We start from the raw sequence: 56,800 nt of genomic DNA on the forward strand, positions 1-56,800 counted from the left end.
CTCCTGGACCAGCTCGGCGCCTGGCACGACTGAGCCCCGCGAACGGGCCCACGGACGCACGGGAGCGGCCCCGCCCCCCCCCCGCGGGGGGGGGGGGGGCCCCGCCGGGGGGGGGGGCGGGGGGGGGGGGGGGGGGGCGGCCCCCCCCCCCGGGGGGCGCGCCCCGCCCCCGGGCGCCCCCCCCCCCCCCCCGCGCGCCCCCCCCCCCCCGGGGGGGGGGCCGGGGGGCGGGGGGGCCCGCCCCCCCCCCCCCCCCCCCCCCCCCCCGCCCCCGTACCGTCCCTGCCCCGTCCGCCGGGGTGCCGGTGCTGGCGTGCCGTCAGTTCGCCGTGCCGGCCGTCGCGTCGGCGGCTGCCGTCTCCACGCCCGCCGCCGGCACCGCGCCGGCCGTGCCCGTGTCGCCGGCCTCGGCCACCGAGATGCCGGTCTTGGCCCGGCGGCCGCGGCGCTCGATCCAGTTGGCGAGGGCCGAGAGGGCCAGGCACATGGCGATGTAGATCGCGGCGACGACGATGATGACCTGGACGTAGGGGTTCTCGCCGTCGACCGTGATGTTGCCGGCCAGCAGCTGCGCCTTGTAGAGCAGTTCCTCGAAGGTGATGACATAGCCCAGGGAGGTGTCCTTGAGGGTCACCACCAGCTGGCTGACGATCGTCGGCAGCATGGCCCGGACCGCCTGCGGGACCAGCACCGTCGTCATGACCTGCGTCTTGCTCATCCCCAGCGCATAGGCGGCCTCGCGCTGCCCCTTCGGGACGGAGAGGATGCCGGCCCGCAGCACCTCGGCCTGCACCGAACCGTTGTAGATCGTCAGACCGACGACCAGCGCCCAGAACTGCGGCTCGCCGTCCCCCAGACCGAGCGCCGCCCGGTTGTTGAGCAGCGCCACCCAGATCGCGAAGATGGTGATCAGCAGGGGGATGGAGCGGAAGAGCTCGATGAACCCGGTCGCCAGCCAGCGGACCGGCCGGCGGTCCGACAGCCGTGCCACGGCGAGGAGCACGCCCAGGACCAGCGAGAGCACCGCGGCGATCGCGAAGACCTTGAGGGTGGCCAGCACACCGTCGACGATGCTGTTGCGCACCCCCGCGTAGTTGAAGATGTCCCAGCGCGCCGGGGCGAAATCGCCGTTGCTGTTCAGCCGCAGCACGACGAACCCGACCAGCGCGACCACCGCGAGGGCACCGACGACGCTGTAGATGCGGTTGCGCACCTTCGCCTTCGGCCCTGGTACGTCGTAAAGAACGCCGGCGCCACTCATGCCAAGACCTCGCTTCGTTCCGCCCCGCCCACGCGCGGCACCTCCGTCATGCGCTTCCCACTGCCGTGTCCGTTCATCGGGCGACCCCCATCCGGCGCTCCAGCAGCCGGAAGATGCCGCTGATGGCGAAGGTGATGACCAGATAGGCCAGGGCCACCCACAGGAAGATCGCGGCGATCGCGTATCCCTTTTCGCCGAGGAACTTGGCGTAGCCGCCGAACAGCTCGTTGACGCTGAAGGCGCCCGCGACGGCGGAGTTCTTCGTCAGTGCGATGAAGATGCTGCTGAGTGGCGGCAGCACGGTGCGGGTGGCCTGCGGCAGCACTATCAGACGCAGCGTCTGGACGAAGGTCAGGCCGATGCTGCGCGCGGCCTCCGCCTGGCCGACCGGCACGGTGCCGATACCGGACCGTACGGCCTCGCACACGAACGACGAGGTGTAGAAGCCGAGCGCCAGCATGCCCAGCACGAACGGGCTGGCGCCCTTGAAGAAGATCTCCGGTACGACGAAGAACGCGATCAGGAAGAGCAGCGTCAGCGGGGTGTTGCGGAGCAGCGTGACCCAGGCCGTACCGAAAGCGCGCAGCGGCGGAATCGGAGAGACCCGGAAGCCGGCTATGAGCACGCCGAGGACCAGCGCGATGACCGCGCTGACGGCGGTGATCGCCAGCGTTCCGAGGAACGCGTCCCGGAACTCGGGCAGATAATCGAGGAGTACGTTCATGGGGTCTCCGCGGTAGCGGTCAGGTCGGCGGTGGGAAGGGGCGGTGCCGGGCGGCGCGGCGACCGGGAGGCGACGCGCCCCGCACACCCGCCGCGGCGGGCGTACGGGGCGGCGTGGTCACCGGCGCGGCTGCGTCTCAGTACTGCGGCAGCGGCGTCTTGGGGGCGGAGTACTTCGAGCCCGACTTGCCGAGCGTGTTGTCGTACGCCTTCTTGTAGTCACCGTTGTCGATGTGCTTGTCCAGCGCCTCGCTGATCGCCTTGCGCAGGGCCTTGTCGTCCTTGTCCACGCCGACGCCGTACGGCTCCTTGGTGAACGGACGGTCGACCACCCGGAGCTTGGTGGGACGCTGGGCGGCGAAGCCCTTGAGGATGGCGTCGTCGGTGGTGACCGCGTTGACCCCGCCGTTGAGGAGCTGGGTGACGCACTGCGAGTACTTCGTCAGCTCCGTGGTCTTGGCGCCGTACTTCGGGTTCTTGATCTCCTGCAGCGGAGTCGAGCCCTTGATGGAGCAGACCGTCTTGCCCTGGAGCTTGTCCGGGCCGGTGATGGACTTGTCGTCCTTGCGCACCAGGAGGTCCGCGCCGGCCGTGTAGTACGGGCCCGCGAAGCCGACCTGCTTCTTGCGCTCGCTGTTGATCGTGTACGTGCCGACGAAGTAGTCGACATCGTGATTGCTGATCTTGGTCTCACGGGCGCTGGAGTCGACCGTGGTGAACTTGATCTGCTTCTCGGAGAAGCCCAGGTCGGCCGCGACCATCTTGGCGATCTCGATGTCGAAGCCGGAGTACTTCTTCGTCGAGGGGTCCTGGAAGCCGAGGAACGGCTGGTCGGCCTTGACGCCGATGGTGAGGACGCCCTTCTTCTGTGCCGCCTTGAGCACAGGGGAGTCGACCTTCACGTTCTTGGCGACCGTGTAGGTGCCGTCGTAGATCACACCGCCGGCGGCCTTGTCCCCCGCCGAGCCCGACTTCCCGCCGCACGCCGTCGCCGTGGCCGCCAGCGCGAGCACCGCCGCACCCGCCGCAGCCGTCTTACGCATCTTCATGGTGAACATCCTTAGGTTCAGCAAACGTTGGCAATCATCGTGGCCCAACTGCGGCCTCAGTGGTGAAGGATCTTCGACAGGAAGTCCTTCGCGCGGTCGCTGCGCGGGTTGTTGAAGAACTGGTTCGGCTCGGCCTCTTCGATGATGCGGCCGTCCGCCATGAAGACCACACGGTTCGCCGCGGAGCGGGCGAAGCCCATCTCGTGCGTGACCACGACCATCGTCATGCCGTCCCGGGCGAGCTGCTGCATGACCTCCAGCACCTCGTTGATCATCTCCGGGTCCAGCGCGGAGGTGGGCTCGTCGAACAGCATCACCTTCGGGTCCATCGCCAGCGCACGGGCGATCGCCACGCGCTGCTGCTGACCGCCGGACAGCTGTGCGGGGTACTTGTCCGCCTGAGTGCCGACGCCGACCCGGTCGAGCAGTTCGCGGGCCTTCTCGGCGGCGGCGTTCTTGTCCTTCTTACGGACCTTGACCTGGCCCAGCATCACGTTCTCGAGCACCGTCTTGTGCGCGAAGAGGTTGAAGGACTGGAAGACCATGCCCACGTCGGCGCGGAGCCGCGCGAGCTCCCGCCCCTCCTGCGGCAGCGGTTTGCCGTCAATGGTGATGCCGCCGGTGTCGACCGTCTCCAGGCGGTTGATGGTGCGGCAGAGCGTCGACTTGCCGGACCCGGAGGGTCCGATCACCACGACGACCTCGCCGCGGTGGATCGTCAGGTCGATGTCCTGGAGCACGTGCAGCGCGCCGAAGTGCTTGTTGACGTTGTCCAGCACGACCAGCGGATCGCCCGTCGGGGCGGGACCCTCGGCGTTCTTGGTCACCGATACTTCGCTCATCGGCGTACAGCTCCGTCCTCCTCGGTTGGAGAGGACCCTAATGACGGGCCGCGACCAGCGTCATTACATCTGAGGGAGAATTGAGCATAACGATCCGGCCGCATTGGGACACTCCGCGTGAACGGGGCACGGCGGAGCGGGAGCGTCCGGTCGTACCGGCTGGGTAACGGATGGTGGCCGGCAGGCGGCTCCCTCTTGACGGGCACGCCTCCTATCGCCGTAGATGCCCTGTGGCCTGTACGCAGGGGCCGCCGTCCGCAGACACCGCACGACCGCACGCACCGAAGGAGGAGGCCGGATGAGACTGCTGCTCGTCGAGGACGACGACCATGTCGCCGCGGCCCTGTCCGCGGTGCTGGCCAGGCACGGCCTCGAGGTCAGGCACGCCCGCAGCGGCGAGGAGGCGCTGCAGGCCCTGCTGCCCGACGACGCCGAGCCGTTTGCGGTGGTGCTGCTCGACCTCGGGCTGCCCGATCAGGACGGCTTCGAGGTGTGCGGCCGGATCCGCAGGATGAGCACCACCCCGGTGATCATGGTCACCGCGCGCTCCGACGTCCGCTCGCGCATCCACGGCCTCAACCTCGGCGCCGACGACTATGTCGTCAAGCCCTACGACACCGGCGAACTGCTCGCCCGTATCCACGCGGTGAGCCGGCGCACCACCACCGGCAGCGGCGAGCCGCAGGCCGAGGAGTCCGCCGCCGAGGACGCGCTGCACCTCGGCGCGGTCACCGTCGAACTGCCCACCCGCCAGGTGTCGGTGCACGGCACCGCGGTACCGCTCACCCGCAAGGAGTTCGATCTGCTGGCGCTGCTCGCCCAGCGTCCCGGGGTGGTCTTCCGCCGGGAGCAGATCATCAGCGAGGTGTGGCGCACGAGTTGGGAGGGGACCGGCCGGACCCTGGAGGTGCATATCGCCTCGCTGCGGGCCAAGCTCCGGATGCCCGCGCTGATCGAGACGGTACGGGGGGTGGGCTACCGGCTGGTGGTCCCCGCTTCCGGCGCGCCGGCCGGGACGCCCGCTTCTCCGGCGTCCTGACGTCCCTCCGATCACGTGCGCACCCGACTCCTCCCGCTCCTCATCGTCCTCATGGCCGGTGTGCTGCTCGCGCTGGGTGTGCCGCTCGCCGTGATCACCGCGGGTGTGGAGCAGCAGAAGGTGGTCGTCGACCGGATCGACGACGCCGCGCGGTTCGCCGCGCTCGCCCAGTTCGTGACCGCCCGCCCGGATGCCGGCGAGGCCACCAAGAGTCCCGACGAGGACGAGCGGCGCGCCACGCTCCGCAGCGAACTCGCCCGCTACGACGACCTCTACGGCATCCGCGCCGGCGTCTACTACCGCGACCACACCCCGATGGCCGCCGCCCCCGGGGGCCTGTCGGTGCCCCGCGAAGGCGAGGGCGCCCGGGCCTTCAGCGAGGCGCTGGCCGGGCGCCGCAGCCATGACCCCCGGCAGATCTGGCCCTGGGACGAGGGCGGCCGGATCGCGGTCGCCTCTCCGGTCATCCGCGACGGCGACGTGGTCGCCGTCGTCGTCACCGACTCGCCCACCGGGCAGATGCGCGCCCGCATCCTGCGCGGCTGGCTGGTGATCGCGGCCGGGGAATGCGTGGCGATGCTCGTGGCCGTCGCCGCGGCCATCCGGCTCACCGGCTGGGTGCTGCGGCCGGTACGGGTGCTGGACACGGCCAGCCACGACATCGCCACCGGCCGGATGAAGGCCCGCGTCGCCGCCACCGCCGGACCGCCCGAACTGCGGCGGCTGGCCCGCTCGTTCAACGAGATGGCCGACCACGTCGAGGACGTCCTCGAGCAGCAGCGCGCCTTCGTCGCCGACGCCTCCCACCAGCTGCGCAACCCGCTGTCCGCGCTGCTGCTGCGGATCGAGCTGCTGGCCCTCGAACTCCCCGACGGCAACGAGGAGATCGCCTCGGTCCGCACCGAGGGCAAGCGGCTGGCCCGCGTCCTGGACGACCTCCTGGACCTGGCCCTGGCCGAGCACGCCGCCGCCGACGTCCAGCTCACCGACATCGCGGCGCTGGCCGCCGAGCGCGTCGACTCCTGGCGCCCGCTGGCCGAGGACCGGGGCGTCCGGCTCTCCTACGAGGGCCACAGCGCGGTCACCGGCTGGGCGGACCCCATAGCGCTCTCCAGCGCCCTTGACGCCGTCGTCGACAACGCCCTGAAGTTCACCCCGCCCGAGGAGCCGGTCACGGTGGCCGTCGCGGCGGACGGCGCATGCGTGACGATCACCGTCGCCGACCGCGGACCCGGCCTGACCGACGACGAACTCGCCCGGATCGGCGACCGGTTCTGGCGCAGCGGCCGCCACCAGAACGTCTCCGGCTCGGGCCTGGGCCTGTCGATCAGCCGCGCGCTGCTGGCCGCGGGCGGCGCCGCCATCGCTTACGCTCCGCATCCGCCGCACGGTCTGACGGTCACCGTCACCGTGCCGAGGACCGCACCGTGACCTGCCCTCCTGCACGTCTGTGCTAGTCTTGCCGACGTTGCAGTTGTGGTACCCATGAACTTTGTGCGCGCCCGGAGGCTGGTAGCCCCGGGCGTTCCTTGTTTTTCCGGACCTGTTCCGGTGTGGGGCGATCATCTCGGCGACAAGGAGGCCGCACGGTGCGGTCTCCGGCTTGCCCCATGAAGGAGAAAAACATGGCTTCCGGCACCGTGAAGTGGTTCAACGCCGAAAAGGGCTTCGGCTTCATCGAGCAGGACGGCGGCGGCCCCGACGTCTTCGCCCACTACTCGAACATCCAGGCCCAGGGCTTCCGTGAGCTCCTCGAGGGCCAGAAGGTCACCTTCGACGTGACCCAGGGCCCCAAGGGCCCGCAGGCGGAGAACATCGTCCCCGCCTGACGCACCTGCGTCGCGGACAGGGCCCGCACCGGCCACCCCGGTGCGGGCCCCGTTCCGTTTCCGTAGGGAGCCGTCCGCTTCCTCCGGACAACCCCACCCCCTCCACCTGAAGGGCTTTCCGTGACCCGAGCGACCGCACCGCGACAGAGCGCCGCCCCGAAGCCGTCCGCCGCGGCGTCTTCCACCCCGCCCGCCGGCTCCTTCGACGAGCTGCCGCTGGCACCGGCCCTCCTCACCGCGCTGCGCGCGCAAGGTGTCAGCACGCCGTTCCCCATCCAGGCAGCCACCCTGCCCGCGACCCTCGCCGGCCGCGATGTGCTCGGCCGCGGCCGCACCGGCTCCGGTAAGACCCTCGCCTTCGGGCTCGCCCTGCTCAGCCGTACGGCCGGGAAGCGGGCGGTGAGCAAGCGCCCGCTGGCGCTGGTGCTCGTCCCCACCCGCGAACTCGCCGGTCAGGTCACCGACGCGCTGTCGCCGTACGCCAAGGCGCTGGGGCTGCGCACCGCCACCGTCGTCGGCGGCACCTCCATCAACCGCCAGGTCGATTCGCTGCGCCGGGGCACCGAAGTCCTCGTCGCCACCCCCGGCCGGCTCGCCGATCTGCTGGACCGCGGCGCCTGCGTGCTCGACGACGTCGTGATCACCGTCCTCGACGAGGCCGACCAGATGACCGACATGGGCTTCCTCCCGCAGGTCACCCGGCTGATGGAGAAGGTCGATCCGAACGGCCAGCGGATGCTGTTCTCCGCCACCCTCGACCGCAATGTCGACAAGCTGGTCCGCCGCTTCCTGACCGACCCGGTCACCCACTCCGTGGACCCCTCGGCCGCGACCGTCACGACCATGGACCACCACGTCCTGTACGTGGCCGACGACGACAAGCGCGCCACCGCCACCGAGATCGCCGCCCGCGACGGCCGGGTGATCATGTTCGTGGACACCAAGCGCGGCGCCGACCGGCTGACCAAGCACCTGCTCGCCCAGGGCGTGCGCGCCGCGGCGCTGCACGGCGGCAAGTCCCAGCCGCAGCGCACCCGCACCCTCGAGCAGTTCCGCACCGGCCATGCCTCGGCGCTGATCGCCACCAATGTCGCCGCCCGCGGCATCCACATCGACGGCCTCGACCTCGTCGTCAACGTCGACCCGCCCACCGAGGCCAAGGACTACCTGCACCGCGGCGGCCGGACCGCCCGCGCCGGCGAGTCCGGCACGGTCGTCACCCTGGTCACGCCCGCCCAGCGCCGCGACATGACCCGGCTGATGCGCCAGGCGAAGATCACCCCGTCCGCCGCCACGGTCCGGCCCGGGCACGAGGACCTGATAAGGATCACCGGCGCCCGGACCCCCTCCGGCGTCGCGGTGGTGCTCGCCGCGCCCGCCCCGGCAGCCGCGGCCGCTTCCCCCGGCGGCGGCACCCGGCGCCGGCGCCCCCGCCGTGGCCGTCCCGCCCGCCGCACCGCCAACGCGCCTAGGGCTTGACCGACACGTAGTAGCGCCGGGCGCCCTGATGCAGGGCCAGCGGATCGGTGAACACCGCCGTCCGCAGGTCCACCCGCTGCGCGGCGTGCACCTGGCGCCCGATCCGGTCGCGGCTGTTGATGACGGTCCGGGTCATGCCGAACGTCAGCGCGGCATCCTCCCGGTCCGTCGTCACCAGCAGGTTCGCCACCGCGATCGTCTTCACCGCCTGCCCGTTCTGCACCGTGGGATAGGCATCGGCGGGCATCACCGCCGCCCGGTAGTAGCGGGTGGGCTCGCCCTGCGCGTGCAGCGCCTCGCTCAGGTCCCCGAGCTGCACAAGCCGGATCGGGAACCGCTGCGCCAGATGCTGCACCGCGGTGGTCGGCAGCCCGCCCGACCAGAAGAATGCATCCAGCTTCCCCCGCTCCAGCAGCGCGGGCATCCGGTCGATGCCCACCCGTACCGGCTCGATGTCCTTGTCGAAGTCCAGCCCGGCCGCCTTCAGCAGCCGCCGGGTGATCAGCTGCACGCCGGAGTCGTCCGACCCGACGCCCACCCGCAGCCGCCGCAGCCCCTTGGCCGAGCGGACGGCGGACTTCCTCGGCACCACCAGCTGCATGTAGTCGTCGTACAGCCGCGCGCAGGCCCGCAGCCGGTCCGCGCCCGCCTCGCCGCGGGCCTGATAGGTGGACACCGCGTCCGCCGTGGCGATGGCGAATCCCGCGCGTCCGCTGACGAGCTGCCGCAGATTGTCGATCGATCCCTCGCTGCCCGCCAGCCGCAGATCCACGTCCGGCATCTCGTGCGCCAGATCCTGCTTCAGCAGCTCCCCGTAGCGCGCATAGACCCCCGTCGGCACACCGGTGGCCAGCGTCACCCGCCCGCCCGGCTCAGGCTCGCCGCGCATCGTCAACAGCCCCCACGCCGCCAGGAGGAGCGCGATCAGCGCCGCGGTCGCCACCTGGAGTGCCCGGCGGCCGCTTATTCGGGGGAGTGCTGTGACCATGGGCGGGATCCTGCCAGCACTGGGGCGTCAAGGGGAGGGGAAGATACCCAACCGTGCTATTGGAGGGCCTCACGCAGCAGGCCCAGCAAGGCCCTGGCCGCGGGGGTGGCGGGCCCGTCCGTCCGCCAGACCAGCGCAATCCGGCCACGTGGCGGCGGCTGCCCGCCGATCGGCAGCGTGCGCAGTCCGTAGGTGTCCGCCGCCTCGGCCGGCAGGGCGGGCACCACGGCCACTCCGAGGCCCCGGGCGGCGAGCTGTGCCAGCAGATGCGGCGAGGCGGCCTCGAAGGCGATACGGGGCCGGAAGCCGGCCGCCGCGCAGGTACGTTCGAGCACCCCGCGCAGACCCGTGCCGCGCGGCAGGCTGATCAGCGGGCGGTCGCGGAGCGCGGCCGGCGCGATGCCCGTACGGCCCGCGTGCGCCAGGAGCGGGTCGCCGGGCGCGACGGCGGCGACCAGGGGCACATCGAGCACGATCCGGGCCGAGATGCCCGGCGGCGGCTCGTCCGCCAGCCCGATCAGCGCGAGGTCCAGTGCGCCGTCGCGCAGCGCCGCCAGCATCCGCTCCGAGTTGTCCTCGGTGAGCGCCATCTCGACATCGGGGTGGGCGTCATGGAAATCGGCCAGCAGGGCGGCCACCTCGAATCTGTCGGAGGCCGCCCCGGAGACCATCCCGACCGCGACCCGGCCGCGCAGCAGCCCGGTGAACTCGTCCACCGTGGCCCGCACGCCCTCGACCGCGGCCAGCGCCGCCCGGGCATACGGCAGCACGGCCGCGCCCACCTCCGTCGGCGTCACCGACCCGCCGGACCGGTCCAGCAGCGGCTGCCCGAGCTCCCGCTCCAGCTGCCGGATCTGCGCGCTCACCCCTGGCTGCGCCAGATGCAGACGGGCGGCGGCACGCGTGAAGTGGGCCTCCTCCACGACGGCGACGAAGTACTGCAGCTGGCGGAGTTCCATAACCACGGATTCTAGCGACCAGAAGATCCATTTCTTGGACTTCTCGCCGCTTTCCCGACAGCCTGGGGTGACGGCCCTGGTCACACCCGTGATCCCGGGCCCCGACCAGGGCCCCGGGGAGGAGATCACTCATGGCCGACACCATGGACATCAAGGCCGCCATAGCGGCCGAACGCCGGGAACTGGCGGATCTGCTGGACGCCCTGCCGCCCGACGCCTGGGACGCGCCGACCCTGTGCACGGGGTGGCGGGTGCGGGAGGTCGTGGCCCATATGTCGATGGGCTTCCGCCACTCGTTCCCCCGGCAGGCCCGCGAGCTCCTCAAGGCCCGCGGCAGCCTCAACCGGATGACCGACCGCCTCGCCCGCAAGGACGCGGCCGACGCCGCGCCCCGGGAACTCGCCGCCTTCCTCCGGGACAACGCGCACCATCCCTGGACGCCGCCGGTCGGCGGCCTCACCTCGGCGCTGGGGCACGACGTGGTCCACGGCCTGGACATCACCGTCGCCCTCGGCCTCGACCGCCGGGTCCCCGACGACCGCCTGCGCACCGTCCTGGACGCGACCGCCCTGCGCACCGCCAAGTTCTTCGGCGCCGACCTCTCCGGCATCGCCCTGCACGCGGACGACCTCGACTGGTCCTTCGGCACCGGCACCCCCGTGCACGGCACCGCCCAGGACCTGCTGCTGGTCACGTTCGGCCGGAAGCTGCCACCGGGGCGGCTGAGGGGCGAGCGGAGCGACCGCTTCCGCGCCGCCTGACGTTCCGCGCCGCCCGACGCCCCGGCCCCGCCCACCGCGTCCTCGCCCGTTTCTTCTCCCCGCCGCCGCGGAACGTCTCTCACCGTCACGTTGCTCCCGGTCCGCCGCATCCCGCTCACCGCGGTGCGGCCGAGGTCCCGGGACGTCGCCGAAGGGAGCGGTTGCGATGGAGCGGACCACGTGCTGTGTGGTGGGTGGCGGGCCCGCCGGAATGGTTCTCGGCCTGCTGCTGGCCCGGGCGGGAGTGGCGGTCACGGTCCTGGAGAAGCACCAGGACTTCCTCCGCGACTTCCGCGGCGACACCGTGCACCCCTCCACGCTGGCGCTGCTGGACGAGCTGGGGCTGACCGAGCGCTTCGCGCGTCTGCCGCAGCGGCGGGTGACAACGGTTCAGCTGCCGATCGGCCCGGACAGGTCACTGGCCACCGTCGGCGACATCTCCGTGCTGCGCGGCCGGTTCAACTACATCGCGATGGTGCCGCAGTGGGACCTCCTCGACCTCCTGGTGGACGAGGCCCGCCGGGAGCCGTCCTTCTCCCTGCGGATGAGCACCGAGGCGACCTCCTTCCTCAGGGACCGCGGCCGGGTCGCGGGAGTGCACTACCGCACCGCCGACGGCCGTACCGGTGAGCTGCGGGCCACCCTCACGGTGGCCTGCGACGGCCGGGGCTCGCTCGCCCGGTCGCTGCCCGAACTCGGACTGCGGAGCTTCGCCTGCCCGATGGACGCGTGGTGGTTCCGACTGCCGCGGCGCGACGGCGACCCGCGCGGGCTCGTGGGAGGCGTCGGCGACCGGCTCCTCGCCGCCATGATCGACCGCGGCGACTACTGGCAGTGCGCCGCGCTGATCCCCAAGGGCACCGACGCCGCGCGCCGCGCCGCCGGGCTGGAGGCGTTCACGGCCGCCTTCAGGGCCGCCGCCCCCTGGCTCGGTGACCGGGTGCACGCACTGCGCTCCTGGGACGAGGTGAAGCTGCTCGACGTACGGCTCGACCGGCTCCGGCGCTGGCACCGGCCGGGGCTGCTGTGCATCGGCGATGCGGCGCACGCGATGTCGCCGGTCTTCGGCATCGGCATCAACCTCGCCGTCGAGGACGCCGTCGCCGCCGCCCGGCATCTGGTCGGGCCGTTGCGCGCGGGCGCGGTCGGCCTGCGGGACGTACGCGGCATCCAGCGCCGCCGGTGGCCGACCGCGGCCCTGACCCAGGCACTGCAGCGGTTCGCCCATGCGCGGGTCATCGCACCCGTGCTGGCCGGGGAGGCACCCTTCGGCCATCCCCGGCGGGCCCAGCGGGTGGCCGAACTGCTCACCACCTCGCGGTGGCTGAACCGGGTGCCCGCGTACTTCCTCGCCTACGGCGCCGTACGCGAACGCCCGCCGGCCGCGTCGGTACGGTGAGCGCCCGTCCGGTCCGGTACGCCTGGCGGCGGCCCCGTCCGACCACCCGGCCGAGGACCTCGTACGCGCCTCGCCCAGCCGCTCACCAGCGCACCGCGGTGAAGTCGATGGGCCGGGGCCGCATCTCGCGGACGCGGGCGGTCAGCGCCTCCATGCGCTGCGCCATTTCCGGGGCGGGCAGACGCTTGCGGTCGCCGTGTCCGGCGAGCAGCCACTCGAAACGCAGCCGGCCGGCCGTACGCGCCAGCGACGCGGCCAGCTCCGTGATCGAGTACCAGGTGACGCTCTCCGCCACCGCGATGTCGTCGTCGGCGCGCGACCAGTAGAAGCTGTCTCCGCTGAAGCAGTACCGCTCGTCCGCGACGTAGAGCACGCTTCCCCTGGTGTGGCCCGGGAGCGGATGGGCGAGGACGCCCTCGGCGATCTCGACGGTCCCGGTGCCGCGCAGAATCCGGTCGGCATCCGGGGCCGCGTCCAGATCGCCCTCGTGGATCCACAGCCGGGCCCCGAAGCGGTCGGCGTAGCGGCGGCCGTGCGCCGCGTGGTCCCGGTGGGTGAGCAGTACGTCGGTGACGGCGCCGAGCTTCTCGTACCGCGTGGCCAGCGCCTCGCTCCAGCGAGGGGTGTCGACCATCATGATCGCCCCCGACGGACGCTTCAGGAGGAACGCGTTGGCCGCGGCGGTGTGCGGAGAGTTGTGCCCGCAGAGGAGGACCGTGTCGTCGGCGTCGTCGGCGTCGCCCAGCGGCATCGGGAACGGATCCCGTGCCGCGTCGAGCCGACGCGAAGGGCGGCGGATGGAACGCGTGGGGCAGGCGAACGCGGCGGCGTGTAACCGGCGGTCCTCCGCCGGGCCGCGCGGCTGCCGCAGGATCTCGGACCGTCCGCCGGCCTCGCCGATCAGGCCCGGCGCGAGCTGTCTGGCGACGTCGCAGTTGGTGCAGCGCTCGTCCACGTACCAGTCGGTGGCGTCGGGTCCGTTCGCCGGTTCGGGGCGGGCGGTGGGTGCGTCGTCCTCGTGCATGGTGTGACTCACTTCGTGTGTGCTGCGTACCGGTGTTCCGGTCTCCGTGGCACGAGGATTCCCCGGTGGCGGCCGGAAGCGGAAGGGGCGTCAGGTCTTGTTTCTTCTGGTTGCCGCGTCTCTCACGGGGAGCGCAGAAGGACATGGAAAAGCCATGCTCATGTCAATACGCTGCTCGTCGGACGGGTCCCCGTGCGTCACCGGCGGTGACGGCCCGACGATGCGCCGGTGACGCGGGCCGGGGGCCGCGAACGGCGGCGGCGCCCTCCCCGCCGCCGGGGGCGAGTGCTTCCCCGGCGCCCCCTTAACCTTGAAGGATGACCAGCAGCAGCGACCGGAGCCATGACGTGCGTTCTCCCAAGACCTACTCGATCCGCACCTACGGGTGCCAGATGAACGTCCATGACTCCGAGCGGTTGTCCGGCCTCCTGGAGGATGCCGGCTACGTCCGGGCGCCCAAGGACGCCGACGGCGCCGATGTGGTCGTCTTCAACACCTGCGCGGTGCGCGAGAACGCCGACAACCGGCTCTACGGCAACCTCGGGCAGCTCGCCCCCAAGAAGGCGGCCCGGCCCGGCATGCAGATCGCGGTCGGCGGGTGTCTGGCGCAGAAGGACCGGGACATCATCGTCAAGAAGGCCCCGTGGGTCGACGTGGTCTTCGGGACGCACAACATCGGCAAGCTGCCGGTCCTCCTGGAGCGGGCCCGCGTCCAGGAGGAGGCGCAGGTCGAGATCGCCGAGTCGCTGGAGGCCTTCCCCTCGACGCTGCCGACGCGGCGCGAGAGCGCGTATGCCGCGTGGGTGTCGATCTCCGTGGGCTGCAACAACACCTGCACCTTCTGCATCGTCCCCGCGCTGCGCGGCAAGGAGAAGGACCGCCGCCCCGGCGACATCCTCGCCGAGGTCGAGGCGCTGGTCGCCGAGGGCGTCAGCGAGATCACCCTGCTCGGCCAGAACGTCAACGCCTACGGCTCCGACATCGGCGACCGCGAGGCGTTCAGCAAGCTGCTGCGGGCCTGCGGGAAAGTCGAGGGCCTGGAGCGGGTCCGCTTCACGTCCCCGCACCCGCGTGACTTCACCGACGACGTCATCGCCGCCATGGCCGAGACGCCCAACGTCATGCCGCAGCTGCACATGCCCCTGCAGTCCGGCTCCGACCGCGTCCTGAAGGCCATGCGCCGCTCGTACCGCCAGGAGCGCTTCCTCGGCATCATCGAGAAGGTGCGCGCCGCCATGCCGGACGCCGCCATCTCGACGGACATCATCGTCGGCTTCCCGGGCGAGACCGAGGAGGACTTCGAGCAGACCCTGCACACCGTCCGCGAGTCCCGCTTCGCCCAGGCCTTCACCTTCCAGTACTCCAAGCGCCCCGGCACCCCGGCCGCCGACATGGAGGACCAGATCCCCAAGGCCGTCGTCCAGGAGCGCTACGAGCGGCTGGTCGCCCTCCAGGAGGAGATCTCCTGGGAGGAGAACAAGAAGCAGGTCGGGCGCACGCTCGAGGTGATGGTCGCCGAGGGGGAGGGGCGCAAGGACGATGCCACGCACCGGCTGTCCGGCCGCGCCCCCGACAGCCGCCTGGTCCACTTCACCCGCCCCGACGAAGCGGTCCGCCCCGGCGACATCGTGACCGTCGACATCACCTACGCCGCCCCGCACCACCTCCTCGCCGAGGGACCGACCCGGACCGTACGGCGCACCCGGGCCGGCGACGCCTGGGAGAAGCGCAACGCCGCCCCGGCGGACAAGCCCAAGGGCGTTCTCCTCGGCCTGCCCACGATCGGCGCCCCGGCGCCCGCCCCGGCTCCCACGGCGGGCTGCGGCTGCGACTGAGCCGCACCTCCGGGCCGCCTCCCGGGGGGCGGCCCGTCCGAACCGGCGGTCACGGCGCGGCGCCCCACACCCGGGGCGTTACGCTGCGTGGCATGCTCGTAGCCGCCGCCATCTGTCCCTGCCCGCCGCTCCTCGTCCCGGAGGTCGCCGCCGGCGCCGCGCCCGAGCTGGACGCGCTGCGGGCCGCCTGCCTCGACGCGGTCGGGGTGCTGGCCGCCGCCCGCCCGGACCGGCTGATCGTCCTCGGCCCGGCCGAGCAGGCCGGGCGCGGACCGCACCCGCAGGGCGCCCTCGGCTCGTTCCGCGGCTTCGGGGTGGACCTCGAGGTGCCGTTGGGCGCGGCGGAGGGCGTCGTCGACCGGGAGCTGCCGCCGTCGCTCGCCGTCGGCGCCTGGCTGCTGTCCCGCGCGGACTGGGACGACGCCCCCGTGGAGGGACTGGGCATAGGGGAACCGCTGACCCGCGACCGCTGCCTGCCGGTGGGCCGCGAGATCGCCGCCTCCGCACCCCGCGTCGCGCTCCTGGTGATGGGCGACGGCAGCGCCCGCCGCACGGTGAAGGCACCGGGCTACTTCGACGAGCGGGCCGAGGCGTTCGACGCCGCGGCGGCCCGCGCCCTGGGCGCCGCCGACACCGCCGCGCTGACCGCGCTGGACGAGGAGCTCGCCTTCGACCTCCAGGCATCCGGCCGCGCCTGCTGGCAGGTCCTGGCGGGCGCCGCCCAGGGGGCGGGCCTGCACGGCGAACTGCTCCGCGAGGAGGCGCCGTACGGCGTCGGCTACTTCGTGGCGAGCTGGTCCTAGCGCGACCGTACGGAGCGACGGCCGCGGGGTGCCCCGCCCGGAGGCCGTCGCCGTGGCACGGCGGGGCGGCCCGGCCGGTTCCTGCACCGCACTGCGGCCCCCGTCCCCCTGGCGCCGGCCTACTTGCGGGCGCCGTCCGAGGCGTCGCTGTCGGCCGCCGCGTCCGCGGACTGCTGCCGCGGGATTGCGGGGCTCTCGGCGGCCTCCGCGTCGGAATCCCCCGGCGAGGCCTGCGCACCGTCCGCGGTGGCGGCGGCCGTCCCGGCCGCCTGCTCCTTCGGCGCCTGCTCGGCGCCGGTCTCCGCCGCGGGCGTCACCTCCGCCTTGTCGGCCGGTTCCGCGGGCTCCACGGACCGGGCCGACGTCCCCGCCGCCTCGCTCTCCGGGGATTCCTTGCTCCGACGAAACCGCGAAAACAGGCCCATAACCGCTCCTACCGTGCCGATGCCGTACTCATGTGGGTGAAATCCCTCGTTGCCCGGAGCGTCCCATTGCGCCGCCCGGGGGCGCCGGTTGTGCACCGGCTCTCGGGACCTCGAACAGGCAACGACGCCATCGGTAGCCCGTCACGTCGCTCGTTCGGGAGGGCAGCGTGATGTTTGCGAGACTGGCGGGGTGAACACCGCCGTTCCCGCTCCGCGGGTCATCGCCGTCGTCGGCCCCACCGCGGCCGGAAAGTCCGATCTGGGCGTTGCGCTCGCCCGCCACCTGGGCGGCGAGGTCATCAACGCCGACTCCATGCAGCTCTACCGCGGCATGGACATCGGCACCGCCAAACTCACGCCCGAGGAGCAGCAGGGCGTCCCGCACCGCCTGTTGGACATCTGGGACGTGACGGAGGCGGCCAGCGTCGCCGAGTACCAGCGGCTGGCCCGCGCCGAGATCGACCGGCTGCTCGCCGAGGGGCGCACGCCGGTCCTCGTCGGCGGCTCCGGCCTGTACGTACGCGGCGCCATCGACGCCCTCGACTTCCCCGGCACCGACCCCGAGGTCCGCGCCCGCCTGGAGGCCGAGCTCGCCGCACACGGCAGCGGCGCCCTGCACACCAGGCTTGCCGCCGCCGACCCCGAGGCCGCCCGCGCGATCCTGGCGAGCAACGGCCGCCGCATCGTGCGCGCCCTGGAGGTCATCGAGATCACCGGCCGCCCCTTCACCGCCAACCTCCCCGGCCACGAAGCCGTGTACGACACCCTCCAGATCGGCGTCGACGTCGAGCGCCCCGAACTCGACGAGCGGATCGCGCGGCGGGTCGACCGGATGTGGGACGCCGGCCTGGTGGACGAGGTGCGCAGCCTGGAGCGCGCGGGGCTGCGCGAGGGCCGTACGGCCTCCCGCGCGCTCGGCTACCAGCAGGTGCTCGCGCAGCTGGCGGGGGAGTGCACCGAGCAGGAGGCGCGCGAGGAGACGGTGCGCGCCACCAAGCGCTTTGCGCGCCGTCAGGATTCCTGGTTCCGCCGGGACCCGCGGGTCCACTGGCTCAGCGGCGCCGCCGACCACCGTGCGGACCTGCCGCGGCTCGCGCTGGCGTGGCTCGAACGACCGGTCACAGCCTGATCACGTCATGGCATCGGGACGCTCCGGCCGTCATCCGGGCCCCTGAGGGCGTGTCATCATCGACCTTCGATCGAGGCGTGCAGTCTGAGTGGGGAGGGCGCGTGGCAATGGAGGCCGGCCCTCGCAACAGAGCCCAGGAAACGGACCACGGCGACGCCGACGCGGCGCCCGACGCCATGCCGCTGGCCCAGGACGGCCCGGACGGTCCCGACGGCCCGGCCGTCACCGCTCACACCCCGCCGGGCGGGCCCGGCACCCTGGACGACTCGGACGGCCCGGACGCCGGCCCCGACGCTCCTGCGGAGGGCGGCGAGTCCTTCCGGGAGCTGCGCCCGCCGCGCCGGCTGCGCCTGTGGCAGCTCGCGCCGATCGTGGTGCTCGCCTCCGTCGGCTCCCTGATGTTCGGCTTCCCGCTCGCGTTCGAGTTCGGCGGGGACGGCGGCGCGGTGATAGCGATGCTCGGCCTGCTGCTGTGCTGCTGCGCCGCCGGCTGGGGCATGATGGCCGCCCGCCGGGCCGGCCACACCTGGCCGGGACTGCCGCCGCGCGGATCGGGCCGCCGGGCCCGCTGGCACGTCGTCCTCGGCTACACCGCGATGGTGGCCGTGCTGGCGGCGCTCGCCATCTGGCGCGTGGCCCGCCTGCGCTGACCCGGTCCGCACCCCGTCCACGCCCCACGCCGCGTCCGCCCGTACGATTCAAGGGTGACCACGCAGCGCATCGCCTTCCTCAAGGGCCACGGCACCGAGAACGACTTCGTGATCGTTCCCGACCCCGAAGGCCGCCTCGACCTGTCCGCGGCCGCGGTCGCCCGGATCTGCGACCGGCGGGCCGGACTCGGTGGCGACGGCGTGCTGCATGTCGTACGGTCCGCCGCGCACCCCGAGGCGCGCGCCCAGGCGGACGAGGCCGAGTGGTTCATGGACTACCGCAACGGCGACGGCTCCATCGCCGAGATGTGCGGCAACGGCGTCCGCGTCTTCGCGCGCTACCTGCTGCACGCCGGCCTGGTCGAGGCCGGGGACCTGGCCATCGCCACCCGCGCCGGCGTACGCCGCGTGCACCTCGCCAAGACCGGCGATGTCACGGTCTCCATGGGCCGCGCCGAACTCCCCGCGGAGGGCGTCACGGTCACCCTGGACGGCCGCAGCTGGCCGGCCCGTAACGTGAACATGGGCAATCCGCACGCGGTCGCCTTCGTCGAGGACCTGGCGCACGCCGGCGACCTGCTGGCCGTACCGCCGTTCGGCCCAGCGGCGGTTTATCCCGACGGCGTGAACATCGAGTTCGTCGTCGACCGCGGCCCGCGGCACGTGGCGATGCGGGTGCACGAGCGCGGCTCGGGCGAGACCCGCTCCTGCGGCACCGGCGCCTGCGCGGTCGCGGTCGCCACCGCCCGCCGGGACGGGGCCGACCCCGCCGAGACCGGCCTGCCCGTCACGTACACCGTCGACGTCCTCGGCGGCAGCCTCTCGATCACCGAGCAGCCCGACGGCACCGTCGAGATGACCGGACCGGCCGTCATCGTCGCCGAGGGCACCTTCGACCCGGCCTGGCTGACCACGGAACTCGCCTGACAGGCACGCTTTCGTCCGGGAATTCGCTCGAATGGGTGGTCCGTTTCACGCTGAGCGAGAGGTGGACAGCGGTGCGTGATGGGCTCGGTAGCATCAAGCACCGGCCCGGGCGTTCCGCGTGATTCCGAGGGAGGGCGCCGCAGCGCCGGTCGACGCCGCCGGAGGTGCCCATGAGCGCAGAGGCCACTGACCCTGATAACGCCGAAGCAGTGGGCCGCAGGCGCGGCCGCCCCCGGCTGGACGTCCAGGGGCTGCGGCGGATCGGGCGCGCCGCGCTGCTCGGCGCGGCTCCGCGCGACGGCCTCCCCGACGCCCTGGAACATGTCGCCAAGGTGCACCGCCGCCACCACCCCGACGCCGGCCTGGACATCCTGAGCAAGGCGTATGTGCTGGCCGAGTCCTCGCACCGCGGTCAGATGCGCAAGAGCGGCGAGCCGTACATCACGCACCCCCTCGCGGTCACCCTCATCCTCGCCGAACTCGGCGCGGAGACCACGACCTTGACCGCCTCCCTCCTCCACGACACCGTCGAGGACACGGAGGTGACGCTCGATCAGGTGCGGGCCCAGTTCGGCGACGAGGTCTGCTACCTGGTCGACGGGGTGACGAAGCTGGAGAAGGTCGACTACGGCGCGGCCGCCGAGCCGGAGACCTTCCGCAAGATGCTGGTCGCCACCGGCAACGACGTCCGGGTGATGTCGATCAAGCTCGCCGACCGGCTGCACAACATGCGCACCCTCGGCGTGATGCGCCCCGAGAAGCAGGTCCGGATCGCCAAGGTGACCCGCGACGTGCTGATCCCGCTCGCCGAACGCCTCGGCGTCCAGGCGCTGAAGTCCGAGCTGGAGGACCTGGTCTTCGCGATCCTGCACCCGGAGGAGTACGCCGCCACCCGCCGTCTGGTCGCCGAGCACGCCGGCCGGCCCGACCCGCTCGCCGCCATCGCCGCGCGGGTCCGTACGACCCTGGACGAGGCCAGGATCCAGGCCGAAGTCCTGGTGCGGCCGCGGCACTTCGTCTCCGTGCACCGCGTCCGGATGGCCCGCGGCGAGCCGACCGGCGCGGACCTGGGACGGCTGCTGGTCCTGGTCACCGAGGACGCCGACTGCTATGCGGTCCTCGGCGAGCTGCACACCTGCTTCACCCCGGTCGTCTCCGAGTTCAAGGACTTCATCGCCGCGCCGAAATTCAACCTCTACCAGTCGCTGCACACCGCCGTCACCGGCGAGTCCGGGGAGATCGCCGAGACGCTGATCCGTACGCACCAGATGCACCGGGTCGCCGAGGCCGGCGTGATCGCACTGGGCAACCCCTACGCCCCGACGGACGGCGCGGACGCCCCGGACGGCGAGCGGGCCGACCCCACCCGCCCAGGATGGCTCTCGCGCCTCCTGGAGTGGCAGCGCACCACACCCGACCCGGACACGTTCTGGAGCTCGCTGCGCGACGATCTGGCGCAGGACCTGGAGATCACGGTCTTCTGCGCGGGCGGCCCGGCGAACGGCCCCGCGGACGGCGCCATCGGTCTGCCCGCCGGGGCGAGCTGTGTGGACGCCGCCTACGCCCGGCACGGCGAGGCGGCGCACTGCTGCATCGGAGCCCGGGTCAACGGGCGCCTCGCCACGCTCGCCACCGTCCTCCGCGACGGCGACAGCCTGCACCTCCTGATGGCCCCCGACTCCGCCACCGGGCCGGCTCCCGAGTGGCTCGACCACGCCCGTACCCCCGCCGCCCGGCTCGCCATCTCCCGGTGGCTGTCCCGGCCCACCGGCGACGACGCGGGCGAGCCGTCCCCCCAGTCCCCCAGGACGGCCCCCGCCGCCACCGGCCCCGCCCCCGGCGATGCGGCCGAGCTCACCCCCGCCGCCGTCCTGGCCGTCGCCGACCTGCCCGGCGCCGCCGTACGGCTGGCGGGCTGCTGCACCCCGGTGCCGCCGGACAACGTCACCGGCTTCGCGGTACGGGGCGGCACGGTCACCGTGCACCGCGCCCTGTGCCCCGTCGTGGCACGGATGGCGGCCACCGGACGGCAGCCGGTCGGGGTGCGCTGGCGGGGCGCGGGCAAGGCGGGCCACGGCTGCCGGGTAACTCTCCTGGCCGAGGCCTTCAGCCGGCCGCACCTGCTGGCCGACCTCACCGAAGCGATCGCCGCCCAGGGCGTCGCCGTGGTGTCCGCGGCCGTCGAACCCCCGCACGAGCAGCGGGTACGGCACACCTACACCCTGCATCTGCCCAATGCCGCCGGACTGCCCTCCCTGATGCGCGCCATGCGCGAAGTCCCGGGCGTCTTCGACGTGTTGCGCGCGGGACGGGCCCGGCCGACCGCCGCGCTACGCCCCTGAAGGCCTCCCCGCACCCGGGCGTAAGCCGGACGCCCGAACCACCGCCCTTTCGGGTGCCGTTTTGCCGTGCCATCCGCGGGCCGGGGACCTGCGCTGATAGCCGTAGCCCATGTCGCTTCCCTCGCGTCAACCGTCCCCCGACCCCGACCGTCCCGCCGTTCCCGCTCCGGCGTCCCGCCTCGCGCGCCGATGGATCCCGTCACGGGCCGGCCGGCGGGCCACCGCCCTCTCACTGGCCGCCGTCGCCCTCATCGGCGCGGCCCCGCCCTCCGGCGTCCCCGGTGCGCGCGGCATCGGCGACCGCCTGTTCCCCACCCTCGGCAACCCCGGCTACGACGTCACGTCCTACCACGTCGACCTGGACTACTCCGGCCACAACGATCGCCCCCTGAACGCCGTCACCGAGCTCACCGCCCGTGCCACCGAGCCACTCGACGACCTCAACCTCGACTTCGCCCGCGGCACGGTCCAATCCGTAGAGGTCAACGGCCGGCCCGCCCGCCACCAGCAGCACGGCGAAGACCTGGTGATCACCCCGTCCGCCGGCCTCTCCCCGGGAGAGCAGCTGAAGATCGTCGTACGGCACACCAGCGATCCGCGCGGCAGGGGCGACGGCGGCTGGCTCCGCACCGGCGACGGGCTGGCGATGGCCAACCAGGCCGACGCCGCACACCGCGTCTTCCCCTGCAACGACCACCCCTCCGACAAGGCGTTCTTCACCTTCCGGATCACCACGCCCCAGGGCGTGACGGCCGTCGCCAACGGAGAGCCCGCCGGGCAGAGCGAACGCGGCCCGCGGCGCGTGTGGACGTACCGCACCGCCCACCCGATGGCCACCGAGCTGGCGCAGGTCTCCCTCGGCCGGTCCACCGTGCTGCACGCCGAGGGACCGCACGGCCTGCCCGTACGGAACGTCGTACCCACCGCCCACCGCGCCGAGCTCGCCCGCTGGGCAGCCAAGACGCCCGATCAGCTGGCCTGGATGGAGAGCAAGATCGGCCGGTTCCCCTTCGAGAACTACGGGGTGCTGATCGCGGACGCCCGCACCGGCTTCGAGCTGGAGACCCAGACCCTCTCGCTCTTCGAGAAGGGCCTGTTCACCGCCCGGCTGCCCGAGTGGTACGTCGAATCCGTCATGGTGCACGAGCTGTCGCACCAGTGGTTCGGCGACAGCGTCAGCCCGCACCGATGGTCCGACGTCTGGCTCAACGAAGCCCACGCCACCTGGTACGAGGCGCTCTACGCCCAGGAGAAGGGCGGCCACCCCGCCTCCCTCGACACCCGGATGCAGCGCGCCTACCAGCAGTCGGACGGCTGGCGCGCCGACGGCGGCCCGCCCGCCGTGCCCAAGGCCGCCCAGCCCGGCCAGAAGATCAGCATCTTCCGGCCGTCCATCTACGACGGCGGCGCGCTGGTCCTCTACGCCCTGCGCGACAAGATCGGCCCCGCCGCCTTCGACCGCCTCGAACGCACCTGGGTGACCCGCCACCGCGACGGCGTCGCCGGCACCGCCGACTTCGTCCGACTGGCCTCCGACATCGCCGGCCAGGACCTGACCGGCTTCTTCCAGGGCTGGCTGTACGGCGCGAAGACCCCGCCGATGCCCGGCCACCCGGAGTGGCGGGCCAAACGGGCGCACTGACCGGCGGGGGCCCGCCCCGGTGGGCCGTCCGAGGCACAGCGGGCCCCGCCGCGCGAAAACGCCGGAAACCCGCGTGACGGGCCGTAACGGCCCGTGCGACCATCTTCGGGTCGACGCCGACGGCCCGCCGGGAATCTCCCGGGAGCCCGGGACGTTGTGGTTGTCGAAAGCCGCAGTACCAGCGACGACAGCCCCCGGCGGGACCGCCCGGTCCCCGACGACGGGGACTTCCCAACGACACAAAGGATCAAATGACCTCCTCTTCTTCCCTTCCGCAGGACCGGCAGCGCCTCCCGGAGAGCCTTCGGGCCGACGCCCTGATGGAAGAGGACGTCGCCTGGAGCCACGAGATCGACGGGGAGCGGGACGGCGACCAGTACGACCGCTCGGCCCGTGCGGCGCTGCGCCGCGTGGCGGGTCTGTCCACCGAGCTCGAGGACATCACCGAGGTCGAGTACCGGCAGCTCCGTCTGGAGCGGGTGGTGCTCGTCGGCGTATGGACCACGGGGACGGTGAGCGACGCGGAGAATTCGCTCGCCGAGCTCGCCGCGCTGGCGGAGACCGCCGGTGCCCTCGTGCTCGACGGCGTCATCCAGCGGCGCGACAAGCCCGACCCGGCCACGTACATCGGCTCGGGCAAGGCGCTGGAGCTGCGCGACATCGTGCTCGAATCCGGGGCGGACACCGTGGTGTGCGACGGTGAGCTCTCCCCGGGCCAGCTGATCCACCTCGAGGATGTCGTCAAGGTCAAGGTGGTCGACCGGACGGCCCTGATCCTCGACATCTTCGCCCAGCACGCCAAGTCCCGGGAGGGCAAGGCGCAGGTCTCGCTGGCGCAGATGCAGTACATGCTCCCCAGGCTCCGCGGCTGGGGCCAGTCGCTGTCCCGGCAGATGGGTGGCGGTGGCTCCGGTTCGGCGGGCGGCGGTATGGCCACCCGTGGTCCCGGTGAGACCAAGATCGAGACGGACCGGCGGCGGATCCGCGAGCGGATGGCGAAGATGCGCCGGGAGATCGCGGAGATGAAGACCAGCCGCGACCTCAAGCGTCAGGAACGCCGACGCAACAAGGTCCCCTCGGTCGCCATCGCCGGCTACACCAACGCCGGCAAGTCCTCCCTGCTCAACCGCCTCACCGGCGCCGGTGTCCTGGTGGAGAACGCCCTGTTCGCCACCCTGGACCCCACCGTCCGCCGGGCCGAGACGCCCAGCGGGCGGCTCTACACCCTCGCCGACACCGTCGGCTTCGTCCGGCATCTGCCGCACCACCTCGTCGAGGCGTTCCGCTCCACGATGGAGGAGGTCGGCGACTCCGATCTCATCCTGCATGTGGTCGACGGCTCGCATCCGGTGCCGGAGGAGCAGCTGGCGGCCGTGCGCGAGGTGATCCGCGAGGTGGGCGCGACGGACGTGCCCGAGATCGTCGTCATCAACAAGGCGGACACCGCCGATCCGCTGGTGCTGCAGCGCCTGCTGCGCAGGGAGAAGCACGCCATCGTGGTCTCGGCCCGTACGGGCCAGGGCATGGCGGAGCTGCTGGCCCTGCTCGACGAGGAACTTCCCCGGCCGCAGGTCGAGATCGAGGCGCTGGTGCCCTACACCCAGGGCGCCCTGGTCTCGCGGGCGCACGCCGAGGGCGAGGTCATCTCCGAGGAGCACACGGCGGACGGCACGGTCCTCAAGGCGCGGGTGCACGAGGAGCTGGCCGCCGAGTTCCAGCCGTTCGTACCGGCCGCGTAGCCCGCGGGCCGCATACCGAAGAAGGCCCGTCCCGGGGAAACCCGGGGCGGGCCTTCGTCATGCCGTGGGCGGTGCGGGCCGGGTGCCCGCCGGAGCGCGGCGGGCACCCGGCCCCTCATCCGCTTCCTACTTGTTGGCCCACTTCCGGCTCATCGCGTCGAAGATCGACTTGGCCTCGGGGCCCAGGTGGGGGCCGGCCGCCCACTTGGCGGGGCGCGGACCCATCGACATGTTGGAGATCAGCTGCGGCTTGCCGTCGGGACCCTTGGCGAACCAGGGGCCACCGGAGGAGCCACCGGTCATGGTGCAGCCGATCCGGTACATGGTCGGCTTCTGGGCGTCCATCGACAGGCGGGTCGGCTTGTCGGTGCACTGCTGCTGCGACGCACCGTCGAACGGCGCCTCTGCCGGGTAGCCCTGCGCGGTCAGGCTCGGGATCTTGCCGATCGCCGGAGCGTTGAAGTTGACCTCGTACGCACCGCCGGCGATCTCCTCCAGCGACTTGCCGCCGGTGTTCTCCTCGGGCTTGACGTGCATCAGCGCGAAGTCGTACGGCGCCATCGGCACGCCCGGAACGGCGCCGCCGTCCTTGATCCACTCCTTGGAGGTGGCCAGGTCGTCGGCCCACCACTTGCCCTTGGGGACGCGCTCCTCGAAGGGCTTGCCCTTGATCTGGTCGGCGGTGCCGCCCGTCTTGTTGAAGCTCGGCACGAAGATCAGGTTGCGGTACCAGCCGCCGCTCTTGCCGGCGTGCACACAGTGCGCCGCGGTCCACACCAGGTTGGACTTGCCGGGGTGCGCCGGGTCCTTGACGACCGTGGCGGAGCAGCGGGCGTCGCCGTCCGGCGTGCTGAACGCGAGCAGGCCGATGCCGGGCGCCGTCTCGTCGTACGGGGTCGCGACCGCCTTGGCCGGGACGGCGGCGGGCTCGGGATCGGTCTTGCCCTGGTCCTCGGTGACGTCACCGGGCTTGGTGTCGTCCTTCGGCGGCTTGGCCTTACCGATCTTGTCCGGGTTCCAGAAGTCCTTGATGATCGGGTTGATGAACTCCCCGGCCTCGCGGAGCCACTTGTCCTGGTCCCAGTTCCGCCACTCGCCGTTCTTCCACTTGTCCAGGTCGATGCCGTGTTCCTTGAGCTTGTCCTGGATGTCCTTGGGGATCTTGAAGTCACCCCCGCCCTGGGCCGAGTTGCTCGGCTTGTCGTTCGCGGGCTCGTCCGACGGTCCGCAGCCCGTCGCGGTCAGCGCCACCACGGCGGTGAGAGCGGCGGCGGCCAGGACTGGCCGACGTATCGATCGCATGGGTGAGTTCCCCCTGAGTGGATCCTGAATGAGTGGAATGGACCGGCCGTTGCGGCCCGTGCTCGGCCGCGCCGTTATGAACTTGTCATGAACAAGATCCCGGCGCGACCTCCCACTATGCCGGTGCCGACCAAGACGGCTCCCATCGGGTCCCCGGTTCCGCCACCGCAAGGATCTTGACGGTGGCCGTGATCCGCCGTCCGTGCCGTCGTTGGTACGGACGGGGGACCGCCGGGCCGCCCAGACGGTCCGCGCGGCATCCAACAGCACACCAGCAGGAGGACACAACTGCCGTGGCGTTGACCGAAACCGTGCCGACGGCGGTGCCGTCGGCCCACGAAGGGATCCTGCGCCGCCAGTCCCTGCGTGAATCCGCTGCCCGCACCTACGCGCGCTCCCTGCCCATCGTCCCGGTACGCGCCCGCGGGCTGACCATCGAGGGCGCCGACGGCCGCCGCTACCTCGACTGCCTCTCCGGCGCCGGCACCCTGGCGCTCGGGCACAACCACCCCGTGGTGCTCGAAGCCATCCGCACGGTCCTCGACTCCGGTGCGCCGCTGCACATCCTCGACCTGGCGACCCCGGTCAAGGACGCCTTCGTCACCGAACTGTTCGCCACGCTGCCGCGGGAATTGGCCGAAACCGCACGGATCCAGTTCTGCGGACCGGCCGGCACGGACGCCGTGGAGGCCGCCTTCAAACTCGTCCGCACGGCGACCGGCAGGGACGGCCTGATGGCCTTCTCCGGCGCCTACCACGGCATGACCGCCGAGGCGCTCGCGGCCTCCGGGGGAGCGCGGCACACCACCGTGACCCGGCTGCCCTACCCCTACGACTACCGCTGCCCCTTCGGCACCGGTGGCGAACGCGGCGCCGAACTCGGCGCCCGCTGGGCCCAGAACCTGCTCGACGACGACAAGAGCGGGGTGCCCCGGCCCGCCGGAATGATCGTGGAACCCGTCCAGGGCGAGGGCGGAGTGATCCCCGCACCGGACGCCTGGCTGCGGCGGATGCGGCAGCTCACCGCCGACCGGGGGATCCCCCTGATCGTCGACGAGGTGCAGACCGGCGTCGGCCGCACCGGCACCTTCTGGGCCATCGAGCACAGCGGGATCGTGCCCGACGTCCTCGTCCTGTCCAAAGCGATCGGCGGCAGCCTGCCGCTCGCCGTGATCGTCTACCGCGGCGAACTCGACGCCTGGCAGCCCGGCGCGCACGCCGGCACCTTCCGCGGCAACCAGCTCGCCATGGCCGCGGGCCGTGCCACCCTCGCCTACGTACGCGAGCACCAGCTCGCCCGCCGCGCCCACGACCTGGGCGCCAGGATGCTCGCCCGGCTCGGCTCGCTCGCCGCCCACCACGACTGCATCGGCGACATCCGCGGCCGCGGCCTGATGCTCGGCGTCGAACTCGTCGACCGCGACGCCGACGCCGATGCCGGCGGCGCCCGCCCCGCCGACCCCGCGCTCGCCGCCGCCGTCCAACGCGCCTGCCTGGACCGCGGCCTGATCGTCGAACTGGGCGGCCGGCACTCCGCCGTCGTCCGTCTGCTGCCACCCCTGACCATCACCGACGAACAGGCGGACGCGATCCTCGACCGCCTCGCCGACGCCATCGCGGCGGCGGTCCGCACCACCCCCGGGCCGACGGGCTCGTCCCCCACGACAATGCGAGGCACATCCCCATGAACGAACGCCCCGGTTCCGACGGGACCCCGGCCGCCGAGCGACTCCCCGCCCCCCACGGCGGCGCCACCACAGAGCCGACCGTGCCGCGCCAGCAGCGGCACACCGCGGACGACGACGCCTGCCACCAGCCGCTCAAGGAAGTACAGACCCGGCCGCCGGCCGTCGGCCACGGCGCACCGCGGCCCTGCGGCACCGCCCACGCCGATGCCCGCGCCGCCGACCCCCTCGACCACCCGGAACCGGCCGCCGCCGCCGATGCCGCCGGGATCGAGAGCCTGCTGCGCTGCTGGATCCGCGAGAGCGGCGCCCGCCGCCCCGCCGGCGGCCGGCTGCGCATCCCGCTCTACGCCAGCGGCACCGCCCTGCACATCCCCGTCCGCTACTGGTCGCCCACCGGCTGGCACCGCCTCGGCGCCCCGTCCCTCGAAGGCGCCCCGGCCGCCGCCGAGCCCCTGGACGCCGTCACCGTCGCCGCCCTGCTGCGCCGCGAGGCCGCGTACGGCGGCGAGCGCCGGGCACCGGACGGCGACGAGCGGACGGCCGACGGCGGGGCGCCGCAGGCGGCCGGCGAACGCCACCACGCACCCGAGGGCGAGCGGCCGCAGGCGCCCGAGGGCGACGGCGCCGAACTCGTCGGCCGGGTCGCGGCCTCCGTCCGCAGCACCGCCGTCTTCCTCGCCGACCGCCGCACCCGTCCGGCCGACGCCCATGCCTCCCTCTTCCTCGAAGCCGAACAGTCCCTCCTCCTGGGCCATCCGCTGCACCCCACCCCCAAGAGCCGCGAGGGCCTCACCGAAGCCGAGACCCGTGCCTACTCGCCCGAACTGCGCGGCGCCTTCACGCTCCACTGGATGGCCGTCCACCGCTCCGTCCTGGCCACCGACTCCGCCTGGACCGAACGCGGCAAGACCGTCCCGGCCGAACGGCTCACCGTCGGCCTCGCCGACGGAACCCTCCGCCTCCCCGACGACACCGTGCCGTTGCCGCTGCACCCCTGGCAGGCCCGCGAGCTCGCCGCCCGCCCCGACATCGCCGCCCTCCGCGACGCGGGCCTGCTGCACGACCTGGGCCCCCACGGCTCCCTCTGGCACCCCACCTCCTCCGTACGCACCGTCTACCGCCCCGACGCGGACGCCATGCTCAAGCTCTCCCTCGGCCTGCGCATCACCAACTCCCGCCGGGAGAACCTCCGCAAGGAACTCGAGCGCGGCGTCGAGGTCCACCGGCTGCTGCGCACCGGCCTCGCCGAGCAGTGGCAGGCCGTCCATCCGGGCTTCGACATCATCCGCGACCCGGCCTATGTCGCCGTCGACGGCCTCGACGGCCGCCCCGTCCAGGGCCTGGACGTCGTCATCCGCCACAACCCCTTCACCACCACCGACGATGCCGTCTGCATCGCCGGACTCACCTCGCCCCGGCCCTGGCCCGGACACCCGGGCGTACGCTCCCGGCTCGAAGATCTCGTCGGCAACCTCAGCGCCCGCACCGCCCGCCCCCGGGGCGCCGTCGCCACCGAATGGTTCCTGCGCTATCTCGAGGCGGTCGTACGGCCCGTGCTGTGGCTCGACGGCACCGCCGGCGTCGCCCTGGAGGCCCACCAGCAGAACACCCTCGTACTGCTCGACCCCGACGGCTGGCCGGTCGGCGGCCGCTACCGGGACAACCAGGGCTACTACTTCCGCACCTCGCGGCGCGCCGACCTCCAGCGGCGGCTGCCCGGCATCGGCGCGACCAGCGACACCTTCGTGACCGACGACGTCACCGACGAACGCTTCGCCTACTACCTCGGCATCAACAACGTCCTCGGTCTCATCGGCGCCTTCGGCGCACAGCGCCTGATCCGCGAGGAGATCCTGCTCGCCGCCTTCCGCCGCTTCCTCGCCGACGCCGCCGCGGCCCCCCGCGCCCACCGCTCGGCCCTGCCCGAGCACCTCCTCACCGCCCGCACGCTGCGCTGCAAGGCCAATCTCGCCACCCGGCTGCACGGCCTGGACGAGCTCGTCGGCCCGGTCGACACCCAGTCCGTCTACGTCACCGTGCCCAACCCCCTCGCCACCTAGCCCCGCCGACCCACCGCCACCAGCCCCAGGCGCCGCCCGCGACCCACAAGGACCCGCGGCGGACGGCCACGAGAGGAGAGCGTCGCCGTGCCATCCACCGACCCCGGCCTCAGCTCCGGCTCCGAAGACACCCTCGAGCTGCACCTCCCGCCCCAATGGGGCGCGTGGTACGCCGAGGAGCCGCGGACGCCGGCACCGGTCGACACCCCGACCGCCGGCGCCCCGCTCGCCAACCTGGCCGACGGGGCCACGGCCGACACCCCCGCCGGGCCGTTCGCGCTGGTCCCCGTCCGACTGGACCGCGATCTCGGCCGGATCGCCGGCTGGATGAACGACCCGGCCGTCGCCGCCTTCTGGGAGCTGGCCGGCGCCCCGGAGATCACCGCCGCCCATCTGCGCGCCCAGCTGGACGGCGACGGCCGCAGCATGCCCTGCCTCGGGGTGCTGGCCGGCGTCCCGATGAGCTACTGGGAGATCTACCGCGCCGACCTGGACCCCGTCGCCCACCACTACCCGGCCCGGCCCCAGGACACCGGCGTGCACCTCCTGATCGGCGGCTCCGGCGACCGCGCCCGCGGCCTCGGGAGCACCCTGCTGCGCGCCACCGCCGATCTCGTGCTGGACCACCGCCCCCTCTGCCACCGCGTCATCGCCGAGCCCGACCTGCGCAACACCGCCTCCGTGGCGGCGTTCCTGAGTGCGGGATTCCGCTACACCGACGAGATCGAACTGCCCGACAAACGCGCGGCGCTGATGATCCGCGACCGCACCCATCGCCACGTGCTCTGACGCCCGCTCCGCCCCCGGCGCCGTCCCTCGACGGCCCCGGCCGCACCGTCGCGGAGCCCACCGCATCCCACATCCCCGTCCACCGCCGCCCCGGTTGTCCCCCGCACGTGCCGGGCCCGTACCGCATCGAGGAGTCCCGCCTTGTCTCCCGCGCCCCAGCCCCCGCACACCGCCTGGCAGCATGCCGCGCGCCGACTGTTCGCCAAGATGCTGGCGGAGTTCGCGTACGAGGAAATCGTCACGCCCGAGCCCGACGGCACCGCCCCCGACGGCACCCCGCGCTACCGCCTGCCGGTCACCGACGACCTGGTCTACCGCTTCCGCGCCCGCCGCGGCGCCTACGGCCACTGGCGGGTCGACCCCGACTCCCTCACCCCCGACACCGATCCCCTCCGCTTCCTCACCCACGCCCACGACACCGTGCTGGGCCTGTCCGGCGACACCACCGGCCACCTCATCCGCGAGCTGACAGCCACCCTCGCCGCCGACACCCGCCTGGACGCCACCGCCGTCAGCGCCGCCGAGCTCGCCGACCTGGACTACGCCGCCCTCGAAGGCCACCAGACCGGCCACCCCTGGCTCGTCGCCAACAAGGGCCGGCTCGGCTTCTCCGCCGCCGACGCGGCGCACTGGGCGCCGGAGGCCCGTACCCCCGAGCGGCTGCCCTGGCTGGCCGCGCACCACAGCCTGGCCCACTACCGCGGTATTCCCACCCTCGCCACCCCCGACCGTCTCTACCGCGAGGAACTCACCCCCGCCGTCCGCGACACCTTCGCCCGCACCGTCGCCTCCCTGGGCCACGACCCGGCCGACTACCTCTACCTCCCCGTGCACCCCTGGCAGTGGGACGAGACCATCGCCCCGCTCTTCGCGCCGCAGCTCGCCGACGGATCCATCATCGCGCTGCCCACTGACAACGACCTGAGGCTCCCGCAGCAGTCGATCCGCACCTTCACCAACATCAGCCGCCCCCAGGGCCGGACCGTCAAGCTGCCGCTGTCCATCCTCAACACCCTCGTCTGGCGCGGACTGCCCACCGAGCGCACCCTCGCCGCCCCCGCCGTCACCCGCTGGGTCCACGGCCTGCGCGACGAGGACCCTTATCTGCGCGACGAGACCCGGGTGATCCTGCTCGGCGAGGTCGCCTCCGTCACCGTCGAGCACCCCCTCTACGACCGGCTGCCCGGCGTCCCGTACCAGTTCAAGGAGCTGCTCGGCTGTATCTGGCGGGAGCCGGTCACCCCCTACCTCGACCCCGGCGAACGCGCCCGCACCCTGGCCTCCCTGCTCCGGACCGACCCGTGCGGCCGGGCGCTGACCGCGGAGCTGGTGCACCGCTCCGGCCTGCCGCCGCGCGTCTGGCTGCGCCGGCTCTTCGCCGCGCTGCTGCCGCCCCTGCTGCACTTCCTCTACCGGTACGGCACGGTCTTCTCCCCGCACGGCGAGAACGCCATCGTCGTCTTCGACGAGCACGACGTCCCCACCCGCCTCGCCGTCAAGGACTTCGTCGACGACGTCAACACCAGCTCCCTGCCGCTGCCCGAGCACGACTCCATGTCGGAGGACGTCCGGGCGGTGCTGCTGACCGAACCGCCGTCCTTCCTCATCCAGTTCCTCCACTCCGGCCTGTTCATCGGCGTCTTCCGCTATCTGGCGCCGCTGTGCGAGGAACAACTCGGCGTTCCCGAGGCCGAGTTCTGGTCGCTCGTACGGGCGGAGATCCTGCGCCACCACGAACGCTTCCCGCGCCTGAAGGAGCGGCACGAGACGTTCGACCTGCTCACCCCGCGCATCGCGCGGCTCTGTCTGAACCGCAACCGGCTGCACGTCGACGGCTACCGCGACCGCCGCGAGCGCCCGCACGCCGCGGTGCACGGCACCGTCCCCAACCCCCTGCACGCCCTGTGACCGGTCCGGCAGTCCGTGACCGGTCCGGCTGTCAGTGGTCCCGCGTAGGCTTGCAAGCGCTATGACGAAGCCCTCTCTCCCCGATCTGCTCCATGCCGCCGTCACCGCCGTAGGCGGCACCGAGCGCCCCGGCCAGGTGGCGATGGCCGAGGCCGTCGCCGAGGCCGTCGACGACCAGTCCCATCTGCTGGTGCAGGCCGGCACCGGCACCGGAAAGTCCCTCGGATATCTGGTGCCGGCCCTCGCGCACGGCGAGAGAGTGGTCGTCGCCACGGCCACGCTCGCCCTCCAGCGCCAGCTGGTCGAGCGCGATCTGCCGCGTACGGTCGAGGCGCTCCATCCGCAGCTGCGCCGCCGCCCCGACTTCGCCATGCTCAAGGGCCGCTCCAATTACCTCTGCCTGCACCGCCTGCACGAAGGCGTCCCGCAGGAAGAGGAGGAGGGCCTCTTCGACCCCTTCGAGGCGGCGACGCCCACCAGCAAGCTCGGCAAGGACCTGCTGCGGCTGCGCGACTGGGCGGACGAGACCGAGACCGGCGACCGCGACGCCCTGACCCCGGGTGTCTCCGACCGCGCCTGGGGCCAGGTCTCCGTCTCCTCCCGGGAGTGCCTGGGCGCCTCGAAATGCGCCTATGGCGCGGAGTGCTTCGCCGAGGCCGCCCGCGAGCGCGCCAAGCTCGCCGACGTGGTGGTCACCAACCACGCGCTGCTCGCCATCGACGCCATCGAGGGCGCGCCGATCCTTCCGCAGCACGAGGTCCTGATCATCGACGAGGCCCATGAGCTGGTCTCCCGGGTCACCGGCGTCGCCACCGGCGAGCTCTCCCCCGGCCAGGTCAACCGCGCCGTGCGCCGGTCCGCCAAGCTCGTCAACGAAAAGGCCGCCGACCAGCTCCAGACCGCCTCGGAGACCTTTGAGCGCCTGATGGAGCTGGCGCTGCCGGGCCGGTTGGAGGAGATCCCCGAGGAGCTCGGCTACTGCCTGATGGCGCTGCGCGATGCGGCCCGTACGGTCGTCGCCGCGCTCGGTTCGACCCGCGACAAATCCGTCCAGGACGAGGACGCCGTCCGCAAGCAGGCCCTGGCAGCGGTGGAGAACGTCCACGCCGTCGCCGAGCGCATCGCGAACGGATCCGAATACGACGTGGTCTGGTGCGAGCGCCATGACCGCTTCGGCGCGTCCCTGCGGGTGGCGCCGCTCTCGGTCTCCGGGCTGCTGCGCGAGAAGCTCTTCGCCGACCGCTCCGTGGTGCTCACCTCCGCCACGCTCAAGCTGGGTGGCGACTTCAACGGCGTCGGCGCCTCGCTGGGCCTCGCCCCCGAGGGCACGGAGGGCGAGGACGTCCCCTCCTGGAAGGGCCTGGACGTGGGCTCGCCCTTCGACTACGGGAAGCAGGGGATCCTCTACGTCGCCAAACACCTCGCCCAGCCCGGCCGCGAGGGCAACCGCCAGGACATGCTCGACGAGCTCGCCGAGCTGGTCGAGGCCGCGGGCGGGCGGACGCTCGGGCTCTTCTCGTCGATGCGCGGCGCCCAGGCCGCTGCCCAGGAGCTGCGGGGCCGCCTCGATGTGCCGGTCCTCCTCCAGGGCGAGGACACGCTCGGCGAGCTGATCCGGGCGTTCTCCGAGGACCCCCGTACGTGTCTGTTCGGCACGCTGTCCCTGTGGCAGGGCGTCGACGTGCCGGGGCCGAGCTGTCAGCTGGTGGTGATGGACCGGGTGCCGTTCCCGCGCCCGGACGACCCGCTGATGAGCGCCCGGCAGAAGGCCGTCGAGGAGGCCGGCGGCAATGGCTTCATGGCGGTCGCCGCGACCCATGCGGCCCTGCTGATGGCCCAGGGAGCGGGCCGGCTGGTCCGCGCCACCGGGGACCGCGGTGTGGTCGCGGTCCTGGACCCCAGGGTCGAGCGCGCCCGCTACGGCTCCTTCCTCCGCAAGTCGATGCCGGAGTTCTGGTACACCACGGACCGTAACCAGGTACGGCGCTCGCTGGCGGCCATCGATGCCGCGGCCAAGCAGGCGGACGCGTAGCCGCTCGGCGGGCCCGGGAGCGGCACCGGCTCAGCGGCACGGCAGAGCCCCGGAACCGGCGCAGTGGTTCCGGGGCTGTCCTGTGGGCGGCGGTCAGATGCGGCGCAGTACCGCCACGACCTTGCCGAGGATGGTTGCCTCGTCACCGGGGATGGGCTGGTAGGCGGCGTTGTGCGGCAGCAGCCACACATGGCCGTCCTCGCGCTTGAAGCGCTTGACGGTGGCCTCGCCGTCCAGCATCGCGGCCACGATGTCGCCGTTCTCGGCGACCGGCTGACGGCGGACGGTGACCCAGTCGCCGTCGCAGATCGCGGCCTCGATCATGGAGTCGCCGACGACCTTCAGCACGAACAGCTCGCCGTCGCCGACCAGCTGGCGGGGGAGGGGGAAGACATCCTCGACCGACTCCTCGGCGAGGATCGGACCGCCGGCGGCGATCCGGCCGACCAGCGGCACATACGATGCCGCGGGCTTGCCGGCCGTCTCGGTCGTCGCGCTGGTGGTCTGGTCCGAGCCGCGGACCTCGTACGCCCGCGGGCGGTGCGGATCGCGCCGCAGGAAGCCCTTGCGCTCCAAGGCCATCAGCTGGTGGGCGACGGACGAGGTGCTGGACAGCCCGACCGCCTGGCCGATCTCCCGCATCGACGGTGGATAGCCACGCCGCTGCACCGAATCCCGGATCACCTCGATCACCCTGCGCTGGCGGTCGGTGAGCCCCGAACTGTCGGCCCGGATCCCTGGTGGCCGGCCCGGCAGCGAGCGGGTGGGCTTCGGCTCTTCGGAGTCCAACGTGGCGTCGTCCATCGGCGCGTTGCGTGCCGATTGCGGATGCTCGAACCGGCTCTGGGAGTGGCTTTGTGCGGTGATGGTCGCGCTGTCTGCGGTGGTGGTCACGTCGGCCCCTCTCGAAATGTTCTCCCTAGTTAGCCAACGGTAGTTGCTTTCGAAAGGTTGCGCCAAACACACGTTCGAGTGAAAAATTCGCTGATTGGCTGACCCGATCAAGTAGCCAGGTGTATGGCGAAAAGGCAATTCGGGCGTTCGGTGCAGGCATTCGCGTGCGACTTCCGCCGGGCCTCCCGGTCCGCGCCGTGGCCGATTGTGTCATTGCCGCCCCTGCGCCGCGTCGCCCGGGTGGCTTCCCGTACGCTCGTCAGCGACCGCCCAGGCCCGCCGACACCGCGACACGCGGTAGGCAGCTATAAGCGCCCCGACACCACATCTAGTGCTTAGATGCGGTTCGCCGCCTACAAGTTGTGGTGCCTGGTCCTTCGTGGCCCCCGGGATCGCCTATGCTGGTGGCTGCTCCGAAGGGCCCGTGAGGACCGGTCGGTGCCATTCAGTCGTACGCCGGGTCTCGAGAGGCGTGCGCCCGCATACGAGGGTGAGGAGGGTGGAGCCATGCACTGCCCCTTCTGCAGGCACCCCGACAGCCGGGTCGTCGACAGCCGCACCACGGACGACGGCACTTCGATCCGCCGGCGCCGTCAGTGCCCCGACTGCGCCCGCCGCTTCACGACCATCGAGACCGCGTCCCTGATGGTGATCAAGCGGAGCGGGGTCACCGAGCCCTTCAGCCGCAACAAGGTCATCGCGGGTGTGCGCAAGGCGTGCCAGGGCCGCCCGGTCACCGAGGACGCCCTCGCCAAGCTCGGCCAGCGGGTCGAGGAGGCGGTGCGCGCCACCGGCAGCGCCGAGCTGTCCACCCATGACGTCGGGCTCGCCATACTGGGCCCGCTGCAGGAACTCGACCTCGTCGCGTACCTGCGCTTCGCGTCCGTCTACCGGGCCTTCGATTCGCTCGACGACTTCGAGGCGGCCATCGCCGAGCTGCGGGAGCAGCGCGAGCAGAGCCCGCCCGTGCAGGACTGCGGAGCCGACGGGGAGGCCGGCGGTCCGGCCCTCGCCGTCCCCGTGGGGCCTGCGCCCACCGCCGACTGAGCTCGGCGCACATCCAGGACCTGGCCGGGGCCAGAGCAGGCGGCCCCGGTATCGGAAAGACATACACCGTGCCACGGAATGAGTGTGCACATATGGGCGTTTGCCCGTATAGGGAGGCGGAATGACAGAGACGACGAGCGGCCCGGCACGAGGCTCCCGCGCCAAGGGCAGCAAGGCGAGCAAGGGGCTGCGCATCGAGCGCATCCACACCACCCCCGGCGTGCATCCGTACGACGAGGTGGAGTGGGCGCGCCGTGACGTCGTCATGACCAACTGGCGCGACGGCTCGGTCAACTTCGAGCAGCGCGGCGTGGAGTTCCCCGACTTCTGGTCGGTGAACGCGGTCAACATCGTCACCAGCAAGTACTTCCGCGGCGCGGTGGGCTCCCCGACCCGTGAGGCGAGCCTCAAGCAGCTCATCGACCGCGTGGTCAAGACCTACCGCAAGGCCGGCGAGGAGCACGCCTACTTCGCCTCCCCGGCGGACGCCGAGATCTTCGAGCACGAGCTGGCCTACGCCCTGCTCCACCAGGTCTTCAGCTTCAACTCCCCGGTCTGGTTCAACGTCGGCACCGCGCAGCCGCAGCAGGTCAGCGCCTGCTTCATCCTCTCCGTGGACGACTCCATGGAGTCGATCCTGGACTGGTACAAGGAAGAGGGGATGATCTTCAAGGGCGGCTCCGGCGCCGGCCTGAACCTCTCCCGCATCCGCTCCTCCAAGGAGCTCCTCTCCTCCGGCGGCAACGCCTCCGGCCCGGTCTCCTTCATGCGCGGCGCCGACGCGTCCGCCGGAACGATCAAGTCGGGCGGCGCCACCCGCCGCGCGGCCAAGATGGTCGTCCTGGACGTCGACCACCCGGACGTCGAGGCCTTCATCGAGACCAAGGTGAAGGAGGAGGAGAAGATCCGCGCGCTGCGCGACGCGGGCTTCGACATGGACCTGGGCGGCGACGACATCACGTCCGTCCAGTACCAGAACGCCAACAACTCGGTCCGCGTGAACGACGAGTTCATGAAGGCCGTCGAGACCGGTTCGAAGTTCGGCCTGCGCGGCCGGATGAACGGCGAGGTCATCGAGGAGGTCGACGCCAAGGGCCTGTTCCGCAAGATGGCGGAGGCCGCCTGGGCGTGCGCCGACCCCGGCATCCAGTACGACGACACGATCAACCACTGGCACACCTCGCCGGAGTCGGGGCGGATCACCGCCTCCAACCCGTGCAGCGAGTACATGCACCTGGACAACTCCTCGTGCAACCTCGCCTCGCTCAACCTCCTGAAGTTCCTGCGCGACGACGACCTGGGCAACCAGTCCTTCGACGCCGAGCGCTTCGCCAAGGTCGTCGAGCTGGTCATCACCGCGATGGACATCTCCATCTGCTTCGCCGACTTCCCCACCGAGAAGATCGGCGAGACCACCCGCGCCTTCCGCCAGCTGGGCATCGGCTACGCCAACCTCGGCGCCCTGCTGATGGCCACCGGCCACGCCTACGACTCCGACGGCGGCCGCGCGCTGGCCGGTGCCATCACCTCCCTGATGACCGGCACCTCCTACAAGCGCTCCGCCGAGCTGGCCGCGGTCGTCGGCCCGTACGACGGCTACGCCCGTAACGCCGACGCCCACAAGCGCGTCATGAAGCAGCACTCCGACGCCAACGGCACCGCGGTGCGCATGGACGACCTGGACACCCCGGTGTGGGCCGCGGCGACCGAGGCGTGGCAGGACGTTCTCCGTCTCGGCGAGAAGAACGGTTTCCGTAACGCGCAGGCCTCCGTGCTGGCGCCGACCGGCACCATCGGCCTGATGATGGACTGCGACACCACCGGCGTCGAGCCCGACCTGGCCCTGGTCAAGTTCAAGAAGCTGGTCGGCGGCGGCTCCATGCAGATCGTGAACAACACGGTCCCCAAGGCGCTCAAGCGGCTCGGCTACCTGCCCGAGCAGGTCGAGGCGATCGTCGCCCACATCGCCGACCACGGCAATGTCGTCGACGCCCCCGCCCTCAAGCACGAGCACTACGAGGTCTTCGACTGCGCCATGGGCGTACGGTCGATCTCGGCCATGGGCCACGTCCGCATGATGGCCGCGGCGCAGCCCTTCCTCTCCGGTGCGATCTCCAAGACGGTCAACGTCCCCGAGACGGCCACCGTCGAGGAGATCGAGGAGGTCTACTTCGAGGGCTGGAAGCTCGGCCTGAAGGCGCTCGCGATCTACCGCGACAACTGCAAGGTCGGCCAGCCCCTCTCCGCCAAGAAGAAGGAGGAGGAGAAGAAGGCCGAGCCGGTCGCCGAGAAGAAGGTCGTCGAGTACCGCCCGGTCCGCAAGCGCCTCCCGAAGGGTCGTCCCGGCATCACCACCTCCTTCACGGTCGGCGGCGCCGAGGGCTACATGACCGCCAACTCCTACCCGGACGACGGTCTCGGTGAGGTCTTCCTGAAGATGTCCAAGCAGGGCTCGACCCTCGCGGGCATGATGGACGCCTTCTCCATCGCGGTCTCGGTCGGCCTCCAGTACGGCGTGCCGCTGGAGACCTACGTCTCGAAGTTCACCAACATGCGCTTCGAGCCGGCCGGCATGACGGACGACCCGGACGTGCGGATGGCGCAGTCGATCGTCGACTACATCTTCCGCCGCCTGGCGCTGGACTTCCTGCCCTTCGAGACCCGCTCGGCGCTCGGCATCCACTCCGTCGAGGAGCGCACGCGCCACCTGGAGACCGGCTCGTACGAGCCCTCCGACGACGAGGTGGACGTCGAGGGACTGGCGCAGTCCGCACCGCTCCAGATCGAGGCCCCGAAGGCCACCCCGGCGGCCAAGGTCGTCGAGGAGACCGCGGCTCCGGCCCCGAAGCAGGCGCACACCAACGCGGAACTGGTCGAAATGCAGCTGGGCATCAACGCCGACGCCCCGCTCTGCTTCTCCTGCGGGACCAAGATGCAGCGGGCCGGCAGCTGCTACCTGTGCGAGGGCTGCGGCTCGACGAGCGGTTGCAGCTGATTCCGGGCACGGCGCGAGAAATGAATTCGCGCTGACGGAATAACGGACCAGGCGGTGGCCGGAGAATTTCCGGCCACCGCCTGAGTCTTTTTCCGCGCCGGGAGCCGCCGCACGGTGGTGCGCGCCGTTGTCCCCGGCCGCCTTGTGCTCGGCCGTCCGTGGCGCCCGTCAGGCGCCCATCAGCCGGGCGAACGCGTTGGGGTCCGCATCGAATCCGCGCAGTACGGCGCGGAACCGCCATTCGCCGGCCGCGTCCCGGGCGAATTCGGCGACGGTGGCCGCGGTGGCCTCCGCGACGTCGGCGAAGTCGTTCTCGGCCAGGTCGGTGTGGCCCTCGCGGATCAGTACCTCGGTGTTCGCCACATCGCCGAACACCTTCCGGCCCTCGCCCTGCTGGATGGCGACCCCTACGACGACGCGCGTATACGTCTCGGACAGCCGGTTCAGTTCCAGCGTCATGACCTCGTCGGCGCCGAATCCCTTACCGGTCCGGCTGTCCCGGTTGAGGATGATGGTGCCATCGGGCGACCTGCTGTCGAAGTGCACCAGATAGGCCGGTTCGCCGTGCGGTGCGTCCCCCGTGTAGGTCGCCGCGATGATGTCGAGGTCGTTGTCCGGAGTGCCGAGGGGGCTGGGGTCCCACTTGAGCGTTACCTCGACCTTCTCTATCCCCTTGTTGAGATTGCTCACCGGGCTTCCCCTTCTTCGCATGCCTGGAGCCCGTGGCTCGCCCACGTGATGGTGCGGACAACTCCCCGAGACTTCCCCTTGGTCGACCATCGTGCCACGTCGGGCCTTCCTCGACCGGTCCGAAGTGCGGCCGGACAGGCTGGGGTTGGGGCGGGCGATGGCTTGATTGCGCCGTCCGGCCCGTTAACTTGCGGCCGGCGCCCCCAGGTTGCGGAGGTGGCCGTCGAGGACGTCCTCCGCGGCGGCCGGGGTGAGATGGCCGATCAGGACATGTGTGGTCAGCCCGTCGGCCAGGGCGAGGAGGGTGCGGGCCGCGCGCTCCGGGTCGGCGGATTCGGTGGCTTCGGTGATGAGCCGGGCGAAGAGGGTCTGCAGGCCCGCGTAATTGGCGCGCAGGATTTCGGCCAGGGACGGGCTGACCGCGGCCTGGGCCACGAACGCCAGCCAGACCCGGGCCTCGGCGCGATGCTCCTCCTGGAGCAGCGAGACCTCGGTCGCGGCGTGCCCCAGGGCCGTGCGGGCCGACTGGGCCGGCGAGGCGACGATGCGGGCCGTCACCCGCGCCGAGACCCGCTCCCCGATGTGCGTGAGGGCGAAGACCAGCATCTCCTCCTTGGCGCCGAAGCACCGCTGCACGGCCCCCATGGACACCTGCGCACGGGCCGCCACATCGCGGAGCGTGACGCCTTCCAGGCCGCTTTCGTCGGCGAGCCGGCAGACGGCATCGGCGATCCGGCGACGTCGGCTCTCGTGGTCCACCTGCTTGGGCATGCCGCGCTCTCCGGTTTATGTGATGCGTGCGTATCGGTGACAAGGTTACGATGCCGTTCCGATGCAAGTGCATCGGAACGGCATCGTGGTGCCGTTCGCTCATGTGTCACGAGAGGTGAGTCGATGCGGAACCCGTTGTGGAAGATGGCGGCCGGTGCCCAGGCCGCGGCCGTACGGGACGGTGAGGTGACGGCCGTCGAGCTGGTCGACGCGCATCTGGAGCGGATCGCCGAGGTGAATCCGGCCGTCAACGCCGTGACGCAACTGCTCGCGGAGCAGGCGCGCTCCGAGGCGGCGACGGCGGACCGCCGACGGGCCGCGGGCGCCGACCTCGGGCCGCTGGCCGGGGTGCCGTTCACCGTCAAGGAGACCACCGCCATCGAGGGCGTGCCGACGACATACGGCGCGGAACGCTTCCGGGACTCCGTGGCGCGCGCCGATGCGCCCCCGGTGGCGCGGCTCCGGGCGGCCGGCGCCATCCCGATCGGGCACAGCAATATGCCGACCATGATCCTCGCCGGTGTGCACACCCGCAGCGAGCTGTTCGGCGATACGGCGAACCCCTGGACCCGCGCCGTCACGCCGGGCGGCTCCAGCGGCGGGGACGGCGCGGCCGTCGCCAGCGGGATGGCTCCGCTGGGGCTGGGCAACGACTCCGGGGGATCGGTGCGCATTCCCGCGTCCTTCTGCGGAGTCGCCGGACTGAAGCCGACCTACGGGCGGTTCGCCGCGGATCACCGCATCGGGCCGGACGACCCGGCCCTCGCCGGCCAGGTGCTGGTCGTCGACGGGCCGTTGGCGCGTACGGTCGATGATCTGCGGATCGCCTACGAGGCGCTGGCCGGGGCCGATCCGCGTGACCCGAGGGCCGTGCCGGTGCCCCTGTACGGCGCGGCGATACCGCGCCCCCTCCAGGTGGCGATGGTCGCCGATCCCGGCGGGCACGGCGTGCATCCCACGGTGCGCAAGGCCGTGGAGCGCGCCGCGGAGGCGCTGCGGGACGCCGGGTACGAGGTGCGCGAAGTGGCCGACGTGCCGCGGCTGGACGACGCCCTGGAGGTCTACGGCCGGATGACGCTCACGGAATTCGCCCCGGCCTGGCCGGTGGTGAAGACCTTCCTGGGGGAGCGCGGTCATCGCTATATCGAGATGGCGATGGCCAAGCGCGCGCCGGTGGAGCTGACGGAGTACCTGCGGCTGATCGGCGTACGGCTGGGCATCCGCCGCGACTGGGCGGCCTTCTTGGAGGCCTTTCCGCTGGTCCTGGGGCCGGTGTTCACCGAGCCGCCGATCGCCCCGGGGGAGGAGGTGCGCGACGCGGCGGCCCATGAGCGGGTGCAGACGGCGATGCGGCTGTGCACCGCGACCAGTTTCGTCGGCGTGCCCGCGGTGGCGGTGCCCACCGGGGTGGTGGACGGCCTTCCGTACGGCGTGCAGCTGATCGGGCGCTCCTACCGGGAGGACCTGTGTCTGGAGGCGGCCGCGGCGGTGGAACGGCGCCTGGGAACGCTGACGCCCATCGACCCCCGCCCGTAAGGGAGTTCGTGGTGGTCGCCGGGTGACGCGAAGCGATGCTGTGGGCGCCGCGGGCCGTACGATGGCGCGGTGCTGGTCAAGTGGATTCGCCTCACCGTCGTGGACCGTCGAGGGTTCGAGCGGGGGCAGCGGAAATGGGCGGGGCTGCTGGGTGAGCCGGGGTTCCGAGGGCAGGGCGGGGGGTGGAGCCGCAGTCGGCCGGGGGTCGCGCATCTGGTGGCCTTCTGGGAGAGCCGGGCGTTCTACGACTCCTTCATGGCCCGCTCGCACGACCGGCTGGCGGCCGCCCAGGTGGGCACCTTCAAGGATCGGCAAGCGCGGCTTTTCGAGCACGAATTCGATGTGAAGGTGGGCTTCCGGCCGGCGTTCGGCGACGCGGATGTGCTCCGGCTGGCGCACTGTCAGGTGCGCCAGGACCGGGTCGATCACTTCATGCTGATGCAGGAGAAGGTCTGGAACCCGGCGATGGCCGGCTCGCCGGGCATGCTCAGGGGGATGTTGGGGAGGGCTCCGGGGGAGGAGTTCTTGGTGGTGTCGCTGTGGCAGTCGGCGGCCGAGCGGGGGAAGTACCGGCCGGAACGGGTCGAGCGACTGGCGCTGCGGGCCCAGATAGCCGCCGATGTCCAGGCGATCGCCGGTGATGTGGTGCAGCTCGAGCCGTCGTGGACGGTGTGAGGCGCGGTCACGACGGGCCGCCGGGGGCGGTGCCTCCCGTGGAGAAGACCCCGGCTCGGGCCGCCGCCAGTGCTGCCGCGGCCGACTGGTCGGCGAGCGCCTCGTCGACCGGCTCGCGGGTGATGAACAGCCGGAGGAAGAGCGGCGCGGTGACGGCCCGGACCAGCGCCCCGGAGTCCATCGTGGCCGCCGGGGCGGCCGCTTGTGATCCGGTGTCCGCCGGGGGCGGCAACTCCCCGCGCGCGATGGCGCGTTCGACCACCGTTCCGCAGCGCCGGAACCGCTCGGTGTAGTAGGCGCGCAGGGCTTCCGCGGCCCGTTGCGACTGGAATCCGGCCGCGATCAACGCGGAGCCGGAGGCGGCCACCGCCGGGTCGGTGAAGGACTCGACGACCTCACGGGCGAGGGCGCGCAGATCGCCCTCCAGCGAACCGGTGTCCGGCGGCGCCCAGCTGTCCTCGCCGGCCAGATCCAGGGCGTCCGCCACCAGCCCCTCGACGTCTCCCCAGCGGCGGTAGAGCGTCGTCTTGTGCACCCCGGAGTGCTCGGCGACGTATTCGACGGTCAGGCCGGGGTAGCCGTGCTCGGTCAGCCCGGCCAGTACGGCGTCGCGGACGGCGGCCCGGGTGCGGGCGGTGCGGCCGCCGGGGCGCTGGGTACCGGGGCGGCGGGCGCCCTTCGTCTCGTCGTCGCTCTCGTCAGCCAACTGCAACTCCAGTTGCATTAGTGCGGTCGCGTGCCATCATCATCGTAATGCAACGATAGTTGCGTTTGATTCGGAGGTCGGTGTGCCCACCCAGCTCTCGTTACGCGATGTCACCAAGACCTACGCCGACCGACTGCTGCTCGACGCGGTCTCCCTGTCGATACGGCCCGGTGAACGCATCGGGATCGTGGGGGAGAACGGCGCCGGAAAGTCGACCCTGCTCCGCATCGTCGGTCCTCGCCGCCTGCTGACCGCCCGGCCCGCCTCCCCTCAGTGCGGGATCGAGCGAGGCGGGCGCTGCCGCGGAAGCCGCTCGCGGAAGTCCTCGATCCGGCCGGCGATCTGCCGCATCAGATGGGTGTCCTCGATCCGGTCCAGATAGAGCGAGCGGCGCACCAGCCCCGCCAGCTCGAACGTGAAGTACACCGACATCAGGGGGTTGATGAACAGTTCGCTGCCGTGGGTCCGCTCCGTGAAGTGGACATCGCCGAATTCCCCGCGTACGGCGGCGGCGATGGAGCCGTTGACGATGCTGGGCCGCATCGGCGTCGCCGCCTGGGCGTGCGCCACGGCATCCAGGAAGAGCTCACCCTCCCGGCTGGTGCGCGGGACGGAGAAGCAGCCGAGGGCGGCGCCGTCCGCCTCCAGCGCGGCCATGTTCTCCAGGACGTGTGCATGCCGTACGCCGTGGTGGGCGTCCACCCCGAAGCCGATCGACGCGACGAGCCGGATGGCCACGTCGAGACCGGACACCGCGGCCAGAGAGGCCATGTCCTCCTCCGGCGTGCCCAGCCCCGACTCGTCGCCGCGCAGCAGGATGTCCGTCCCCCCGTCCACCAGCACCACGGCGTCCACCCCGCCGAGGTGCGCGATCAGCGCCCGGTAGGCCGCCCGCAGCGGCTGCACCCCGGTCGGCGGGAAGGCATACACCGTCGAGGGCAGCCCCTGCCCGTCCAGCCAGCGGGCCAGGGCGAGCTCCGGAGCGTAGGGATCGCGTACGACGGTCCCGGGCGTGATCGCGGCGACGTCCATGTCCACCCAGGCATCCAGATCCACCCCATGGAGATGGCTGAAGGAGAGATTCGCGAGATGGACGTCCTTGCCCTGCTCCCACAGGGACAGCGCGAGCGGCAGCCCGGCGTAGATGTCGAAGCCGCCGCCCGCCCCGGCGATGAGCACCCGCCGGGCAGGCTGCAGACGTGCGAAGAAAGGAGGGACATGGAGTGCAGGCACGGCCGCGACCGTAGCAGCGTGCGACATGTACAGGGCAGGCGTTTTAGGCTGGCCGCATGGCCCGGCCCCGACGCATCGTCCTCATCCGCCACGGAGAGTCGGAGGGGAACGTCGACGACACCGTGTACGAGCGGGAGCCCGACCACGCGCTGCACCTCACCAAGGCGGGCCGGCGGCAGGCCGAGGAGGCGGGCGGCCCGCTGCGCGAGATGTTCGGCGGCGAACGGATCTCCGCGTATGTCTCGCCCTACCGCCGCACCCATCAGACCTTCCAGGAGCTGGGCCTGGATCCGGCCAAGGTCCGGGTCCGGGAGGAGCCGCGGCTGCGCGAACAGGACTGGGGCAACTGGCAGGACCGGGACGACGTACGCCGCCAGAAGGCCTACCGCGACGCCTACGGACACTTCTTCTACCGCTTCGCCCAGGGCGAGTCCGGCGCGGACGTCTACGACCGGGTCGGGGCGTTCCTGGAGAGCCTGTGGCGCAGCTTCGAGGATCCCCACCACCCGCCGAACGTCCTGATCGTCACGCACGGCCTCACGATGCGGCTGTTCTGCATGCGCTGGTTCCACTGGACGGTGGCGGACTTCGAGTCGCTGTCCAATCCGGGCAACGCGGAGTGGCGCGCCCTGCTCCTCGGCCCGGACGGACGCTACTCGCTCGATCGGCCGTTTGAGCGCTGGTGCAAACCCGAGCCTTATGGCGCCACCGGTTAGAGTGCACACCGATGACCGCCGACCACCGTGACGCAGACCGCTGGGCGCGGGCGCTGGCCAGCCTGCGCGGGCTGGCCGTGGGCGATGCCCTCGGATCCCAGTTCTTCGTCCCCGCCCATTACCCCGCACTCAAGCGCCGGGAGCTGCCCCCTTCTCCCTGGCAGTGGACCGACGACACGGAGATGGCCTGCTCGGTCCTGGCCGTGCTGACCAGCCACTTCCGCATCGACCAGGACGCGCTCGCCCGGTCCTTCGCCGACCACCACGACTTCGACCGCGGCTACGGCCCGGCCGTCAACCGCCTCCTGCGGCTGATCCGTGAGGGCGGCGACTGGCGCGAACTGTCCTCCGCGCTCTTCAACGGCCAGGGTTCCTGGGGCAACGGCGCCGCCATGCGCATCGCCCCCCTCGGCGCCTGGTACGCCGACGACCCCGAGCAGGCCACCCACCAGGCGGAGATCTCCGCCTACACCACGCACCAGCACCGCGAGGCCGTGGTCGGCGCCATGGCCGTGGCCGCCGCGGCCGCCCTGGTGGCCGACCCGTCGCGCGCCCTCCGCCCCGAGGACCTGCTCGACGGCGTCCTGGCGCTGATCCCGCGCAGCGCCGTACAGGCCGGACTGCGCCGGGCCCGGGACATGCTCGACTACGCCGATTCCGGCACCGTCGCCGCCGTCCTCGGCTGCGGCCGGCGCACCAGCGCCCATGACACCGTCCCCTTCACCCTCTGGGCCGCGGCCCGCCACCTCGGCGACTACGAGCGGGCCTTTTGGGCCACCGCCCAGGCGGGCGGTGACGTGGACACCACCTGCGCCATCGTCGGCGGCATCGTCGCGGCGAGCCCCGCCGGCACCCCGCCCCGGGCCTGGCTGGACCGCACCGAACCCCTCCCCGCCTGGACGCCCGCGCTCGCCGACTGACCGCGGCCCGCCCGGCGCACCCCCAACAGGCGGCGCCGGAAGGCGGGTTCACCTCCCTGCGGTCCCGGCTGCTCGGCTCGCCGCCGGAGTGCGAAGAGCCCGTTCCGTACCCGGCCGGCGACGGATCGGTGTCCGATGCGGATCCGATGCGGACGGCTGGGCCGAATAGGCGTAACCTGGCTGGCGCCATGCCGTACGAGCCCCCCACCCATACCGTCGAGCGATCACTACGCGCCACGACGGGCGCCAAGATCGTTGCAGGTGTCGACGAGGTCGGGCGCGGAGCCTGGGCCGGCCCGGTCAGCGTCTGCGCAGCCGTCACCGGTCTGCGCCGGCCGCCCGCCGGACTCACCGATTCCAAGCTGCTGACCCCCAAGCGCCGCACCGAACTCTGCGGTGTACTCGGCGACTGGGTCACGGCCTACGCCCTGGGGCACTCGTCGCCGGAAGAGATCGACGAGCTGGGCATGACCGCGGCGCTGCGGCTCGCGGCCGTCCGCGCCCTGGAGGCGTTGCCGGTCCGTCCGGACGCGGTCATCCTCGACGGCAAGCACGACTATCTGGGCGCGCCGTGGCGGGTCCGCACGGTCATCAAGGGGGACCAGTCCTGTGTCGCGGTCGCTGCCGCGTCCGTGATCGCAAAGGTGCGACGCGACGCGATGATGGCCGAACTTGGCCTGGAATACGCCGACTTCGACTTCGCGGCCAACGCCGGCTACCCCTCCCCGACCCATCGCATCGCCCTGGAGGAGTACGGTCCTACGCCGCACCACCGAGTGTCGTGGTCCTACATGGACGCCCTGCCCCGGTGGCGGCATCTGAAGAAGGTGCGCATCACCCCCGAAGCAGCCGCTCTGGAGGCCGGTGGCCAACTCGGCTTCGACTTCTGAGCGGTGCGGGCGTCAAATCGGTACCCGATGACGTGTCCCGCACGTACGTTTGATAGACATCCCTTTATGCCTCTCATCCCCGAGGAGCCTCAGATTCACGAGAGTGTCCCGGGTCCCCGCGCAACTCCGGCCGCCGGCCGCACCGCGCCGACCCCCCGTCCCGTCCCTGGTCCCGGCCCGCGCCCCGCGCCTCCGCGTGGCGCTCCCGCGTCCAGTGCCCGTCCGGGCAAGCCCGGACCCGCTGCCCCGCCGCGTGGGCCTGTCGCCGCTCCGCCGGCGCAGCGCACCGGCTCCCCGCAGCCCCCAGCCGCCACCCCCGGCACCGCCGCAGGAGCACAGCTCCAGCTGATCCCGGCACCCGTCGCCGGCGCCATCGACGCCGCCGACGAAGCCGTCGATCTGCTGCTGGACTCCGGTCGCGCGCCGGCCGAGATCCTGGTGCTCACCACGGGCGAGAACCACCCGTGGGCCGCCCATGAGCTGTCCTTCGGCGAGTCGTCCTACTGGGCCCAACAGGACGCCGCGGACGATGTGTTCTACGCGGACGCCGCCGCCGAGCGCATCACCGGGCGCCCCGTCGTGGTCGTCGCCGTCAACGGTGGCACGGACGAGGTCACCGCCCGGGCGCTGCCTTCGGCGATGGCCCGTGCCGGAGTCCTGCTGATCGTCTGCGGTGACCCGCAGCAGATCAACGGCATTCTCGGCGCGAACGCCTAGCAGACCGCGCTCGAAGCAGCCCGTCGGCCATCTGGTCGGTCGGGCTTGCTTGCGTTCCCGGAGTCCCGCGCTCCCGGAGCCCCACGCTTCCGGAGCCGGTGGCCCGGGGTCAGCGGGCCGCGGTGTGCCGCTGCGGCTCCCGCGCCCCGCCCCCGAAACGCCGGGGCGTTGCCGATGTGCCGCGCCGCGAGGGCGGCTCGGCGCCTGCCGAGGACTCCGCAGGGGGCGTACGCGGCGAGGGCATGTGCGCAAGCCCGGCGCCCGATGCGGCCATCCGCGCCGACAGCGCGCGCGGCGCCCGGGCCGGGGACGGCTCCGTAGGGCGGGGCGCCGGGTCGGCCCGCCGGGCCGGTCTGGGCGGCCGGCCGCCGCGATCCTCCCCGAGCACCTGCCAGCGGTCCGGGGTCAGCGTGATGTACGCCCCGCACCGCAGCCCGTGCAGCGTGCAGGCGTCCCTCAGCCCCCACATCCACGCCCCGTCCGCCTCCGTCCAACGGGGCTCGCCGTCACGGCAGTAGAGCAGCACGGCCGTCCTGACCGGGGTGCGCAGCCGCAGATCGTGCGGGATCACCCGGCGCAGATGGGCCAGCAGCACATTGCGGAACGCCCACCCGTCGGGCAGGGCAGCGGGCTCCGTGAACGAGGCGCTGGCAGCCACCCGCTCCAGCGGATCGAGGACCGCCACGATGGCCGTCGAGGGCCCCGGCCGATGACGGTCGTGCAGGCCGGTGACGATCTCACGGGGGTTGCGCAGCAGGGGAATACCGGCCGAGGCCCACTCGGAGGGCTCCAGCATCCGGCCCAGCCGGGCGGCGGAATCGGCGGACGCGGGCCGGGACGCATTCGTGGGCGGGGCGAAACCGAAGGTCACGGGTCCTCCCTTCGTCTACGCGTCCACGCAGCGGGCGTCGGCCGGGCGGGAGCGCACGACGGCATGGCCCTGCCTGACCGCGGACGGCCGGTACGGGGAAGCGGCTCCAATTCTTCCTGTCGTACACGCATGCGGCAACGAGCAATTCCTCGCCTGATCCGGAATCGCCCGGTGCGCCGTCAATATTCCTGCCCCCCGCACCGGCCCGTGATGCCCGGCTGCACTCTTCCCCCTCTCCCGATACCGCTGTCCCTGTACGGCGAGGACCAGCGGAAACACCCCTGCGGCCGCCGCCCCGCGCAGCTGTCGGGCGGCCACCGCCGGCGAACCGTGCGGGGCGCGCGGCCGCTGGGCGCCGTTGCTGCGCGGAAACCGGCCGTCCGATCCGTCGTCCGCGGAAACCGGCCGTCCGATCCGTCGTCCACCGATGTCACCGTCCCCAGGAACGGCGTCCTGCCCACCGTGCGCCGGGCTGCGCTTCAGCGGGCGCTGCCGAGGTTGCGGTCGGCGTCGGAGCCCTTGAGCATCAGGGTGGTCTCCTCGATGCGTCGGAAGCGGCCGTCGGGGGCGAGGTCGGCGAAGACGTAGACCTCCATGCTGACGGTCGAGCCGTCCTTCTTCGTGAGGTGGCAGGTGTGCCGGTCGGCGTACTTGTTGCCGTCGTACAGCTCTTCGTGCACGTCGACTTCGCCGCCGGCGACGAGCGTGCGCAGGTGGGCGATGTGGTCGAGGAACTGGGTTCGGTCGGCCCACTCGCCGTCCGTGCGCTGGCGGTAGTCGGGGGTGAAGTGGCGGTCGGCGGCCTCGTCCAGGGTGATCTCGTCGTTGAGGAGCAGGTCGGTGAGTGCGGCCTCGATGTCGGTGCGGGTCATAAGAGTTCCTTTACGAGAAGACTTCGGGTGAGAAGGGATGCGTGGCGGTGCCTGGCGGCCCGGGAACCTCAGGCCGTCGTGGCGAAGGTGTCGTCGAGCCAGTCGTAGATGCGGGCAAGGGAGAGGCGCATGGCTCCGGGGTGGCAGTGGGCGCCGGCGCCTTCTTCGGCGGTGAACACCATGAGGGTCTTGGGGCAGGTGAGGTGGTCGTGGAGCTGCTCGGGCTGGCCCTTGAAGAATTCGTCCGCGACGGCGTCGCAGACGAGGGTGGGGCACTGGATCCGTTCGGCGATGCCGTTGTCGAGGGTGTAGTCGAGGTAGGAGGCGCTGAAGGCGCGGGGGGTGTCGACGCCCATGACGTACATGCCATGGTTGATCGCCCAGCGTGCCGTCGCGTCCTCGGCCATGATCTGCTCGAATGCGGCGTCGAGTTCGGGGGCGGACTCCGCACGCAGGAGCTGTTCGGCCGCCTTGCGGTCGCCAGGGATGTTGCGGACGGATATCTGGCCGAGGTCGAAGACGCCGTCGACGGCGATCACCGCGGCGAGCCGGTGCTCGAAGGCCGCGGCCCGCGGCGCGAGGATGCCGCCCATGCTGGAACCGAGCAGCGCGATACGGCCGTTGTCCACCTCGGGGAGGGTTTCCGCGAAATCCACCACGGGAGTGATGACGTTCTCCCAGTCGGGGCGGAAGACCAGGCCCTCGCGGTGCCGCGGCCCGGGCTGTCCGGGGCCGTCGAAGACCAGCACGGTGTAGCCGCGCTCCACGGCCGCGAGCGCGCCGCTGAAGTGTAGTTCCTCGGCGGTGCCGTCGAAGCCGGAGTGCATGATCAGGGTCGGCCGGGGCGTGCCGGAGCCGTCGGCGCGGTAGAGGTAGCCGGGCAGGGTGGTGTCCTCGTACGGGATGCGCACCGGCTCGATACGCGGGCTGCTGTAGAGGGCGGCGGCGGCCCGGAAGCAGGCGACGCTGCGGTCGTAGGCGTGGTCGTGACGGGGATCGCACGGGTTGCCGTGCAGGAAGAACTCCGCCGATCGGTAGTAGTTCGAGGCCCGCAGAAACCCGTCCCGGGCGCTGACCTCGTGCCCGGCCTCCAGGGCCTTCTCGGCCTCTGCTGACACCCGGTCGGCGGTGGCGAGCCACTCGGTGTGCCAGCTGTCGTAGTCGCCCTCGATGATGCGCTCGCCGGTGGAGACGACCTCGCCGAAGTCGGCGCCGCCGTAGGCGATGTGGCTCATCGAGCGCAGGGTCTCGTACCAGAACTGGGTGTTGTTCGGGAACAGCAGCTGCTTCATGGCACTCTCCTGAGGACCGTAAGCACAGATTTGTGCTTGCAGTTGAACCGTAGACCCTCCGGGCTCGCGAAGCAAATATCTGTGCTTATGATGGGTCGTGAGCCAAGAACAGCCGTCTCCACGCATCCGCAAGAGCCCCGAGCAGGTCCGCTCGGCCGTCCACCAGGCCGTGATCGACCTGCTGTCCGACCCGGAAGGCGCCGACCTCACCATTCCCGCGATCGCGCAACGCGCGGGCGTGAACCACACCAGCATTTACCGGCGTTGGGGCGGCCGGGAGGCGCTGTTGGCCGACGTGGTCACCACCCGCCTCGAACGCGACTGGCCACTGAAGGACACCGGCAGCCTGCGCGGCGACCTCATCGCCTGGGCCGAGGCCGGCGTGGCGAGCATCCGCACACCCGAAGGCCGGCTCCTCGTACGCGCCGTCGCCCTGTCCATGCCCGGCAGCCCCACGGCGCAGGCGGAACGCGCACAGCACTTCCAGCGCCGGATCGCCGCCATCGAGCGCATCCGTGAGCGGGCCGTCGCCCGCGGCGAGAGCCCCCCGCCTCTGGAGCAGATCCTCGATCAGCTCATCGCACCGCTGTATCTGAGGGCGATCTTCGGCATCGACCCGCCGGCCTCCGGCTATCCGCACCTGCTCGTGGACAGACTGCTCGGCTGATGCGGCCGCGCCGCGCGGCGCAACGGGGGTGAGCCGGACACGGCTCGAGTGCCGTGAACGTGCGCCTCCGCTCACGGGCGGGCTTTCGGGGCGCCACCGCCGGTCCCGGGGGTGGGATCCCCCCCGGGCCGCCCGACCGGTCGTCCATCCGGAGGGGCGCGAGCGCGGAGGAAACAGCGTTTCGGGGCTGTCGAGCTGGGAGGACATTCCCATTCCAGCCGGAACTGGAGCGCTGACCTGCACAAACGCGTCGACCGAGGACGGTGTGGCCGAGCGCTCGGCCTTGGTCGTCTTCGCTGGACGCGCGGCTGCTGGGCCGTTCGTGAGCCGGTGATCACGTCGGGTGAGGTGGCGGATTGGTCGATTGTCAGTGCCATCGGGTTGCATGGGGGGATGGACAACCTGGAGCTCCGCGCCGAAGCCGATGCCATCCTCTCCGAGCTCGTCGGTGCCCCTGGAGGTTCGGCGCGATTGCGGGAGGACCAGTGGCAGGCGGTGGCGGCTCTGGTGCAGGAGCGCCGGCGGGCACTGGTGGTGCAGCGCACCGGCTGGGGCAAGTCGGCGGTGTACTTCGTGGCCACCGCGCTGCTGCGCCGGCGTGGCTCCGGCCCGACGGTGATCATCTCGCCGCTGCTGGCGCTGATGCGGAACCAGGTCGAGTCGGCGGCGCGGGCCGGGATCCAGGCGCGCACGATCAACTCGGCGAACCCGGAGGAGTGGGACACCATCTACGGGGAGGTCGAGCGCGGCGAGACTGACGTGCTCCTCGTCAGCCCGGAACGCCTCAATTCCGTTGATTTTCGGGACCAGGTGCTGCCCAAGCTCGCGGCCACGACCGGTCTGCTCGTGGTCGATGAGGCGCACTGCATTTCCGACTGGGGGCACGACTTCCGCCCCGACTACCGCCGACTGCGCACGATGCTGGCGGAGCTGCCGGAGGGCGTGCCGGTACTGGCCACGACAGCGACCGCGAACGCGCGGGTGACCGCGGACGTGGCCGAGCAACTGGGCACAGGCGGGGGAGACGCTCTGGTGCTCCGGGGGCCGCTGGACCGGGAGAGCCTGCGGTTGGGCGTGCTGGAGCTGCCGGATGCGGCGCACCGCATGGCGTGGCTGGGAGACCGCCTGGGAGATCTGCCGGGTTCGGGAATCATCTACACGCTGACAGTGGCAGCAGCGGAAGAGGTCGCGGCGTTCCTGCGGCAGCGCGGGTATCCGGTGGCTTCCTACACGGGGAAGACGGAGAACGCCGACCGGTTGCAGGCGGAGGAGGATCTGCTGGCGAACCGGGTGAAGGCGCTGGTCGCCACTTCCGCGCTCGGGATGGGCTTCGACAAGCCGGACCTGGGATTCGTGGTGCACCTGGGGTCGCCCTCGTCCCCGATTGCCTACTACCAGCAGGTGGGGCGAGCGGGGCGAGGCGTGGACCATGCGGATGTACTGCTGCTGCCGGGGAGGGAGGACGAGGCGATCTGGGCGTACTTCGCTTCGGTGGGCTTCCCGCCCGAGGACCAGGTCCGGCGCACCCTGGCGGTACTGGAGGAGGCGGGCCGTCCGGTGTCGCTGCCGGCGCTGGAGCCTCTGGTGGATCTTCGGCGCTCGCGTCTGGAGACGATGCTGAAGGTCCTGGACGTGGACGGTGCGGTCAAGCGCGTGAAGGGAGGCTGGACCTCCACGGGGCAGCCCTGGGCGTACGACGCGGAGCGATACGCGTGGGTGGCCCGACAGCGGGCGGCGGAGCAGCAGGCCATGCGGGACTATGTGGCGACGACGGGGTGCCGGATGGAGTTCCTGCAGCGACAACTGGACGACGAGAAGGCGGTCCCGTGCGGCCGCTGCGACACCTGCGCCGGACCCTGGCTCGATCCCGCCGTCTCTCCCGCAGCCCTCGCGGCGGCGACCGGCGCACTGGGCCGTCCGGGGGCCGAGGTCGAGCCCCGCAAGATGTGGCCGACGGGACTCGCCGCGGTCGGCATGGACCTGAAGGGACGCATCCCCGCGGGCCAGCTGGCGGCCACCGGGCGCGCGTTGGGCAGGCTGTCGGACATCGGCTGGGGCAACCGCCTGCGTCCGCTCCTGTCGGCGCAGGCGGCGGATGGGCCGGTCCCGGACGATGTGCTGGCCGCCGTCGTGACGGTGCTGGCCGACTGGGCCCGCTCGCCGGGCGGCTGGGCCGGCGACGCTGCTGACGCGGTGGCGCGGCCGGTGGGGATCGTCGCCATGCCGTCCCGTACCCGCCCGCAGCTGGTCGCCTCACTGGCTGGGGGCGTAGCCCGGGTCGGCAGGCTCCCGCTGCTGGGCAGCCTGGCCTACACCCCGCAGGCCGACGGACATGCGGCGCACCGCAGCAACTCCGCCCAGCGGCTGCGCGCCCTGGCCGACTCGTTCACCGTGCCCGACGAACTTGCCGCCGCTTTGGCTGCCACTCCCGGCCCGGTGCTGCTCGTCGATGACTACACCGACTCCGGCTGGACCCTGGCGGTAGGTGCCCGCCTTCTGCGCCAGGCCGGTGCCGACCAGGTACTCCCGCTCGTCCTCGCCCTGGCCGGTTAGGCGAACTCTGTCGGCCTCGGTACAAACCCACCTGCGGTGCGCGGTGACGCCTGCCCGTTGAGGACGATTCCGGCCCGGGTGGGGTCGGCGCAGCGGTCATGGGTTCCTGTCCGTGTGGTTCAGCGGAGACGCTCGGCGCGTTGTGCACGCTCAGCCCCGGCCGAGTCGGCGACATCGCCCGAGCCGCACTCGTCCTCAATGGGCAATGGAAGTGATCTTCATTGAGGAAGCCCATCGGCCATCGGTTCGCGGCCGAGCACTCGCACCAAAGGCCGACGCCGCTCACCAACCCGCCCCCGCGCAGCCCGCCCGGACCGCACACCAGGACTGACCCACGCAACACCAGGGAAGCGGGCGCGCCACGCGCCCGCTTCCCGTGAACGACTTGCATACGCCTGGTGTTCTCCGCATACGCCTGGTGTTCTCCGCAAGGGCGTCCGCGAACCGGCTTCCTCAACCAGCCGCCGCCGGGCCGCTCAACGTGCCACCTGCTGGCGGGATGCCTCCAGCACGTCAGCAGACCGCTGCACGACTTCGCGTGCCGTCACGCCGTACCGCAGGAACCTTGGCCGGAGGCCGGCCGGTCGGGGCCGGGCCCGCCGAGAAGTGGCCCGGTAGGCGAGGGAGAGTACGTCGTGGGCGGCTTCCGCGGCAGGTCTTCGTTGCTCATGTCCCCATGCAACCCGATGCCACTGACAACGCGCGAACCCCCGCCCGAACCTGTGGAAAACCGCGTCACCCGAGAGTTATCCACAGGGGTCGCGGAGCGGCGGCCGAACGCGCGATCTTCGATCCATGACCGAGCACAGCGAACCGAACGAGCCCAACTCTCCCGACAACACCTCCCACGTCCCCGCCGACTCCTCCGGCACCCCGCGCCCCTCCGAGCCCGCCACTCCCTCCGGCCCTGCCGCTCCCTTCGGCCCCGCCCGCCGCTCCGGCTCTTCCGGCGCCGCCGAGAGCCGCTCCGCCGAGTCCCAGGTCACGCTGCGCAGCCCCGCCGAACTCGCCGACGCGCTCCCGTACCTCATGGGCTACTACCCCGACGACAGCATCGTTCTCGTCGCGCTGCACGGCGAACACGGACGCTTCGGCGGCCGCGTCCGGCTCGGGATCCCGGCCGATGCCGCACAGTGGCCGGACACCGCTGACCAGCTCGCCGAGTGCCTGATCTCCGGCGTGCAGGACCGTACCGAGCGGCCCGGCGCCGTCCTCGTCTTCCTCTGCCAGGAACCAGCCGCCGGCCAGAGCGGCCGGGACGTCAAGGACCGGCTCCGCCCCCTCGCCCAGCGGCTCCGCACCGCCTGCGGCGCGCTGGACGTGCCCGTACTCGAAGCCCTGTGCCTCTCCAACGGCCGCTACTGGTCCTACTGCTGCCCGGACTTCCGCTGCTGCCCCGCCGACGGCACGCCCCTGGCACTGCCCGGCACGTCCGTGCTGGCCGCGGCCGCCGCGTACGCGGGCGTACAGGTACGCGGCTCGCTCAGGGAGATGGAGGCTCGGCTGGCGCCCCGCACCGGGCCCCGGGGCGCCGACCAGGAAAAGGCCCTCGACGCCGCGGCCGCCGCCCTCGTCCCGCGCATGGTCCGGCCGGACGGCGTGGTGGCGGTGCGCCGGGACACCCTCGACCTGGCAGAGGCGATGATCCGCCGCTTCCGCCTGGACACGCCCGCGGGCAGCAACCGGGCCAGGGACGCCTGTGACGACGCCCTGATCACCGATGTCGAGGCCGCCGACCTCATCCTCGGGCTCCAGGACCGGATCACCCGGGACCGGGCCGCGGAGTGGATGGAGGGCCCCGTCGCGGCGCCCGCTCTCCGGCTCTGGCGCGCCCTCGCCCGCCGCTGTGCCGGCGGCTATCTCGAGCACGCGGTGGCGCCGCTGACCCTCGCCGGATGGGTCTGCTGGGCCACCGAGGACGCTCCCTCGGCACGGGTCACGCTCGGCCGGGCCCTGACCATCGACCCCGACTACGTCTTCGCCGACCTGCTGCACCGCGCCATCAACGACGGCCTCGATCCGGAACCGCTGCGCCGCTGTCTGCGCGAGCAGCGCAAGGAGCAGGCGGCCGACTCCCACGGCGGGCCGGCGCTGCCCGCCCAGGAGGCGCCGCGGTCCGACAGGCGTCCGC

The 56,800-nt window shown here is 72.2% G+C and carries 47 protein-coding genes and 1 pseudogene (1 of these 48 cut by a window edge); 31 read left to right on the forward strand and 17 right to left on the reverse strand.

Annotated features, from left to right (window positions below):
• Positions 1-319: 319 nt before the first annotated feature.
• The 4 genes from ACIGWZ_RS36210 to ACIGWZ_RS36225 form a co-directional block, all read right to left on the reverse strand.
• On the reverse strand, positions 320-1,261 hold the full coding sequence (locus ACIGWZ_RS36210) for an amino acid ABC transporter permease (protein ID WP_400071735.1): 942 nt from the start codon (positions 1,259-1,261) through the stop codon (positions 320-322).
• Between the two features lie 73 nt (positions 1,262-1,334).
• Entirely contained in the window at positions 1,335-1,985 is a 651-nt protein-coding gene (locus ACIGWZ_RS36215) for an amino acid ABC transporter permease (protein WP_400071737.1), read from the reverse strand.
• A gap of 136 nt (positions 1,986-2,121) precedes the next feature.
• Positions 2,122-3,033, reverse strand: a complete 912-nt coding sequence (locus tag ACIGWZ_RS36220) for a glutamate ABC transporter substrate-binding protein (RefSeq protein WP_400071739.1) — start codon at positions 3,031-3,033, stop codon at positions 2,122-2,124.
• 56 nt (positions 3,034-3,089) lie between these two features.
• Positions 3,090-3,875: an amino acid ABC transporter ATP-binding protein gene (locus ACIGWZ_RS36225; protein ID WP_400071741.1), complete on the reverse strand. Its 786-nt coding sequence runs from the start codon at positions 3,873-3,875 to the stop codon at positions 3,090-3,092.
• A 298-nt stretch (positions 3,876-4,173) separates the two neighbouring features.
• Here ACIGWZ_RS36225 and ACIGWZ_RS36230 point away from each other — a divergent pair, with 298 nt between their 5' ends.
• The 4 genes from ACIGWZ_RS36230 (at position 4,174) to ACIGWZ_RS36245 (ending at position 8,222) form a co-directional block, all read left to right on the forward strand.
• Positions 4,174-4,914, forward strand: coding sequence for a response regulator transcription factor (locus tag ACIGWZ_RS36230; RefSeq protein WP_400071743.1), 741 nt, complete (start codon positions 4,174-4,176; stop codon positions 4,912-4,914).
• A gap of 15 nt (positions 4,915-4,929) precedes the next feature.
• Positions 4,930-6,345 (forward strand): ATP-binding protein, encoded by a 1,416-nt coding sequence (locus tag ACIGWZ_RS36235; protein ID WP_400071745.1) that lies wholly within the window; start codon positions 4,930-4,932, stop codon positions 6,343-6,345.
• A gap of 194 nt (positions 6,346-6,539) precedes the next feature.
• A complete protein-coding gene (locus ACIGWZ_RS36240; RefSeq protein ID WP_397902986.1) occupies positions 6,540-6,743 on the forward strand; it encodes a cold-shock protein in 204 nt (67 codons plus the stop codon).
• A gap of 120 nt (positions 6,744-6,863) precedes the next feature.
• Positions 6,864-8,222 (forward strand): DEAD/DEAH box helicase, encoded by a 1,359-nt coding sequence (locus ACIGWZ_RS36245; RefSeq protein WP_400071747.1) that lies wholly within the window; start codon positions 6,864-6,866, stop codon positions 8,220-8,222.
• Here the strand turns inward: ACIGWZ_RS36245 and ACIGWZ_RS36250 are convergent.
• Positions 8,212-9,210 (reverse strand): TAXI family TRAP transporter solute-binding subunit, encoded by a 999-nt coding sequence (locus ACIGWZ_RS36250; RefSeq protein WP_400071749.1) that lies wholly within the window; start codon positions 9,208-9,210, stop codon positions 8,212-8,214. The genes ACIGWZ_RS36245 and ACIGWZ_RS36250 overlap by 11 nt on opposite strands.
• Before the next feature lie 56 nt (positions 9,211-9,266).
• On the reverse strand, positions 9,267-10,169 hold the full coding sequence (locus tag ACIGWZ_RS36255; RefSeq protein WP_400071752.1) for a LysR family transcriptional regulator: 903 nt from the start codon (positions 10,167-10,169) through the stop codon (positions 9,267-9,269).
• Positions 10,170-10,300: 131 nt separating this feature from the next.
• On the opposite strand from ACIGWZ_RS36255, the gene ACIGWZ_RS36260 reads away from it, so the two are divergent.
• Positions 10,301-10,930 (forward strand): maleylpyruvate isomerase family mycothiol-dependent enzyme, encoded by a 630-nt coding sequence (locus tag ACIGWZ_RS36260; RefSeq protein WP_400071754.1) that lies wholly within the window; start codon positions 10,301-10,303, stop codon positions 10,928-10,930.
• Between the two features lie 166 nt (positions 10,931-11,096).
• On the forward strand, positions 11,097-12,329 hold the full coding sequence (locus ACIGWZ_RS36265; protein WP_400071756.1) for an FAD-dependent oxidoreductase: 1,233 nt from the start codon (positions 11,097-11,099) through the stop codon (positions 12,327-12,329).
• Between the two features lie 82 nt (positions 12,330-12,411).
• On the opposite strand, the gene ACIGWZ_RS36270 is transcribed toward ACIGWZ_RS36265, so the two are convergent.
• Positions 12,412-13,353: a 4Fe-4S domain-containing protein gene (locus ACIGWZ_RS36270; protein WP_400071758.1), complete on the reverse strand. Its 942-nt coding sequence runs from the start codon at positions 13,351-13,353 to the stop codon at positions 12,412-12,414.
• Positions 13,354-13,670: 317 nt separating this feature from the next.
• On the opposite strand from ACIGWZ_RS36270, the gene miaB reads away from it, so the two are divergent.
• Positions 13,671-15,188 (forward strand): tRNA (N6-isopentenyl adenosine(37)-C2)-methylthiotransferase MiaB, encoded by a 1,518-nt coding sequence (gene miaB, locus ACIGWZ_RS36275; RefSeq protein ID WP_400071760.1) that lies wholly within the window; start codon positions 13,671-13,673, stop codon positions 15,186-15,188.
• A gap of 92 nt (positions 15,189-15,280) precedes the next feature.
• Positions 15,281-15,991 (forward strand): class III extradiol dioxygenase subunit B-like domain-containing protein, encoded by a 711-nt coding sequence (locus ACIGWZ_RS36280; RefSeq protein ID WP_400071762.1) that lies wholly within the window; start codon positions 15,281-15,283, stop codon positions 15,989-15,991.
• A gap of 119 nt (positions 15,992-16,110) precedes the next feature.
• Here the strand turns inward: ACIGWZ_RS36280 and ACIGWZ_RS36285 are convergent, their stop codons facing one another.
• Positions 16,111-16,416: a hypothetical protein gene (locus tag ACIGWZ_RS36285; protein WP_400071764.1), complete on the reverse strand. Its 306-nt coding sequence runs from the start codon at positions 16,414-16,416 to the stop codon at positions 16,111-16,113.
• A gap of 190 nt (positions 16,417-16,606) precedes the next feature.
• Here ACIGWZ_RS36285 and miaA point away from each other — a divergent pair, with 190 nt between their 5' ends.
• The 6 genes from miaA to hflX all read left to right on the forward strand — a co-directional run bounded on the left by miaA (position 16,607) and on the right by hflX (position 24,845).
• Entirely contained in the window at positions 16,607-17,545 is a 939-nt protein-coding gene (gene miaA / locus ACIGWZ_RS36290; RefSeq protein WP_400071765.1) for a tRNA (adenosine(37)-N6)-dimethylallyltransferase MiaA, read from the forward strand.
• A gap of 107 nt (positions 17,546-17,652) precedes the next feature.
• Positions 17,653-18,195, forward strand: coding sequence for a hypothetical protein (locus ACIGWZ_RS36295; protein ID WP_400071935.1), 543 nt, complete (start codon positions 17,653-17,655; stop codon positions 18,193-18,195).
• Positions 18,196-18,249: 54 nt separating this feature from the next.
• On the forward strand, positions 18,250-19,122 hold the full coding sequence (gene dapF, locus ACIGWZ_RS36300) for a diaminopimelate epimerase (RefSeq protein WP_400071767.1): 873 nt from the start codon (positions 18,250-18,252) through the stop codon (positions 19,120-19,122).
• 170 nt (positions 19,123-19,292) lie between these two features.
• Positions 19,293-21,464 carry a RelA/SpoT family protein gene (locus ACIGWZ_RS36305; RefSeq protein ID WP_400071769.1) on the forward strand — a complete coding sequence of 724 codons (2,172 nt, stop codon included), beginning with the start codon at positions 19,293-19,295 and terminating at the stop codon, positions 21,462-21,464.
• A 109-nt stretch (positions 21,465-21,573) separates the two neighbouring features.
• Positions 21,574-23,106 carry a M1 family metallopeptidase gene (locus ACIGWZ_RS36310; RefSeq protein ID WP_400071771.1) on the forward strand — a complete coding sequence of 511 codons (1,533 nt, stop codon included), beginning with the start codon at positions 21,574-21,576 and terminating at the stop codon, positions 23,104-23,106.
• Between the two features lie 251 nt (positions 23,107-23,357).
• Positions 23,358-24,845 (forward strand): GTPase HflX, encoded by a 1,488-nt coding sequence (gene hflX / locus ACIGWZ_RS36315; RefSeq protein WP_400071772.1) that lies wholly within the window; start codon positions 23,358-23,360, stop codon positions 24,843-24,845.
• 126 nt (positions 24,846-24,971) lie between these two features.
• Here hflX and ACIGWZ_RS36320 read toward each other — a convergent pair whose 3' ends face one another.
• On the reverse strand, positions 24,972-26,147 hold the full coding sequence (locus ACIGWZ_RS36320) for a trypsin-like serine peptidase (RefSeq protein ID WP_400071774.1): 1,176 nt from the start codon (positions 26,145-26,147) through the stop codon (positions 24,972-24,974).
• Between the two features lie 293 nt (positions 26,148-26,440).
• On the opposite strand from ACIGWZ_RS36320, the gene ACIGWZ_RS36325 reads away from it, so the two are divergent.
• From ACIGWZ_RS36325 to ACIGWZ_RS36345, 5 genes are all read left to right on the forward strand, one after another.
• Complete coding sequence (locus ACIGWZ_RS36325) at positions 26,441-27,835, forward strand: diaminobutyrate--2-oxoglutarate transaminase family protein (RefSeq protein WP_400071777.1); 1,395 nt, start codon at positions 26,441-26,443, stop codon at positions 27,833-27,835.
• On the forward strand, positions 27,832-29,895 hold the full coding sequence (locus ACIGWZ_RS36330) for an IucA/IucC family protein (RefSeq protein WP_400071778.1): 2,064 nt from the start codon (positions 27,832-27,834) through the stop codon (positions 29,893-29,895). Before ACIGWZ_RS36325 ends, ACIGWZ_RS36330 begins: the two co-directional genes overlap by 4 nt.
• Before the next feature lie 87 nt (positions 29,896-29,982).
• Entirely contained in the window at positions 29,983-30,684 is a 702-nt protein-coding gene (locus tag ACIGWZ_RS36335; protein WP_400071780.1) for a GNAT family N-acetyltransferase, read from the forward strand.
• 141 nt (positions 30,685-30,825) lie between these two features.
• Positions 30,826-32,592, forward strand: a complete 1,767-nt coding sequence (locus ACIGWZ_RS36340) for an IucA/IucC family protein (RefSeq protein WP_400071781.1) — start codon at positions 30,826-30,828, stop codon at positions 32,590-32,592.
• Between the two features lie 61 nt (positions 32,593-32,653).
• The gene (locus ACIGWZ_RS36345; protein ID WP_400071783.1) at positions 32,654-34,624 is read left to right on the forward strand and encodes an ATP-dependent DNA helicase; all 1,971 of its coding nucleotides are present in this window, start codon (positions 32,654-32,656) and stop codon (positions 34,622-34,624) included.
• A gap of 93 nt (positions 34,625-34,717) precedes the next feature.
• Here ACIGWZ_RS36345 and lexA read toward each other — a convergent pair whose 3' ends face one another.
• Positions 34,718-35,518, reverse strand: a complete 801-nt coding sequence (gene lexA / locus ACIGWZ_RS36350; RefSeq protein WP_400071784.1) for a transcriptional repressor LexA — start codon at positions 35,516-35,518, stop codon at positions 34,718-34,720.
• Between the two features lie 507 nt (positions 35,519-36,025).
• Between lexA and nrdR the strand changes: the two genes are divergently transcribed.
• Positions 36,026-36,565 (forward strand): transcriptional regulator NrdR, encoded by a 540-nt coding sequence (nrdR, locus tag ACIGWZ_RS36355; protein WP_400071786.1) that lies wholly within the window; start codon positions 36,026-36,028, stop codon positions 36,563-36,565.
• Between the two features lie 121 nt (positions 36,566-36,686).
• A complete protein-coding gene (locus ACIGWZ_RS36360; RefSeq protein WP_400071788.1) occupies positions 36,687-39,560 on the forward strand; it encodes a vitamin B12-dependent ribonucleotide reductase in 2,874 nt (957 codons plus the stop codon).
• Between the two features lie 168 nt (positions 39,561-39,728).
• Here the strand turns inward: ACIGWZ_RS36360 and ACIGWZ_RS36365 are convergent, their stop codons facing one another.
• Both ACIGWZ_RS36365 and ACIGWZ_RS36370 read right to left on the reverse strand, forming a co-directional pair.
• Entirely contained in the window at positions 39,729-40,250 is a 522-nt protein-coding gene (locus tag ACIGWZ_RS36365; protein WP_400071790.1) for a TerD family protein, read from the reverse strand.
• A 183-nt stretch (positions 40,251-40,433) separates the two neighbouring features.
• A complete protein-coding gene (locus ACIGWZ_RS36370) occupies positions 40,434-41,021 on the reverse strand; it encodes a TetR/AcrR family transcriptional regulator (RefSeq protein ID WP_400071792.1) in 588 nt (195 codons plus the stop codon).
• Positions 41,022-41,144: 123 nt separating this feature from the next.
• Here ACIGWZ_RS36370 and ACIGWZ_RS36375 point away from each other — a divergent pair, with 123 nt between their 5' ends.
• Both ACIGWZ_RS36375 and ACIGWZ_RS36380 read left to right on the forward strand, forming a co-directional pair.
• The gene (locus tag ACIGWZ_RS36375) at positions 41,145-42,557 is read left to right on the forward strand and encodes an amidase (protein WP_400071794.1); all 1,413 of its coding nucleotides are present in this window, start codon (positions 41,145-41,147) and stop codon (positions 42,555-42,557) included.
• Between the two features lie 69 nt (positions 42,558-42,626).
• Positions 42,627-43,232 (forward strand): YdbC family protein, encoded by a 606-nt coding sequence (locus ACIGWZ_RS36380; protein ID WP_400071796.1) that lies wholly within the window; start codon positions 42,627-42,629, stop codon positions 43,230-43,232.
• Between the two features lie 7 nt (positions 43,233-43,239).
• Here the strand turns inward: ACIGWZ_RS36380 and ACIGWZ_RS36385 are convergent, their stop codons facing one another.
• Positions 43,240-43,956, reverse strand: a complete 717-nt coding sequence (locus ACIGWZ_RS36385) for a TetR/AcrR family transcriptional regulator C-terminal ligand-binding domain-containing protein (RefSeq protein WP_400071797.1) — start codon at positions 43,954-43,956, stop codon at positions 43,240-43,242.
• Positions 43,957-44,062: 106 nt separating this feature from the next.
• Between ACIGWZ_RS36385 and ACIGWZ_RS36390 the strand changes: the two are divergent.
• Positions 44,063-44,170: pseudogene (locus ACIGWZ_RS36390) on the forward strand (ATP-binding cassette domain-containing protein); the annotation flags it as partial.
• A gap of 38 nt (positions 44,171-44,208) precedes the next feature.
• Here ACIGWZ_RS36390 and ACIGWZ_RS36395 read toward each other — a convergent pair.
• A complete protein-coding gene (locus tag ACIGWZ_RS36395; RefSeq protein ID WP_400071799.1) occupies positions 44,209-45,198 on the reverse strand; it encodes a DUF1152 domain-containing protein in 990 nt (329 codons plus the stop codon).
• A gap of 29 nt (positions 45,199-45,227) precedes the next feature.
• Between ACIGWZ_RS36395 and ACIGWZ_RS36400 the strand changes: the two genes are divergently transcribed.
• From ACIGWZ_RS36400 to ACIGWZ_RS36415, 4 genes are all read left to right on the forward strand, one after another.
• Entirely contained in the window at positions 45,228-45,887 is a 660-nt protein-coding gene (locus tag ACIGWZ_RS36400; RefSeq protein ID WP_400071801.1) for a histidine phosphatase family protein, read from the forward strand.
• A gap of 11 nt (positions 45,888-45,898) precedes the next feature.
• A complete protein-coding gene (locus ACIGWZ_RS36405) occupies positions 45,899-46,807 on the forward strand; it encodes an ADP-ribosylglycohydrolase family protein (protein ID WP_400071803.1) in 909 nt (302 codons plus the stop codon).
• A 188-nt stretch (positions 46,808-46,995) separates the two neighbouring features.
• Positions 46,996-47,697 carry a ribonuclease HII gene (locus ACIGWZ_RS36410; protein WP_400071805.1) on the forward strand — a complete coding sequence of 234 codons (702 nt, stop codon included), beginning with the start codon at positions 46,996-46,998 and terminating at the stop codon, positions 47,695-47,697.
• Between the two features lie 66 nt (positions 47,698-47,763).
• Positions 47,764-48,414, forward strand: coding sequence for a hypothetical protein (locus ACIGWZ_RS36415; RefSeq protein ID WP_400071807.1), 651 nt, complete (start codon positions 47,764-47,766; stop codon positions 48,412-48,414).
• 109 nt (positions 48,415-48,523) lie between these two features.
• On the opposite strand, the gene ACIGWZ_RS36420 is transcribed toward ACIGWZ_RS36415, so the two are convergent.
• The 3 genes from ACIGWZ_RS36420 to ACIGWZ_RS36430 all read right to left on the reverse strand — a co-directional run bounded on the left by ACIGWZ_RS36420 (position 48,524) and on the right by ACIGWZ_RS36430 (position 51,449).
• A complete protein-coding gene (locus ACIGWZ_RS36420; protein ID WP_400071809.1) occupies positions 48,524-49,285 on the reverse strand; it encodes a hypothetical protein in 762 nt (253 codons plus the stop codon).
• Between the two features lie 479 nt (positions 49,286-49,764).
• Positions 49,765-50,157 carry a nuclear transport factor 2 family protein gene (locus tag ACIGWZ_RS36425; protein ID WP_400071811.1) on the reverse strand — a complete coding sequence of 131 codons (393 nt, stop codon included), beginning with the start codon at positions 50,155-50,157 and terminating at the stop codon, positions 49,765-49,767.
• Positions 50,158-50,225: 68 nt separating this feature from the next.
• Positions 50,226-51,449 carry an alpha/beta hydrolase family protein gene (locus ACIGWZ_RS36430; protein ID WP_400071813.1) on the reverse strand — a complete coding sequence of 408 codons (1,224 nt, stop codon included), beginning with the start codon at positions 51,447-51,449 and terminating at the stop codon, positions 50,226-50,228.
• 97 nt (positions 51,450-51,546) lie between these two features.
• Here ACIGWZ_RS36430 and ACIGWZ_RS36435 point away from each other — a divergent pair, with 97 nt between their 5' ends.
• The 3 genes from ACIGWZ_RS36435 to ACIGWZ_RS36445 all read left to right on the forward strand — a co-directional run.
• On the forward strand, positions 51,547-52,116 hold the full coding sequence (locus ACIGWZ_RS36435) for a TetR/AcrR family transcriptional regulator (RefSeq protein WP_400071815.1): 570 nt from the start codon (positions 51,547-51,549) through the stop codon (positions 52,114-52,116).
• 393 nt (positions 52,117-52,509) lie between these two features.
• Entirely contained in the window at positions 52,510-54,669 is a 2,160-nt protein-coding gene (locus tag ACIGWZ_RS36440) for a RecQ family ATP-dependent DNA helicase (RefSeq protein WP_400071817.1), read from the forward strand.
• Positions 54,670-55,464: 795 nt separating this feature from the next.
• A protein-coding gene (locus tag ACIGWZ_RS36445; RefSeq protein ID WP_400071819.1) for a DUF4192 domain-containing protein crosses the window boundary here: on the forward strand, positions 55,465-56,800 show its 5' portion. 128 nt of this gene lie beyond the right edge of the window; only the first 1,336 of its 1,464 coding nucleotides appear in the window; its start codon is at positions 55,465-55,467; the stop codon falls past the right edge of the window.

Source organism: Streptomyces sp. NPDC053427, from assembly GCF_044544985.1.
GTDB lineage: Bacteria > Actinomycetota > Actinomycetes > Streptomycetales > Streptomycetaceae > Streptomyces.

What these genes read in the sequence shown, in the direction of transcription:
- ACIGWZ_RS36210 (WP_400071735.1), bottom strand. Translation starts at nt 1,261, where the DNA reads ATGAGTGGCGCCGGCGTTCTTTACGACGTACCAGGGCCGAAGGCGAAG.
- ACIGWZ_RS36215 (WP_400071737.1), bottom strand. Translation starts at nt 1,985, where the DNA reads ATGAACGTACTCCTCGATTATCTGCCCGAGTTCCGGGACGCGTTCCTC.
- ACIGWZ_RS36220 (WP_400071739.1), bottom strand. Translation starts at nt 3,033, where the DNA reads ATGAAGATGCGTAAGACGGCTGCGGCGGGTGCGGCGGTGCTCGCGCTG.
- ACIGWZ_RS36225 (WP_400071741.1), bottom strand. Translation starts at nt 3,875, where the DNA reads ATGAGCGAAGTATCGGTGACCAAGAACGCCGAGGGTCCCGCCCCGACG.
- ACIGWZ_RS36230 (WP_400071743.1), top strand. Translation starts at nt 4,174, where the DNA reads ATGAGACTGCTGCTCGTCGAGGACGACGACCATGTCGCCGCGGCCCTG.
- ACIGWZ_RS36240 (WP_397902986.1), top strand. Translation starts at nt 6,540, where the DNA reads ATGGCTTCCGGCACCGTGAAGTGGTTCAACGCCGAAAAGGGCTTCGGC.
- ACIGWZ_RS36250 (WP_400071749.1), bottom strand. Translation starts at nt 9,210, where the DNA reads ATGGTCACAGCACTCCCCCGAATAAGCGGCCGCCGGGCACTCCAGGTG.
- ACIGWZ_RS36255 (WP_400071752.1), bottom strand. Translation starts at nt 10,169, where the DNA reads ATGGAACTCCGCCAGCTGCAGTACTTCGTCGCCGTCGTGGAGGAGGCC.
- ACIGWZ_RS36260 (WP_400071754.1), top strand. Translation starts at nt 10,301, where the DNA reads ATGGCCGACACCATGGACATCAAGGCCGCCATAGCGGCCGAACGCCGG.
- ACIGWZ_RS36265 (WP_400071756.1), top strand. Translation starts at nt 11,097, where the DNA reads ATGGAGCGGACCACGTGCTGTGTGGTGGGTGGCGGGCCCGCCGGAATG.
- ACIGWZ_RS36270 (WP_400071758.1), bottom strand. Translation starts at nt 13,353, where the DNA reads ATGCACGAGGACGACGCACCCACCGCCCGCCCCGAACCGGCGAACGGA.
- miaB (WP_400071760.1), top strand. Translation starts at nt 13,671, where the DNA reads ATGACCAGCAGCAGCGACCGGAGCCATGACGTGCGTTCTCCCAAGACC.
- ACIGWZ_RS36280 (WP_400071762.1), top strand. Translation starts at nt 15,281, where the DNA reads ATGCTCGTAGCCGCCGCCATCTGTCCCTGCCCGCCGCTCCTCGTCCCG.
- ACIGWZ_RS36285 (WP_400071764.1), bottom strand. Translation starts at nt 16,416, where the DNA reads ATGGGCCTGTTTTCGCGGTTTCGTCGGAGCAAGGAATCCCCGGAGAGC.
- ACIGWZ_RS36295 (WP_400071935.1), top strand. Translation starts at nt 17,653, where the DNA reads ATGGAGGCCGGCCCTCGCAACAGAGCCCAGGAAACGGACCACGGCGAC.
- ACIGWZ_RS36305 (WP_400071769.1), top strand. Translation starts at nt 19,293, where the DNA reads ATGAGCGCAGAGGCCACTGACCCTGATAACGCCGAAGCAGTGGGCCGC.
- ACIGWZ_RS36310 (WP_400071771.1), top strand. Translation starts at nt 21,574, where the DNA reads ATGTCGCTTCCCTCGCGTCAACCGTCCCCCGACCCCGACCGTCCCGCC.
- hflX (WP_400071772.1), top strand. Translation starts at nt 23,358, where the DNA reads ATGACCTCCTCTTCTTCCCTTCCGCAGGACCGGCAGCGCCTCCCGGAG.
- ACIGWZ_RS36320 (WP_400071774.1), bottom strand. Translation starts at nt 26,147, where the DNA reads ATGCGATCGATACGTCGGCCAGTCCTGGCCGCCGCCGCTCTCACCGCC.
- ACIGWZ_RS36330 (WP_400071778.1), top strand. Translation starts at nt 27,832, where the DNA reads ATGAACGAACGCCCCGGTTCCGACGGGACCCCGGCCGCCGAGCGACTC.
- ACIGWZ_RS36345 (WP_400071783.1), top strand. Translation starts at nt 32,654, where the DNA reads ATGACGAAGCCCTCTCTCCCCGATCTGCTCCATGCCGCCGTCACCGCC.
- nrdR (WP_400071786.1), top strand. Translation starts at nt 36,026, where the DNA reads ATGCACTGCCCCTTCTGCAGGCACCCCGACAGCCGGGTCGTCGACAGC.
- ACIGWZ_RS36360 (WP_400071788.1), top strand. Translation starts at nt 36,687, where the DNA reads ATGACAGAGACGACGAGCGGCCCGGCACGAGGCTCCCGCGCCAAGGGC.
- ACIGWZ_RS36370 (WP_400071792.1), bottom strand. Translation starts at nt 41,021, where the DNA reads ATGCCCAAGCAGGTGGACCACGAGAGCCGACGTCGCCGGATCGCCGAT.
- ACIGWZ_RS36375 (WP_400071794.1), top strand. Translation starts at nt 41,145, where the DNA reads ATGCGGAACCCGTTGTGGAAGATGGCGGCCGGTGCCCAGGCCGCGGCC.
- ACIGWZ_RS36385 (WP_400071797.1), bottom strand. Translation starts at nt 43,956, where the DNA reads ATGCAACTGGAGTTGCAGTTGGCTGACGAGAGCGACGACGAGACGAAG.
- ACIGWZ_RS36395 (WP_400071799.1), bottom strand. Translation starts at nt 45,198, where the DNA reads ATGTCGCACGCTGCTACGGTCGCGGCCGTGCCTGCACTCCATGTCCCT.
- ACIGWZ_RS36400 (WP_400071801.1), top strand. Translation starts at nt 45,228, where the DNA reads ATGGCCCGGCCCCGACGCATCGTCCTCATCCGCCACGGAGAGTCGGAG.
- ACIGWZ_RS36405 (WP_400071803.1), top strand. Translation starts at nt 45,899, where the DNA reads ATGACCGCCGACCACCGTGACGCAGACCGCTGGGCGCGGGCGCTGGCC.
- ACIGWZ_RS36410 (WP_400071805.1), top strand. Translation starts at nt 46,996, where the DNA reads ATGCCGTACGAGCCCCCCACCCATACCGTCGAGCGATCACTACGCGCC.
- ACIGWZ_RS36415 (WP_400071807.1), top strand. Translation starts at nt 47,764, where the DNA reads ATGCCTCTCATCCCCGAGGAGCCTCAGATTCACGAGAGTGTCCCGGGT.
- ACIGWZ_RS36425 (WP_400071811.1), bottom strand. Translation starts at nt 50,157, where the DNA reads ATGACCCGCACCGACATCGAGGCCGCACTCACCGACCTGCTCCTCAAC.
- ACIGWZ_RS36430 (WP_400071813.1), bottom strand. Translation starts at nt 51,449, where the DNA reads ATGAAGCAGCTGCTGTTCCCGAACAACACCCAGTTCTGGTACGAGACC.
- ACIGWZ_RS36440 (WP_400071817.1), top strand. Translation starts at nt 52,510, where the DNA reads ATGGACAACCTGGAGCTCCGCGCCGAAGCCGATGCCATCCTCTCCGAG.